Annotated in this window: 45 protein-coding genes and 2 tRNA genes (2 of these 47 only partly in view); 21 read left to right on the forward strand and 26 right to left on the reverse strand. The window is 67.0% G+C overall.

Annotated elements, in window-relative coordinates; all coding sequences use genetic code 11:
* From EYS42_RS01540 to EYS42_RS01550, 3 genes are all read right to left on the reverse strand, one after another.
* Positions 1 to 645, reverse strand: the 5' portion of a protein-coding gene (locus EYS42_RS01540; protein ID WP_245503456.1) for a segregation and condensation protein A. It extends 204 nt beyond the left edge of the window; the window shows 645 of its 849 coding nt (coding positions 1-645); its start codon is at positions 643 to 645; its stop codon lies beyond the left edge, outside the window.
* 5 nt (positions 646 to 650) lie between these two features.
* Positions 651 to 851 (reverse strand): DUF3460 family protein, encoded by a 201-nt coding sequence (locus EYS42_RS01545; RefSeq protein WP_130966505.1) that lies wholly within the window; start codon positions 849 to 851, stop codon positions 651 to 653.
* 87 nt (positions 852 to 938) lie between these two features.
* Complete coding sequence (locus EYS42_RS01550; protein WP_130966102.1) at positions 939 to 1,613, reverse strand: hypothetical protein; 675 nt, start codon at positions 1,611 to 1,613, stop codon at positions 939 to 941.
* 63 nt (positions 1,614 to 1,676) lie between these two features.
* On the opposite strand from EYS42_RS01550, the gene EYS42_RS01555 reads away from it, so the two are divergent.
* Positions 1,677 to 2,684, forward strand: a complete 1,008-nt coding sequence (locus EYS42_RS01555; protein WP_130966103.1) for a CYTH domain-containing protein — start codon at positions 1,677 to 1,679, stop codon at positions 2,682 to 2,684.
* A gap of 168 nt (positions 2,685 to 2,852) precedes the next feature.
* Entirely contained in the window at positions 2,853 to 3,479 is a 627-nt protein-coding gene (locus EYS42_RS01560) for a chalcone isomerase family protein (protein WP_130966104.1), read from the forward strand.
* 55 nt (positions 3,480 to 3,534) lie between these two features.
* Here the strand turns inward: EYS42_RS01560 and metG are convergent, their stop codons facing one another.
* Complete coding sequence (gene metG, locus EYS42_RS01565) at positions 3,535 to 5,610, reverse strand: methionine--tRNA ligase (protein ID WP_130966105.1); 2,076 nt, start codon at positions 5,608 to 5,610, stop codon at positions 3,535 to 3,537.
* A 118-nt stretch (positions 5,611 to 5,728) separates the two neighbouring features.
* Between metG and apbC the strand changes: the two genes are divergently transcribed.
* The 3 genes from apbC (at position 5,729) to EYS42_RS01580 (ending at position 10,053) form a co-directional block, all read left to right on the forward strand.
* On the forward strand, positions 5,729 to 6,859 hold the full coding sequence (gene apbC / locus EYS42_RS01570) for an iron-sulfur cluster carrier protein ApbC (protein WP_130966106.1): 1,131 nt from the start codon (positions 5,729 to 5,731) through the stop codon (positions 6,857 to 6,859).
* Positions 6,860 to 6,976: 117 nt separating this feature from the next.
* Positions 6,977 to 9,265, forward strand: coding sequence for a sensor histidine kinase (locus EYS42_RS01575; RefSeq protein WP_130966107.1), 2,289 nt, complete (start codon positions 6,977 to 6,979; stop codon positions 9,263 to 9,265).
* 101 nt (positions 9,266 to 9,366) lie between these two features.
* On the forward strand, positions 9,367 to 10,053 hold the full coding sequence (locus tag EYS42_RS01580) for a response regulator (RefSeq protein ID WP_130966108.1): 687 nt from the start codon (positions 9,367 to 9,369) through the stop codon (positions 10,051 to 10,053).
* Positions 10,054 to 10,074: 21 nt separating this feature from the next.
* On the opposite strand, the gene EYS42_RS01585 is transcribed toward EYS42_RS01580, so the two are convergent.
* Positions 10,075 to 11,601: a sensor histidine kinase gene (locus EYS42_RS01585; RefSeq protein WP_130966109.1), complete on the reverse strand. Its 1,527-nt coding sequence runs from the start codon at positions 11,599 to 11,601 to the stop codon at positions 10,075 to 10,077.
* A gap of 154 nt (positions 11,602 to 11,755) precedes the next feature.
* On the opposite strand from EYS42_RS01585, the gene EYS42_RS01590 reads away from it, so the two are divergent.
* From EYS42_RS01590 to EYS42_RS01600, 3 genes are read left to right on the forward strand one after another with little or no spacing between them, the layout of a single operon-like run.
* On the forward strand, positions 11,756 to 15,787 hold the full coding sequence (locus EYS42_RS01590; RefSeq protein ID WP_130966110.1) for a response regulator: 4,032 nt from the start codon (positions 11,756 to 11,758) through the stop codon (positions 15,785 to 15,787).
* A gap of 5 nt (positions 15,788 to 15,792) precedes the next feature.
* Positions 15,793 to 18,024: a two-component system response regulator gene (locus tag EYS42_RS01595; RefSeq protein WP_245503457.1), complete on the forward strand. Its 2,232-nt coding sequence runs from the start codon at positions 15,793 to 15,795 to the stop codon at positions 18,022 to 18,024.
* A 29-nt stretch (positions 18,025 to 18,053) separates the two neighbouring features.
* Entirely contained in the window at positions 18,054 to 19,799 is a 1,746-nt protein-coding gene (locus tag EYS42_RS01600) for a GGDEF domain-containing protein (RefSeq protein WP_130966112.1), read from the forward strand.
* Between the two features lie 18 nt (positions 19,800 to 19,817).
* Here EYS42_RS01600 and EYS42_RS01605 read toward each other — a convergent pair whose 3' ends face one another.
* Positions 19,818 to 21,608 carry an NAD(P)H-hydrate dehydratase gene (locus EYS42_RS01605; RefSeq protein ID WP_130966113.1) on the reverse strand — a complete coding sequence of 597 codons (1,791 nt, stop codon included), beginning with the start codon at positions 21,606 to 21,608 and terminating at the stop codon, positions 19,818 to 19,820.
* 433 nt (positions 21,609 to 22,041) lie between these two features.
* Between EYS42_RS01605 and EYS42_RS01610 the strand changes: the two genes are divergently transcribed.
* The 4 genes from EYS42_RS01610 (at position 22,042) to EYS42_RS01625 (ending at position 27,540) form a co-directional block, all read left to right on the forward strand.
* On the forward strand, positions 22,042 to 22,632 hold the full coding sequence (locus EYS42_RS01610) for a hemerythrin domain-containing protein (protein WP_130966114.1): 591 nt from the start codon (positions 22,042 to 22,044) through the stop codon (positions 22,630 to 22,632).
* A 440-nt stretch (positions 22,633 to 23,072) separates the two neighbouring features.
* Positions 23,073 to 25,604, forward strand: coding sequence for a nitrite reductase large subunit NirB (gene nirB / locus EYS42_RS01615; RefSeq protein ID WP_130966115.1), 2,532 nt, complete (start codon positions 23,073 to 23,075; stop codon positions 25,602 to 25,604).
* A 28-nt stretch (positions 25,605 to 25,632) separates the two neighbouring features.
* On the forward strand, positions 25,633 to 25,986 hold the full coding sequence (gene nirD, locus EYS42_RS01620) for a nitrite reductase small subunit NirD (RefSeq protein ID WP_425358851.1): 354 nt from the start codon (positions 25,633 to 25,635) through the stop codon (positions 25,984 to 25,986).
* Between the two features lie 255 nt (positions 25,987 to 26,241).
* Positions 26,242 to 27,540, forward strand: coding sequence for a nitrate- and nitrite sensing domain-containing protein (locus EYS42_RS01625; protein WP_130966116.1), 1,299 nt, complete (start codon positions 26,242 to 26,244; stop codon positions 27,538 to 27,540).
* A gap of 23 nt (positions 27,541 to 27,563) precedes the next feature.
* Here EYS42_RS01625 and EYS42_RS01630 read toward each other — a convergent pair whose 3' ends face one another.
* On the reverse strand, positions 27,564 to 28,910 hold the full coding sequence (locus EYS42_RS01630) for a leucine-rich repeat-containing protein kinase family protein (protein WP_425358852.1): 1,347 nt from the start codon (positions 28,908 to 28,910) through the stop codon (positions 27,564 to 27,566).
* A gap of 66 nt (positions 28,911 to 28,976) precedes the next feature.
* Positions 28,977 to 31,400, reverse strand: a complete 2,424-nt coding sequence (locus EYS42_RS01635; RefSeq protein ID WP_165456599.1) for a PAS domain-containing hybrid sensor histidine kinase/response regulator family protein — start codon at positions 31,398 to 31,400, stop codon at positions 28,977 to 28,979.
* 270 nt (positions 31,401 to 31,670) lie between these two features.
* Here EYS42_RS01635 and EYS42_RS01640 point away from each other — a divergent pair, with 270 nt between their 5' ends.
* Positions 31,671 to 33,941, forward strand: a complete 2,271-nt coding sequence (locus EYS42_RS01640) for an HAD-IC family P-type ATPase (protein ID WP_165456600.1) — start codon at positions 31,671 to 31,673, stop codon at positions 33,939 to 33,941.
* 16 nt (positions 33,942 to 33,957) lie between these two features.
* Here EYS42_RS01640 and EYS42_RS01645 read toward each other — a convergent pair.
* From EYS42_RS01645 to EYS42_RS01715, 15 genes are all read right to left on the reverse strand, one after another.
* Positions 33,958 to 34,033: transfer RNA gene (locus tag EYS42_RS01645), tRNA-Lys, on the reverse strand.
* A gap of 151 nt (positions 34,034 to 34,184) precedes the next feature.
* A tRNA-Lys gene (locus EYS42_RS01650) sits at positions 34,185 to 34,260 on the reverse strand.
* Positions 34,261 to 34,288: 28 nt separating this feature from the next.
* Positions 34,289 to 35,095, reverse strand: a complete 807-nt coding sequence (locus tag EYS42_RS01655; protein WP_245503490.1) for a tRNA threonylcarbamoyladenosine dehydratase — start codon at positions 35,093 to 35,095, stop codon at positions 34,289 to 34,291.
* 7 nt (positions 35,096 to 35,102) lie between these two features.
* Entirely contained in the window at positions 35,103 to 35,894 is a 792-nt protein-coding gene (gene ybgF, locus EYS42_RS01660) for a tol-pal system protein YbgF (RefSeq protein ID WP_130966121.1), read from the reverse strand.
* Positions 35,895 to 35,896: 2 nt separating this feature from the next.
* Positions 35,897 to 36,436: an OmpA family protein gene (locus tag EYS42_RS01665; RefSeq protein ID WP_130966122.1), complete on the reverse strand. Its 540-nt coding sequence runs from the start codon at positions 36,434 to 36,436 to the stop codon at positions 35,897 to 35,899.
* A 60-nt stretch (positions 36,437 to 36,496) separates the two neighbouring features.
* Positions 36,497 to 37,849: a Tol-Pal system beta propeller repeat protein TolB gene (gene tolB, locus EYS42_RS01670; protein WP_130966123.1), complete on the reverse strand. Its 1,353-nt coding sequence runs from the start codon at positions 37,847 to 37,849 to the stop codon at positions 36,497 to 36,499.
* A 90-nt stretch (positions 37,850 to 37,939) separates the two neighbouring features.
* Positions 37,940 to 39,442, reverse strand: a complete 1,503-nt coding sequence (gene rng / locus EYS42_RS01675) for a ribonuclease G (protein ID WP_130966124.1) — start codon at positions 39,440 to 39,442, stop codon at positions 37,940 to 37,942.
* Positions 39,439 to 40,110, reverse strand: coding sequence for an NAD(P)H-binding protein (locus EYS42_RS01680; RefSeq protein ID WP_165456601.1), 672 nt, complete (start codon positions 40,108 to 40,110; stop codon positions 39,439 to 39,441). The genes rng and EYS42_RS01680 overlap by 4 nt, the downstream gene beginning before the upstream one ends.
* A 49-nt stretch (positions 40,111 to 40,159) precedes the next feature.
* Entirely contained in the window at positions 40,160 to 40,765 is a 606-nt protein-coding gene (locus EYS42_RS01685) for a Maf family protein (protein ID WP_130966507.1), read from the reverse strand.
* Positions 40,766 to 40,792: 27 nt separating this feature from the next.
* Entirely contained in the window at positions 40,793 to 41,260 is a 468-nt protein-coding gene (gene rlmH, locus EYS42_RS01690) for a 23S rRNA (pseudouridine(1915)-N(3))-methyltransferase RlmH (protein WP_130966126.1), read from the reverse strand.
* A gap of 75 nt (positions 41,261 to 41,335) precedes the next feature.
* A complete protein-coding gene (rsfS, locus tag EYS42_RS01695) occupies positions 41,336 to 42,232 on the reverse strand; it encodes a ribosome silencing factor (RefSeq protein WP_130966127.1) in 897 nt (298 codons plus the stop codon).
* Positions 42,219 to 42,857 (reverse strand): nicotinate-nucleotide adenylyltransferase, encoded by a 639-nt coding sequence (gene nadD / locus EYS42_RS01700; protein WP_245503458.1) that lies wholly within the window; start codon positions 42,855 to 42,857, stop codon positions 42,219 to 42,221. The genes rsfS and nadD overlap by 14 nt, the downstream gene beginning before the upstream one ends.
* Positions 42,854 to 43,774: an oxygen-dependent coproporphyrinogen oxidase gene (gene hemF, locus EYS42_RS01705; RefSeq protein WP_130966128.1), complete on the reverse strand. Its 921-nt coding sequence runs from the start codon at positions 43,772 to 43,774 to the stop codon at positions 42,854 to 42,856. Before hemF ends, nadD begins: the two co-directional genes overlap by 4 nt.
* A gap of 21 nt (positions 43,775 to 43,795) precedes the next feature.
* Complete coding sequence (gene purD / locus EYS42_RS01710) at positions 43,796 to 45,085, reverse strand: phosphoribosylamine--glycine ligase (protein ID WP_130966129.1); 1,290 nt, start codon at positions 45,083 to 45,085, stop codon at positions 43,796 to 43,798.
* Positions 45,086 to 45,092: 7 nt separating this feature from the next.
* Complete coding sequence (locus EYS42_RS01715) at positions 45,093 to 45,815, reverse strand: YebC/PmpR family DNA-binding transcriptional regulator (RefSeq protein WP_130966130.1); 723 nt, start codon at positions 45,813 to 45,815, stop codon at positions 45,093 to 45,095.
* A 168-nt stretch (positions 45,816 to 45,983) separates the two neighbouring features.
* On the opposite strand from EYS42_RS01715, the gene EYS42_RS01720 reads away from it, so the two are divergent.
* A complete protein-coding gene (locus EYS42_RS01720; protein ID WP_130966131.1) occupies positions 45,984 to 47,561 on the forward strand; it encodes a helicase HerA-like domain-containing protein in 1,578 nt (525 codons plus the stop codon).
* A gap of 21 nt (positions 47,562 to 47,582) precedes the next feature.
* Positions 47,583 to 48,020 carry a DUF2306 domain-containing protein gene (locus EYS42_RS01725; RefSeq protein WP_342635508.1) on the forward strand — a complete coding sequence of 146 codons (438 nt, stop codon included), beginning with the start codon at positions 47,583 to 47,585 and terminating at the stop codon, positions 48,018 to 48,020.
* Between the two features lie 21 nt (positions 48,021 to 48,041).
* Here the strand turns inward: EYS42_RS01725 and lplT are convergent, their stop codons facing one another.
* Positions 48,042 to 49,322: a lysophospholipid transporter LplT gene (gene lplT, locus EYS42_RS01730; protein WP_130966132.1), complete on the reverse strand. Its 1,281-nt coding sequence runs from the start codon at positions 49,320 to 49,322 to the stop codon at positions 48,042 to 48,044.
* Between the two features lie 185 nt (positions 49,323 to 49,507).
* Here lplT and alr point away from each other — a divergent pair, with 185 nt between their 5' ends.
* The 3 genes from alr to radA are packed head-to-tail and all read left to right on the forward strand — an operon-like array spanning position 49,508 to position 52,515.
* Positions 49,508 to 50,629 (forward strand): alanine racemase, encoded by a 1,122-nt coding sequence (gene alr / locus EYS42_RS01735; RefSeq protein ID WP_130966133.1) that lies wholly within the window; start codon positions 49,508 to 49,510, stop codon positions 50,627 to 50,629.
* A 13-nt stretch (positions 50,630 to 50,642) separates the two neighbouring features.
* Positions 50,643 to 51,146, forward strand: a complete 504-nt coding sequence (locus EYS42_RS01740; RefSeq protein ID WP_130966134.1) for an acyl-CoA thioesterase — start codon at positions 50,643 to 50,645, stop codon at positions 51,144 to 51,146.
* 1 nt (position 51,147) lies between these two features.
* The gene (gene radA / locus EYS42_RS01745; protein ID WP_130966135.1) at positions 51,148 to 52,515 is read left to right on the forward strand and encodes a DNA repair protein RadA; all 1,368 of its coding nucleotides are present in this window, start codon (positions 51,148 to 51,150) and stop codon (positions 52,513 to 52,515) included.
* Between the two features lie 64 nt (positions 52,516 to 52,579).
* Here radA and murJ read toward each other — a convergent pair whose 3' ends face one another.
* On the reverse strand, positions 52,580 to 54,142 hold the full coding sequence (gene murJ / locus EYS42_RS01750) for a murein biosynthesis integral membrane protein MurJ (RefSeq protein WP_130966136.1): 1,563 nt from the start codon (positions 54,140 to 54,142) through the stop codon (positions 52,580 to 52,582).
* Between the two features lie 158 nt (positions 54,143 to 54,300).
* Here murJ and rpsT point away from each other — a divergent pair, with 158 nt between their 5' ends.
* Entirely contained in the window at positions 54,301 to 54,594 is a 294-nt protein-coding gene (gene rpsT / locus EYS42_RS01755; protein ID WP_130966137.1) for a 30S ribosomal protein S20, read from the forward strand.
* 108 nt (positions 54,595 to 54,702) lie between these two features.
* On the opposite strand, the gene EYS42_RS01760 is transcribed toward rpsT, so the two are convergent.
* A complete protein-coding gene (locus tag EYS42_RS01760; protein ID WP_130966510.1) occupies positions 54,703 to 55,011 on the reverse strand; it encodes a DUF3579 domain-containing protein in 309 nt (102 codons plus the stop codon).
* A gap of 493 nt (positions 55,012 to 55,504) precedes the next feature.
* Here EYS42_RS01760 and EYS42_RS01765 point away from each other — a divergent pair, with 493 nt between their 5' ends.
* On the forward strand, positions 55,505 to 56,701 hold the full coding sequence (locus tag EYS42_RS01765; RefSeq protein ID WP_130966138.1) for an aspartate aminotransferase family protein: 1,197 nt from the start codon (positions 55,505 to 55,507) through the stop codon (positions 56,699 to 56,701).
* Positions 56,702 to 56,751: 50 nt separating this feature from the next.
* On the forward strand, positions 56,752 to 57,671 hold the 5' portion of the coding sequence (gene argF / locus EYS42_RS01770; RefSeq protein ID WP_130966139.1) for an ornithine carbamoyltransferase. The gene runs 13 nt beyond the window's last position; only the first 920 of its 933 coding nucleotides appear in the window; the start codon lies at positions 56,752 to 56,754; its stop codon lies off the right edge, out of view.

The following is a 57,671-nucleotide window of genomic DNA, read 5'->3' on the forward strand; positions in this document are numbered from 1 at the left end:
GCGCACCGACAACTCTTCTCGGGAGATGGTGTGGTGGGTGTGCAGCTTGGCGCGCTTGAGGATGTCCATCCACGCCTCGCGAAGTTCGACCACCGCCACATCGGGGTGGCGCACGCGCTCACCGGGCTCGGCATGGATCTGCACTCGCCGGAAATCACGACCCAGCAGCGGCACCTGGTCAAGCTTGTGCGCGGCAGACTTCATCTGCTCGTACTCGATCAGGCGACGCACCAGCTCGGCACGCGGGTCTTCGGCCTCTTCGCCCGCCTCGGTCTTCTTGGGGGGCAGCAGCATCCGCGACTTGATCTCGATGAGCATGGCTGCCATCAGGAGATAGTCGGACGCCAGTTCGAGGTTCGACTTGCGGATCTGGTCGACATACGCCAGGTACTGGCGCGTGACGTCGGCCAGCGGGATGTCGAGGATGTTGAAGTTCTGCTTGCGGATCAGGTAGAGCAGCAAGTCCAGGGGGCCTTCAAAAGCCTCCAGGAACACCTCCAGCGCGTCTGGAGGGATGTAGAGATCGGTCGGGAAATTGAACAGGGGCTCGCCGTACAGGCGCGCAATGGCCACATGGTCGACGACCGCTGGCAGCCCATGGTCGTCGAGGAGGGCCTCAGGCCCTTCGTCGATCCGACCGCTCACAGGGCTCAGCCCTTGGTGTGATAGACGTAAGGCTGCTGAGCCACGCGCGCGGCGCGCTGCTCGGCCTGGGCCTGGCGGTCCACCTGCTTGTCCCACAGCAGAGCGCGGCCCTGGCGTTGACGCTCTTCGAGCTGCGGGTCGCGCTGCTTGAGGCTGTCGATGAACTGGGTGACGTCAGACTTGTAGGGTTTCCAGAACAGAGGCATGGTGATGCTTTCGATGGGGTTGGCCGGGGCAGAAGGCTCTGCCGGCCCAGCCGACATTTTATCGGCATGGCCCGGCGGTGGTGAACCTCAGACCTCTTTCATCTCGAGCAGCTTGCCGCGGCGCACGAAATCGTTGGGTTGCCCCACCACCCACTTGGACAACTCGTCGAGCACGGTGGTGCTGACCTGCGAGGCCTCGAACTCCACCGTCCAGCGGGCCAGCCCCTCCAGGTTGTTCACCTGGAACTGCAGGCGGGCTTCGTCGTGCAGAGGCTTGAGCTTGATGCCGGCGATCACGTCGGCCACGAACTCGTAACGCACCTCCAGCAGCTTGCCGGTTTCGGGCTGCAGGATGCGCTCGGGCTGGTAGCGGATGCCGGCCTGGTTCAGTCGAGCTTCCAGCTTTTCCATCTCGGGCAGGAAATCGCGCTTGAGGTGCACGGACTGGCCTTCGCCCACCGTGGCATACAGCGCCACATGGTCGGTCAGGTCCTGGTCGACCGACAGGCCCTTCTTGCGCACATCGGCGCGGAAGTTGCGCATGGGCTGCCCCTGGATGGCCAGCTTGGTGTCGATCAGGTAACGGCCCCGCGGCACAGGCAGCAGGGTGTTGAGCTGTTTGGACAGGTCGACCCAGTAGCGAAACACCGCCAGACAGGCCTTTTCGACCTCGGCGTGACGCGCCTGACGGTCGGCATGGCTCAGGTGCTGGGTCTGACGCAACTGATCGGCCTGCTGCCGAAGGTTGTCCAGGAAACTCACAGGTCCTCCGTTGTGTGAAATTCTGAAACTGCAGGGCGCAAGCATAGCCCCACAATCTCGGGCATGAAAGAGATCGAGCTGAAGTTTCAGGTGCCTGATTCGGCACTTTCCGGTGTGAATGAAGCCCTGCAGGCCCTGGGCCGCGCACCGGCCATCCCCATGCACGCGGCCTATTTCGACACGGCCGACCACGCCCTGGCCCGGCAGCGCTGTGCCTGGCGGGTGCGGCGTGAAGGCGACGACTGGGTGCAGACCTACAAAGGCCTGGGGGCCGACGCCATGACCCGCGTGGAAGAAAACTGCCCCCTGCCCGCCCCCGCCGATGGCCGTCCCGCCCCGGTGCTGGCCGCCCACAGCCCTGAGGTGCAGCAGGCTCTGCGACGCGCGCTGAACTGGCCTGAGCAGGCCGGCACGCCACCAGCGGCCCTGGTGACGGTGTACGACACCCGCTTCGAGCGCCATGTGCGCACCCTGGACCACGCCCTGGGCCGCGTGGCCGTGTGCCTGGACCTGGGCGCCATCGAGGCCGGCGCAGCACGCGAGCGCCTGCAGGAGCTGGAGTTCGAGCTGATCGACGGCCAGCCCCAGGCGCTGTTGTCACTGGCCATGGGCTGGGTGCAGGCCCACGGGCTGTGGCTGGACGTGCAATCGAAGGCCATGAAAGGCACCCGCCTGGCCGCCCAGGTGCAGTCGGCGGCATCGGATGCCAATGCAAGCAGACAGGTCCAGCGAGCCTGCCAACCGGTGCCGCTGCCTGCCGTGGTGCAGACCCCTCGTGCGCACCTGTCGGCCCTGCTGGACACCTGCGCGGGCAACTGGGCCGAACTGGCCACCCCGCGCGCAGGCTGGGCAGATGCCCTGGCGCTGTGGCGCCAGGCCCACCCCCGGGTCAGCCAGGCCCTGGCCGGCACGCCACTGGGCAACAGCCCGCAATGGCAGGCGCTGGACCAGGCCCTTCAGGCGGCCCTGGACGAGCCCGACACCGCCGAGCGTGCGGCCGAGCTGGCCACCAGCGCCGCGCCCACGGGTTGGGCGCTGGCCGTGCTGAGCCACTTGCAGACGCTGAACTGAGCCGCACGGTTGCCGCGCCAGCGCGCGGCTGCGACGCCCCCTCAGGCAAGGGGGCACGCCACAGCGCCCCTTCAAACAAGGGCTGCGTCCGCTTTTTTCACTATCTAGAATCGCGCCACTTCGGGCGGGGGAGTTGACCGCCCCATCGTTCTTCGACCGAGGACCCGCATGGCGCCCAACCACCCTTCACACACCACCGACACCTCCAGGCGACAGGCCGTGATCGCCGGTCTTGGCTTGCTGGGCAGCGTGGCCGCAGGCACCCTGCCGGCCACCGCACGGGCCCAGAACACCGCCACACGCTTTGCCAACTACGTGCGCCTGGGCAACACCGAGTTGCTGCTCAACGGCAAAGGCACCCGCACCAAGATGTTCGTGAAGGTGTACGACATGGCCCTGTACACACCGCGCAGGGTTCAGTCGGCCTCGCAGCTGCTGGCCATGCCAGGGCCCAAACGCCTGAGCATGGTCAGCTTGCGCGCCCTGAAAACCGCCGACATCGGCCTCATGTTCATCAAGGGCATGAAGGCCAATTGCGAGCCTGATGTGATCGCCCGCTACACCACCACGGTGTCGGACCTGATCCAGATCTTTTCCTACCGCTCGGTGATGGACGCGGGGGTGAACTTCTCGATGGACTTCGAGCCTGGCAAAGGCACGGCCTTCGTGTTCAATGGCCAGCAGGTGGCCGAGCGCGTGGGCGACGACGAGTTTTTCGCCAATGCCCTGAGGATCTGGTTCGGGCGCGACCCGGCCGACCCGGAGCTGTCACAGGCCCTGCTGGGCAAGGCCTGACGCCAGGGCCCGAGCCGCAAGGCTGGGCTCCAGCGCCAAGGCCTGCACCCGCACTTCAGCGGATGCGCATGCCCGGCTCGGCGCCGGGGAAGGGTTCGAGCACGTACACGCCCGGGTTGGCCTTTTCGTCGGCGTGCGAGGCGGCCAGCACCATGCCTTCGCTGATGCCGAACTTCATCTTGCGCGGCGCCAGGTTGGCCACCAGCACCGTCAGCTTGCCGATCAGCTGCTCAGGCTGGTAGGCCTCCTTGATGCCGCTGAACACATTGCGGTGGCGGCCTTCACCCGCGTCCAGGGTCAAGCGCAGCAGCTTGGTGCTGCCTTCCACGTGCTCGGCATTCACGATCCTGGCGATGCGCAAATCGACCTTGACGAAGTCGTCGATGGTGATGGTGGGGGCGATGTCCTCACCGCCGGGTTTCGGTGCCTCGACCACGGGTGCGGGCGGCGGCTCGAACAGGGCATCGAGCATCTTCACGTCCACGCGCTGCATCAGATGCTGGTAGGCGCCGATGGTGTGCTCGCCCAGCAGCTGTTCGGCGCTGGCAAAGGTCATGGGCTCGACCTTCAGGAAAGCCTCGACGTTGGCGGCCACCGCGGGCAGCACGGGCTTGAGGTAGATGCTCAGCAGGCGGAAGGCCTCGATGCACACGGTGCAGACCTCCTGCAGGCGGGCATCGGCCCCCTCTTGCTTGGCCAGCTCCCAGGGCTTGTTGGCATCGACGTATTCGTTCACGCGGTCGGCCAGCAGCATGATCTCGCGCAGCACCTTGCCCAGCTCGCGCGCCTCATACAGCTCGACCAGGCCGGCGCGGCCCGCTTGCAGGGTGGCCAGCAAGGCCTGGCCCTCGTCGCCGAGGGCGGCCGTGGTGCGGCCTTCAAAGCGCTTGGCCAGGAAGCCTGCGGCACGGCTGGCGATGTTGACGAACTTGCCCACCAGGTCAGAGTTGACCCTGGCCATGAAGTCGTCCTTGTTGAAGTCGATGTCTTCGACGTTGGCGTTCAGCTTGGCCGCAATGTAGTAACGCAGCCATTCCGGGTTCATGCCCAGGCTCAGGTACTTCAGGGGGTCGAGGCCGGTGCCGCGGCTCTTGGACATCTTCTCGCCATTGTTCACGGTCATGAAGCCGTGCACGTTGACCTGGTTCGGCAGCTTGCGGCCGCTGAACTGCAGCATCGCGGGCCAGAACAGGGTGTGGAAGTAGGTGATGTCCTTGCCGATGAAGTGCACCTGCTCCACGGCCGGATCGGCCATGAACTCTTCGAAGCTGCGGGCTTCGCCGTACTTGGCTTTCGGGCCACCAGCCGAGAAGTAGCTCTTGAGCGAGGCCAGGTAACCAATGGGCGCGTCCAGCCACACGTAGAAGTACTTGCCGGGCGCGCCGGGGATCTCGATGCCGAAGTACGGCGCATCGCGGCTGATGTCCCAGTCACCCAATCCACCTTCGCCGTTTTCATCCTTGGTGAACCACTCCTTGATCTTCTTGCTGACGGCCGGCTGCAGCTTGCCGTCTTGCGTCCACTGCTCCAGGAAGCTCAGGCAGCGCGGGTCGGACAGCTTGAAGAAATAGTGATCGGAAGTCTTGAGCACCGGGGTGGCGCCCGACAGGGCCGAGTACGGGTTCTTCAGTTCGGTGGGCGCATACACGGCGCCGCACACCTCGCAGGAATCGCCGTACTGGTCTTTCGCGCCACACTTGGGGCATTCGCCCTTGATGAAGCGGTCGGCCAGGAACATGCCCTTTTCGGGGTCGAAGAACTGCTCGATGGGCCGAACGTCGATCAGGCCCTGGTCTTTCAGGGCCAGGTAGATGCTTTGCGCCAGCGCGTGGTTCTCGGGGCTGTCGGTGCTCGACCAGTGGTCGAAACTGATGTGAAAGCCATCCAGATAAGGTTTGCGGCCCGCGGCGATGTCGGCCACGAACTGCTGCGGCGTCTTGCCCACCTTCTGGGCCGCGATCATGATGGGTGCGCCGTGCGCGTCGTCAGCCCCCACGAAATGCACCTGATGCCCCTGCATGCGCTGGAAACGCACCCAGATGTCGGCCTGGATGTATTCCATGATGTGGCCAATGTGGAAGTGGCCATTGGCATAGGGCAGTGCCGTGGTGACGAAAAGCTGACGGGGCATGGTGTGAAGCTCGGATGGGCAGACCCGAGATTTTAAGTGCGGCACACTTACGCCTGCGCGTCCTTTGGACCTTCCCTGCGCCCCTTGAAGCCCACGGCCTGCCGCCAGCACCCTCCCCATGAGCCTTTCCAGCCCCCCGAACGCCCTCGAAACCGCCGCCCTGGGTGCCTTGCGCGCCCTGATCGACCCCCTGACCGGCCAGGACTGGGTAACAGGCCGGCAGCTGCAACAGCTGAAGGTGGGCTCCGATGGCGTGGCCCAGTTGCAGATCACCCTGGGCTACCCGGCAAAAAGCCTGTGGCCGCAGCTGGTCGAGCAAGTGAAAACCAGCCTGGCCGCCGTGCCCGGCATCCAGGGCGTGAAGGTGCAGTTCAGCACCCGCATCACGGCCCGCGCCGTGCCTGTGGGGCAAACCACGCTGCCTGGCGCCAAGAACCTGATCGCCGTGGCTTCGGGCAAGGGCGGCGTGGGCAAGAGCACCACCGCCATCAACCTGGCCCTGGCCCTGTCGGCCGAAGGCGCCCGCGTGGGCCTGCTGGACGCCGACATCTACGGCCCCAGCCAACCCCTGATGACCGGCCTGAGCGGCAAGCCCGACAGCCCCGATGGCAAGACCATCACCCCGCCCGAGGCCTTTGGCCTGCAGGTGATGTCCATGGGTCTGCTGGTGTCGGAAGACAAGGCCACCATCTGGCGCGGCCCCATGGCCAGCCAGGCCTTCGACCAGCTGCTGCGCCTGTCGAACTGGGGTGAGCCTGACCAGCCGCTCGATTACCTGGTGGTCGACCTGCCCCCGGGCACCGGCGACATCCACCTGAGCATCACCCAGCGCGCGCCCCTCACGGCCGCCGTGATCGTGACCACGCCGCAAGACATCGCCCTGCTCGATGCCCGCAAGGGCCTGAAAATGTTCGAGCGGGTGAACACCCCGGTGCTGGGCATCATCGAGAACATGGCCGTGTTCCACTGCCCGAACTGTGGCCACGAGGCCCACATCTTCGGCCAGCATGGCGGCCAGAAGCTGGCCAGCGAGGGCGATGTGCCCCTGCTGGGCTCGCTGCCACTGGACCTGAAGATCCGCGAGCAGGCCGATTCGGGCCAGCCCACCGTGGTGTCCGACCCCGACAGCGCCGCCGCCGGCCTGTACCGCGCCGTGGCCCACCAGGTGGCGGCCCGCCTGAGCCTGCTGCCCAAGGATTACTCGTCGAAAATGCCTGGCGTGAGCGTGGTGACTCCGCCGAGCGCCTGAGGCCGCGGCTGGATCGTCCTCAACGTCGCGCCGCCGACACGTCTGACCGCGAACAGCCCCTCTCTCTGCGCCCGCCCGCACCAGGCAGGCGCAGAATCAACGGAACACTCACCCAAGATGTCCGTGACGAACACCGACCCCTGGTTCGACCTGGTGCCCCTGGCCATGGCCGAGTTCGAAGAACAAGGCCTCTGGCTGCGCCACAACGCGGCGTTCACGCGCATGACCGGTCTCAACCCCGAGCCGGGCACGCACGTGGCCACCCTGCCCGCGGCCCTGCAACAGCTGGTGGGCTGGGACAGCCCGGTGGCGCTGCTGGGCCTGCGCCCGGGTGACGCGCCGCTGCCCACGCGCACCGGCTGGTCCAAGGCGGGGCACCCCGCACGCAGCCTGCGTGCAGACGTGCACGCCCAGCCGGGTGCCGAAGGCAGCCAGCGCCGCTTCCTGTGTGTGCTGCAGGCCGCCGTGGCCACGCCGCCAGCACCATCCAGCGCGGGCGCACCACCGCGTCCTGCAGAGGGTGCCGAAGGTCAGCCCCTGGCGCACGCCTCGGACAGCGAAGCCCTGCTGCGCGAGCTCACCATGATCCTGGAAAGCTCCCCGGCCGGCATTGCCTACCTGCGGGGCAACACCCTGGTGCGCTGCAACCGGCGCTTCGAACGCATGCTGGGCATGGCCGGCACCACGCTCACCAACATGAGCCTGGACACCCTGCTCAACCACGACGCACGCATCCGCCGTTTCGCCGCCGATTTCGTGCCCCGTCTGCAGGCCGAAGGCCAGTTCGAACGCGAACTCGAAATCCTGGTGCCCGGCCTGCCCACGCTCTGGTACACGCTCACGGTCAAGCGCATCGGTGACGTCAACGGCCCGCTGGAAGCCATTGCCGTGCTGTCCGACACCAGCCGCATCCGCAAACAGACCATCCGCCTCGAGGCCATGGAGCGCGACCTGGCCCAGCAGGCCGACCGCACGCGTGCCATCCTCGACTCGGTGTTCGTGGGCATCGTCACCATCGACCCCAACGGCATCAGCTGGATGAACCGCTCGGCGCGGCGCATGTTCGCCGGCGACCTGTCCGACTTCGTGGGCAAACCGCTGGCCACCGTGGCCACGCACGACATCGACCACCCCTTCCGCATCACCGACTACCTCGACACCCTGCAAGACGGCCAGTCGCACACCTTCGAATGCCAGGTGATGGCCCGTGACGGCCGCGTCTTCTGGGTGGTGGGCAATGCCGTGGTGATCGATGTCGAATCGACCCACCGGCAGGTCACCTACGCACTGCTGGACATCGACCGTCGCCGCCAGGCCGAAGCCCGTTCGGCCGAGGCCGAAGCCCGGCTGAAGCGCATCATCGAGATGGCGCCCATGGCCATCACGGTGCACGAAGCCGGCAGCCTCAAGCTGCTGCAGGCCAACCAGAGCGCCGCCAGCTTCATGCAGCGCGATGCGGGCCAGGCCGTGGGGCAATCGCTCAACGAGATCTACCCCGAAGCCCGAGCCCGCCTGCTGGGCCTGGAAATGAACTCGGCACTCGATGCCCAGCACGCGGTCCAGAAAGAGCACCGCATCGAAGGCAGCACCCGTGGCACCGCCCAGATCTGGGACGTGAACTACCTGCCGCTGCAGGGCGACGGCGACACGCCCGACCAGGTGCTGATGGTGGCCTCGGACATCACCGAGCAGCGGGCCGCTGAAAACGCGCGCCTGGAAGCGGCCATCACCCAGCGCGAAATGCTGGTCAAAGAGGTGCACCACCGCATCAAGAACAACCTGCAGGGCGTGGCCGGCCTGCTGCAGCAGATCGCCGCACGCAAGCCAGAAGTGGCGCCCGCCATTGCCGAAGTGGTGGGGCAGGTGCAGGCCATTGCCCAGGTGTACGGCCTGCAGGTGGGCACCGGCGGCCCGCTTCGACTGGACAGCGTGGTCTCGGCCATTGCCGGCTCGGTGCAGAAAACCTTCGGTCGACAGATCGACCACGGCCAACCCGAAGCCACGCGGGTGCCCTGGCTGCTGCCCGAGGCCGAATCCATCCCGATTGCACTGTGTCTGAACGAATTGCTGACCAACGCGCACAAGCACAGCCCGCAGGCGCCTGCCGGTCAAGCCCTGCCTCTGCACTGTGAGCTGCAGTGCGACGAACAGGGTGCCCAGATCTGCATCCGCAACCCGGGGCAACTGCCCGAAGGCTTCAGCGTGGACCAGATCCGGGGCGGAGTGTCGGGCCTGGGGTTGGTGCGCGCGTTGATGCCCCGGCGCAGTTCGCGCATCCAGATGCGGCAGGATGGCAACTGGGTGGTGACGGTGCTGCAACTGACCCCACCGGGTATCGTGCAGGGGGAGCCCCCCGCAACCCTGGGTGAGCCCACTGGTCAACAGTACGCGCTTTGGCCACAATAAGGAACTCAGGCGCCGCTCCCCAGAGAAAATGAGCCGCGTTAAACTATAACGTTTCAACCAGGTGGTGCGTCTCGCGAGCACCGCACGACGTCCCCATCGACATGACCGCAGGCAACAAAGGCAAAGTGCTCGTCGTTGACGATGACCGACTCGTGCTCGCCACCGTGACCCATGGCCTGGCCCAGGCCGGCTTCGAAGTGATCGACGCCGACAACGGCGACGACGCCATCCTGCTGGCCCGCCAGCACAAGCCCGACCTGGCCCTGCTCGACATCCGCATGGAGGGCAAGAGTGGCTTCGACGTGGCCGCTTACCTGCGCGAGTATTGCCAGATCCCTTTCATGTTCCTGTCGGCGTTCTCTGACGAGGCCACCATCGCCCAGGTCAAGGCCCTGGGGGCTGTGACCTACCTGGTCAAGCCGCTCGACGTGAAACAGATCGTGCCGGCCGTGGAAGCGGCCTTCGCCAGCCGGGGCCTGAACGGCCAGCACCAGCCGGCCAGCAACGAGCCTGCCACCCCTGACCTGCTCACCGCCGCCGCGCCCGCGGCACCCGAGGGGCTGGATGAAGCCCTGGCGCCTGCGGCGAACGCCGAGGTGCCAGACCCCACCACACAGACCGTGGCCCTGGCCATCGGCATCGTGATGCACCGTCACTCGATGGGTGCTCAGCAGGCCCTGGCTCGGCTGGAGCAGCAGGCCCGCAGCGAAGGTCGCACCCTGCAGGCGCTGACCGAGCGCCTGGTGCATGCCCAGGAAGTGCTGGCCACACTGGGCAGCCTGGGCTGAACCCTGCGGAGCCGAGCGGCCTCAGCGCCTCGGCGTGCCGCCCTTGAATGGCGCCAGCGAAAAGTAGAAGCAAGCCCCCTGACCCGGTTCAGCTTCGGCCCACACACGCCCGCCATGCCGGCGGATGATGTTGTTGACGCTGGCCAGCCCCACGCCCGAGCCCGGGAATTCGCGGGTGCTGTGAAGCCGCTGGAACAGCCCGAACAGCTTGTCGGCGTGCTTCATGTCGAAGCCAGCGCCGTTGTCTTTCACGAAGTACACCTCTGGGTCGGTGTGGGGCACCGCCCCGACGGTGATGTGCGGCTGCGCCACCTTCTGGCTGTACTTGATGGCATTGCCGATCAGGTTCTCGAACACGCGCCTCACCAGCACGGCATCGGCCTGGGTGCACATGCCACCGGTGACCTCCAAAAGCACCTCGGGCGGCAGGCTGCCATCGGCTCTTGGGGGGCGGCAGGTGATCAGTTCGCCGGCCACATCCAGGGCCAAGGCGCTGAGGTCGACCTCGGCACGCTGCAGCGGCGCCTGCGACAGGTGCGCCTGGTCCAGCACAGCGTCGATCATGCCGTTCATGCGGTGAGCCGCCGCCAGGATGCGCTCGATGTGGTCGCGGGCCAGCTTGTCGAGCGAGGCGGCGTGATCTTCTTTGAGGATGCGGGCAAAACCGTCGATGACGCGCAGTGGCGCCCGCAGGTCATGCGACAGGGCATAGCGCAAGGCCTCCTGCGCGGCTTCGGCCAGTTCGTCGCGCTCGGCCACGCGCACTCCTGCCAGGGGAGACGCTTCGGCCACAGCACGAGGCTCCTCGATCGGTCGCCACACGCCATGGTGCCCCAGGTGCTCGCCCAGGGTGCTCACGCGGGGCATGCCCAGCAGATGCCCTTCCCCATCTGGCATGCCCAAGCCATCGGCCCAGTGCAGCGCGCCCACGTCGACCCGACCACCGGCTTGCAGCTGCCCACTCAGGCGGGGCTGCTCGGTGGCATCCACCAGGGTGTGCAGCAGGGGGCCTTGGGCCAGCACCTCGGCCGCCTGCGCCCAGGTGGCCGCATCGGCCCGCAGCACAGGGCGCCATTGCACCAGCCGGTGCTCGGCATCGGTCTGCCAGTACCAGCCATCCAGCCATTCGGTCCAGCAGGCGGTGTCGACTTCGGCGCCAAGGGGCGGCGCATCGACTGGGTGCTTTTGCGCCGGCCGTGCCAGGTCCGTCGCCAAGGACTGTGAACCGACCGGGGCATCTGGGCGGTCATGGAGGTGAAGATGCGCGCGATCCGACGGCCGTTCGTGCCGACATGCGCGGGCTGCACGAGCGGCCAGGCCTCCCGCCACGGCTGCGCCCAGCAAGATCCCGAACGCCAGGGTCAGGCCCAGGTTTTGCCAGTTGAGGGCGATGTCTGCCGACAGCATGCCCGCGCCGCCCGCATGGGCCACCGGGGCGAGCACCAGGCCGGCCGCGGCCGGCAGCACGACACACACCGCGGCACACCACTCGGTCAACGAGCGGGACTTTGACGGTCGCAATGGCCGAGGCGCGGAACCAGAGTGCATCAAAATGATTGTATGAACAGCTTTCAGCGGTTTCTTCAAGCAGCTGTTTGGTTTTTCAAACAGATAGAGTCATTCATCTGTTCAAGGTCAGAAGTATGCCTTTACAGGTGACAGACTGACGCGTCAATCTCTGGCGGGATTCCCAAGCTGCACGATGTCACACCCGAGCACCGGTTCACGACTCTCCTGGCCCACGCTGGTGGTGGCCCTGCTGCTGGCCGTTGCCTTGTTGCTGGCCTGGCAACAGGGCTGGAACCACGTGCTGCTGGGCACCCTGGCCCTGATCGCCGCATCCACTGGCTTCCTGGTGCGCCACACCCTCAGCCCCGAACTGCCCCCGGCCGACACCACGCCGGAAAACCCGGACACTCACCCCGAGCGCGAGGCCGATGACGGTCCCGAACGCACCATGCCCGACATCCGCATGGTGCCCCAGCGCTGGCTGCAACTCAGCCAGGAAGTGGCCAGCACAGCCCAGCGGGCCCATACGCTGACCGAAGCCATGAGCCAGGTAGGCACCCGCATGCATCAGGTGCTTGGTGCACGTGCCTGGCACTGTCTGAAAGTAGAGGACTGGAACGGCCAATCGGGCCTGCTGCGCCCGTGGATGGAGTTCGATGGCCAGGACGATGATCACATCGATCTGGGGGTCATGGCCCCGGTAGACGGCGGCGATCAGCCGCTGGGCCAGTGCCTGGTCGATCGCCATCCCGTACTGACCATCTTGCCGCAGCCCGAGCCTCCTTCGGCACGACACCCCTGGCGTGGCGCCCCGGCACGGCAGGTTCTGGCCGTGCCTGTGTTCGTGGGGGGGCGCCCCCTGGCCGTGCTGGAGTACCTGGACCCGCAGCCCATGGCCCACGAGGCGCACACCCTGTTGCAACTGGCCGTGATCCAGTTGAGCTTTGTGGCCCAGCGCGACGAATCGCTCAACCGAGCGGCCGACAGCGCCGCCCTCCTGGAGCGCCTGGGCCTGGTCGCCTCTCGCATTTCCAGTGGCGTGGCCTTGCTCGATCGCCACGGCGTGATCGAATGGGTCAACCCCCACCTGACAGCCCTGACAGGCTGGCGCCCCGAACGTGTGCTGGGCCATCGCCTGTCGGATGCACTGGCCCGCAGCCAGGTCGAAGCAGGAATCGTGAACCAGGTGCGACAACACATCGCACAGGGCGGCCCATTCCGCAGCAGTTTCGAATGCACGCGCACGCCAGCCGACGCTCCTTCTCAGTCGTACTGGTGTGAAATCGACGCGATTCTCACAGTCGACGACACCGGCGCCACAGGGCACTATGTGTGCCTGTTCAACGACATCAGCGAACAAAAGACGCTGGAGATCCAGCAAAGCCAGGAAAAGGAGTTCCTGGAAGCACTGATGGGCAATTTGCCGGTCAGCCTGATCGTGATGGACGCGCGCGACCTGTCTGTGGTGGCCATCAACAAGTACACCGAACTGGAGCTGGGCCTGAACCAGGCCCAAGCCCTGCGCAAGCCGATCGCCGATGCTGTGGGGCCAGCCGTGATGTCGGCCATCGCGCCACGCATGCGCCAGGCACTGGACGACGGCGAGACCGTGGAGCACGACTTCGCCTGGCCGTCGAGCGACGGGGTGCGCATCGTCAATGCGCGCCACTTCGCGCTGCGAGGCACCAACGGTGCGCCACGCTTGCTGATCACGCTGGCGCGTGACATCACGGTCGCACGCCGCGCAACCGCCGACCTGGAAGAATCGGAACGTCGCTTTCGCGAGCTGGTCGAATCGATGGACGACGGGGTCTATGTGGCCTCCGGCATGCACGCCCAGTTTCTGTACCACAGCCCCCACACTGCCGACATCCTGGGCGTGTCGCCGGACAGCCGCACCGAAACGGCAGGCGGCAACAGCCCCTTGCTCGACACCCTGGTGCTGCCCGACGATCGCCCCGCCCTGGCCCTGGCCGAGCAACAATGCGAGCGCGAAGAGCCCACCGACCTGGTGTTTCGCATCCAGCATCCCATCAAGGGCCTGCGCTGGGTGCGCCGCCGTACCCGCAGCCGTCGCCTGGACGACGGCAGCCTGCGGGTGTACGGCCTGATGTCGGACGTCACCGACGACCGCGAACGCTCGGAAGAATTGCAGCGCGCCCGCGTGGCCGCCGAGAACGCCAGCCAGGCCAAGAGCCAGTTCATGGCCAGCATGAGCCATGAGATCCGCACACCCATGAACGCCATCCTGGGCATGACCGAGCTGATGCTGGCCTCCGACCTCGATGCCATCCAGCGCAAACAGGCCCAGATGGTGTTCCGCTCGGGAGAACAGCTGCTGGAGATCATCAACGACATCCTTGATTTCTCCAAAATCGAGGCCGGCCGGCAGGAGCTGGCACCGGTCGACTTCGCACTCAACACCCTGATCGACGACACAGTGGAACTGCTGGCACCTCGCGCCCATGAAAAAGGGCTGGAGGTGACCGCCCACGTGCAGCCCGGCCTGCCGCCCATGATCCACGCCGATTCACTGCGCATCGGGCAGGTTCTGACCAACCTGGTGGGCAATGCCATCAAGTTCACAGAAGCCGGCGAGGTGGTGGTGACCGTGGGCCTGAGCGAGCCGATCTCGCCCACCGAGCAGCTCGATGTGGGTGACGCCCTGATGCTGACTTTCAGCGTGCGCGACACAGGCATCGGCATCCATCCCGACGTGTTGCCGCGCCTGTTCCACGCGTTCACGCAGGCCAATGCCGGTCTGTCGCGCCGGTATGGCGGCACTGGCCTGGGTCTGGCCATCTGCAAGCAACTCGTCGAATTGATGGGTGGCCACATCGAGGCTCGCAGCTCGCCGGGCATGGGCTCCGAGTTCGTGTTCCAGGTGCCCGTGCAGGTGGCTGCTGGCGAGTCGATCTGGGGCCTGCTCGACGACGCCGAGCTGCCCGCCATGCACGTGCTGGTGGTCGACGACAACGCCACCAACCTCACGGTCATCGAAAACCTGCTGACGGCCTGGGGCATGCAGGTCACCCTGGCCCGCGACGGACAGGAGGCACTGGATCTGCTCATGCAGCCCGAGCACGACCTGGACATCGACCTGGCCCTGGTCGACATGAAAATGCCGCGCATGAACGGGCTGGAGTTCGCCCAGGCCATGCGCAGCAGCCAGCGCTACGCCCGACTCAAGATGGTCATGCTGTCATCGATCAGCACGCTCGATGACGTGCAGCTGGCACTGAGGGCAGGCTACGAGCGATTCCTGTCCAAGCCGGTTCGCAAGCTGGAACTGCGCCAGGCACTGCTGGGGGTGTCATCGAGCATCGCGCCCCCCACTGTGCAGGCCCTCAAACTGGGGCTGAACGTGCTGGTGGTGGAAGACAACTCGGTGAACCAGGAAGTGTGCAGCCAGATGCTGCGGCGTCTGGGCTGCCGCACCACCGTGGCCGGTTCGGCCATCGAAGGCCTGCGCAAGCTCACCCAGGATCGCTTCGATGTGGTCCTGATGGACATCCAGATGCCCGGCATGGATGGCACCGAGGCCTTGCAGGTGTTCCGTCGAAACCGCCACCAGCGGTTCAACTTCCTCACGCGCCCTGACACCCCGGTGGTGGCAGTGACTGCCCATGCACTGGACGGCGACGACCTGCGCTTTGCCAGTGTGGGTTTTGACGCCTACCTCTCCAAGCCTTTCCGGATACACCAGCTTGCCAAAGTGCTGCAGACTGTGGCGCACCTTCAGCCACCGGACGCCTTGCCCCCTGACCCCTCCGCACAACCTCAGGGACTGACCCCTGTGTCGGGGAAGACACAAACCTTGCAACCGACACCCCACATGACCACCAGCAGCGCCCAACCGACCTCGTGGCGTGAGGTATTCGACGAAATTGCGGTACAACGTCTGCTGGAGCTGGACCCTGCAGGCCGCAATGCCCTGATCGACCGGATCATCAAGATGTTCGCAACATCGGTGGACAAGTACCTTGTGCAACTGGCGTCTGCCCGGCAGGCGCAGGATCGGCGTGCCATCAAGGACGTGGCTCACACGCTGAAGTCTTCGTCTGCGAACGTGGGGGCACTCAAGTTGTCACAGATCTGTGTCGAAATCGAAAATGCCATTCGAGATGACAACGGACTGCCCCTTGAACCCATGATCGACCGCCTGGAAGTCGAAGCCCGCTACGTGGTGGCTGCCCTGCCCCTTTTGCTGGAGGCGTCCCGATGACGCGCATGGCGCCATTCGAGGACGATGAACTGGCGCAACCGCCGCGGGTGCTGCTCGTCGACGACGACGAAGTGAACCTGCTGCTGACCTCCATCGCCCTGCGCGAGCGGGGGTTCTCCATCCGTGAATGTGCGTCGGGCGAACTGGCTCTGCGCGAAATGGGCGGTAGCGACTGGATGCCCGACGTGGTGGTGCTCGACGCCGTCATGCCGGGTCTGGACGGTTTCGAAACCTGCGAAGAGATCCGTACCCTGCCCGGTTTCGAATCGGTGCCTGTGCTGATGCTCACCGGTCTGGACGACGAAGCCTCGATCACAAGGGCCTACGAGGTGGGGGCCACCGACTTTTTTGTCAAGTGCAACCAATGGAGCCTGCTGGCAGGCCGATTGCGCTACCTGCTGCGCGCCTCGCGCACTCGCCACGAACTCGAGCGCTCCAAGTCAAAGCTCGCACGCGCCCAGGACCTGGCCCGCATGGGCAGCTTCGATTGGCGTCGTGACGGCAGCTACCGGGTGGCATTTTCGACTGAAGGCCTGCGCGTGCTGGGCATGGGCCCTGGCGACAACCCCTCCTTGCGCAACATCATCCGCATGATGTCTCGCGAAGATCAGTTTGGCTTCATCCGCCTGCTGCGCAACGTACTCGATCACGGCACCGTGCTGTGCTGCGATGTGGAAGTGACCCTTTCCGATGGCCGCGCCCGCATGCTGCACATCGAAGCTGAACCCGAGTTCAACGAGCTGGCCAGCATCATCGGCTATACCGGCATCCTGCAGGACGTGACCGATCGTCGGCTGGCGGAAGACAAGATCCAGCAGCTGGCCAATTTTGATGTGCTGACCGGCCTGCCCAATCGGCGCCAGCTGTTCTGGCGCAGCGAACGCGCCATCGAGCACGCCAAGCGCCTGGGCCACTCCATGGCCCTGATCCAGGTGGGCCTGGACCGCTTCAAGGTGATCAACGAGAACCTGGGACACACAGCCGGCGATGAACTGCTGATCGAAGCGGCTCGCCGCATTCGTGGCTGCGTGCGCCACAGCGAGCAGGTGCTCGACGGCGGCATGTTCGAATCGCCTCTGCACCGCGGGCACCGCACCCTGGAAGCCGTGGGCCGTCTGGGTGCCGACGAATTCGTGGTGCTGCTGCCCGAAATCCGCAGTGCCGAAGAGGCCCACGACGTGGCCCGCAAAGTCCTGGAAAAGCTGCGCGAGCCCATGATGGCCGGTGGACAGGAATGCTTCATCACGGCCAGTGCCGGCATCGCGTGTTTCCCGTCTGACGGCGCCAGCGTGGCCGACCTGCTGCGCAATGCCGATGTGGCCATGGACATGGCCAAATCGCAAGGCCGCAATTCGACCATGCTGTATGACCAACAGCTGGCCAGCAAGGGCCGTGTGCGTCTGGACCTGGACACCGCCTTGCACAAGGCCATGGAGCGCAACGAACTGGTGCTGTACTACCAGCCCAAGATCGATGTGCGCACCAGTCAGATGGTGGGTGCCGAAGCACTGATGCGCTGGATGCGCGATGGCAAGCTGGTGCCGCCCGGGGATTTCATCCCGCTGGCCGAGACCACCGGCCTGATCACCGACATGAGCTTATGGGCCATCCGTGAAGCGGCTCGGCAGGTGCGGGCCTGGAAAGAGCAGCACAGTCTGGACATCACGGTGGCCGTGAACATGCCCAGCCGCCTGTTCGAGCGCACCGACCTGGTCGAGGTGATTCTGCAGATCTTGCAGGAAGAACAAGTGGCCCCCCACCTGATCGAGCTCGAGATCACGGAAACCGGCCTGATGAAAGACCTGCAGGGCGTGGTGCCTTCACTGCACAAGCTCAATGCAGTGGGCATCGAGATTTCCATCGACGACTTCGGCACCGGCTACTCGTCACTGGCCTACCTGACCTCTCTGCCGATCAGCGAACTCAAGATCGACCGGTCATTTGTCCGGGATCTGGGCAGCACGCCACAAAGTTCGGCCGTGACTTCGGCCATCATCGCTTTGGCGCGTGCGCTCGGTCTGCGCGTGATCGCCGAGGGGGTGGAACAGGTCGCCCAGATGGAAGTGCTCTACAACCTGGGCTGCCAGGTGTGCCAGGGCTTTCTGTTTGCCCGTCCGATGCCCGCCACCGAAATCAGTGAATGGTTGCGTGATCAGGACGTCAGGCCCCTGCCGCGCATCGAGACCGATTTCGCTGGTCTGCCCGAACTCACGCCATCAGGCCCCAAGGTGTCCTGAGGCCTCGCCTGCCTGCGCCAGGAGCCCCGATGTCTGCCCCCCAGGTTCCCCAAGCCACACCGGCCCTGCTGGCCAAGGCCGCCCTCAAGCGCCTGGCCCTGGACCGGCTGGAACCCACCCCCGACAACTACCGCAAGGCCTACGAGGCCGAGTGCAAGGCCGCCGGTGTGCCCACGCCGTCGCGAGGAGCCACGGGCGAATTGCCCGCTGCGGCGACCAGCGTGTCCGCCACAGCCGAGCGACCCGACCCTGGGCCCGAGTGGTCGGACCTGATCGGCCGCATCACGCGCGGTCTGGAGCGCCCCAACAAGCAATGGACGACGGCACGCAAAAAGGAAAGCCTGCAGCGTGTGCTGACGGGCAGCCGCCAGTCGGCTGAGCGCCTGTTGCAGCGCCTTCAACAGCTCATCCTGAGCTGGGACAAGGACGACCCGGATTCGCTGGTGAGCGAAGGCGCCGACCTTGCCAACGTGGTCGGCAGCACCGAGGCCTCGGCCACCGCAACAGCCGCTCAGGCCGCAGCGGGCACGCAAGCGCCCCCCGGATCGGCCAGCCCCGACAAGGCGCTGGCACCCGACACGGTGCCCGCCGAAGTGGCGACCTGCTGGCACAGCACCTTGCAGCAGGCGCTGCCGGAAAGTGAGGCCACAGGCCGTGAAGCAGCCATGGCACTGGACCAGGCCTTCGCCATGGCCCTGCAAGCCGACCAGCACCCACCCGACACCGTGCGCCAGCAGGCCCGCCAGGCCTGCGAGCAGGCGCGCCGCGTGATCGAGCACCGCCATCACCTGGTCACCCACCTGACACGGCTGTGCCAGACCTTGACCGACAGCCTGGTCGATCTGGCCGAAAACGACAGCTGGGTGGCCGGCCAATGCCAGGCCATGCAGGCCGAACTGGTCCATGGCCTGACCCCACGAGGCAGCCGCCGCCTGCACGAGTTGCTGCGCGACACCCGAGAGCGCCAGAAAACACTGAGGGCCGAGCGTGAAGCGGCCCGCCAGGCGCTCAAGGACATGCTGCACCAGATGCTCAGTGAAATCGGAGCGCTGGGCCATGCCACGGGCACCTTCCAGGACAAGCTGCTGGGCTATGCCGAGACCATCGGACAGGCCGACACCCTGGAAAGCCTGGCCGGCGTGGTCCGTGACCTGGTGGCCGACAGCCGCACGGTGCACGGCGTGATCCACAGCACGCAGGAGCGTCTGCAGGCCGAACACACCCGCGCCACGGAACTGACCGACCGCGTGCGCAGCCTCGAAGACGAGCTGCGCCGTCTGTCGGAAGAGGTCTCGACCGACCCACTCACGCAGATCGCCAACCGCCGAGGTCTGGAGAAGGCTTTCGAGACCGAACGGGCCCGCGTGAACCGTCAGGGCGCCCCGATGTCGATCGGGCTGCTGGACGTCGACAACTTCAAAAAGCTGAACGACACCCTGGGCCACCAGACGGGCGACGAAGCCCTGAAATTCCTGGCCCGGCGTGTGAGCGAGAGCCTGCGGCCCATGGACGTGGTGGCGCGCTACGGTGGCGAAGAGTTCGTCGTGCTGTTGCCCAACACCCAGGCCGAAGAGGCCCAGGGCGTGCTGACCCGACTGCAGCGGCAATTGAGCGCCGAGTTCTTCACCCAGGGCGAGCAGAAAGTGTTCATCACCTTCTCGGCCGGGGTGACACCTTACCGCGATCAGGAACCCATCGAGACGGCGCTGGAGCGCGCCGACCTGGCGCTGTACGAAGCCAAACGGTCGGGCAAGAACCGCACCTGTCTGGGCTGAGGCCAGCGCCCACGCGGCTCACTGCGGGGGCACACCCCACAGCCGGCGCAGCACCCCCGGCACCTGCTCGGGCAGGTCGTCTGCCAGCAGGCCGGGGCCGAAGCGGTGCCCGCACTGCCCGTGCACCCAGGCCGCACCGCAGGCCGCGTGCCAGGCGTCCACCCCCTGGGCCATCAACCCTGCGATGAAACCGGCCAGCACGTCCCCCGAGCCTCCGGTGGACAACCACGGCGGCGCGTCGTCGTGCAGCATCACGCGGCCATCGGGCGCCGCCAGCACTGTGTCGGCCCCCTTGTGAAGCACCACAGCCCCCGCCATGGCCGCCGACAGACGGGTGCGCTCGAACTTGCCCGGATCACCGGCTGTGGCCTGCGCCTGTCCCGCCTCTGCACGCACAAGGTCGCCAAACAGGCGGTTGAACTCGCCCTCGTGCGGGGTGAGCACCACACTGGGAGGAGCCCCCTCCCGATGACGATCGTTCAAGGCCTGGCACAGCAGCTGGGGATGGCCCTCAAAGGCCATCAAGGCGTCCGCGTCCAGCACCAGCGGCACCTCGGTGGCCAGGGCATCGAGCACCAGGGTGCGCAGGGTGTCGGCCTGGGGTTCTGGCAGCCCCAGCATGGCGCCGGGGCCCAGCACGATCGCATTCCAGCGTCGACTGGCCAGCAGCGCGCGCCAGTCGGCGCACAAAGCGTCAGCCGATTCGTCGGCCAGCGGATGGGCCATGGCCGACATCAGGTGGCCCGCCAGATGCGGCCAGGCTGTGCGGGTCATGGCCAGGGTCACGAGACCTGCACCGATGCGGGCCGCGGCCCGGGCCGCCAGCCTGGAGGCCCCCGGCATCCGGGGCCCGGACCACACCAGCACATGCCCACGGTGGTACTTGTGCCCGCCCCTGCGAGGAGCCTGCCATGCATGGCCCCACACCACCGGGGTGTTGCGCCGCCACAGCCCCACCGGCTGGGCCTGAGCGGCCACCGCCTGAAGCGCCGCCAACGGCAGACCGATGTCATGCACCACCAGGTCGCCCATCAGGGCCCGGCCGTGCATGAGCATGTGGGCGGGCTTGGGGGCCATGAAGGTCACGGTGAGGTCGGCTGGGCACGGCACGGTCTGGTCGGCCAGCCCGTGTGCGGTGTCACCATGCAGGCCGGAGGGCACGTCCACGGCCACCACCTGCACGCACCCCGGGGTGCTGGTCGCGTCGCCGGTTCGCCATGTGGCCAGTTGCGCCAGGGCAGCATGCACCTTCTCATCCAGCGGACGGCTCAAGCCCGCGCCGAACAAGGCATCGACCACCAGCACCGCAGGGCTGTGCGGGCCACTGCGCCCCTGGGCATGGGCTCGCTGCACCGCGATGGCCTGCAGGGCCTGGTCCAGTGTGTGCACGTCAGCGCTCGCCGCCCTGCTCAGACGCGCCTGCCGCCACCGTTGGGCGTGATGCGCCGCATCACCCTGCAGCGATTCGATGGGGCTGTCGCAGGCCACGGACACCTGCGGCCAGCCCGCCGCCTCGAGCAAACGCGCGATCACCCACCCGTCGCCACCGTTGTTGCCAGGGCCACACCACACCCACACCGGGCATGGCAGCCAGCGGGCGGTCAGGGCCTGCACCACCCCTGCCCCGGCGCGCTCCATGAGCACCACGCCTGGCTGACCGTGCGCCATGGCCCAGGCATCGGCCTGAGCCATCTGAGCACAGCGCAAGACCACCGTCGCCCAGTCCAGGCCGTTGTCAGGCACATGGCTGAGTCGGGAGGTCGCATAAGAGCCTGCAGGCACCGGGTGAGCAGAGGGATCAGAAGGCATCGTGGCAAGCCGTCAGCGGAGATGTCGTGAAATGGATCACGCCAGGGGCCTTTGTGCATCACGGCAAGCTCCCACGGCGGGCGGGTCTGTGGCACATTGTGCATGTGGGCTTCAGTCATGTGTTGACCGCCCGCAGGACGCGCCGGGTATCGGCCGTCAACGCAGACACCGCCGGATCATCCGGCAGCAGGAAGGCCCTGCCGGGGTCTGCCCGCCAGTGAGGCGGCCCCTCCAGGGGACATCGGGTTGACAGGCCCTCTCGTCAGCCCAGGCGCAGCGGTTGCTTCGCTGAACAAGCCCGACAGGTTCGCCCTGCCGGGCTTTTTGTTGTGCACTGCATCAAGCGGCATTGATGCAACGCAAGCAGCGCCTGGAGCCGCTTCCCACAATGGATGCATCGCCGCCCGGTCGGCAGCCTTTTGGGGAGCACGCCATGTCGTCAGCCAGCACCACCGCATCCACCGCCGAATCTGCACACACCACCCCGGTCGGTCGCCCCGTGCAGCCTTTCGACGTGCTGGACGCCTGCCACCGCCAGATGGTGGTGGCCTTGCAGCAACTCGACGAGCTCACGGCACGGCTGGAAGACCATGGGGTCGACGGCAAGACCCGCACCCTGGCCAAGGACCTGTTCCTGTTCTTCACGAACACCGCCCGTGAGCACCACCTCGACGAAGAAAAGCATGTGTTCCCGGCCTTGCTGACCAGCGACGACGACGAGCTGGTGCGCCTGACGCTGCGGCTGCAGCAGGACCATGGCTGGATCGAAGAAGACTGGCTTCAGCTGGCCCCTCAGATCGAAGCCATCGCCGCAGGCTACAACTGGTTCAACATCGACTACCTGCGCGCGGCCATTCCGGTGTTCAAGGCCCTGTACCAGGACCACATGGCCCTGGAGGAGTCGATGATCTACCCCGAGGCCCGCAGCCGCATCGGTGAATGGGACCTCCGGGGCATGGGCCGCGAAATGGCCGCACGCCGTCGCCAGGCGGGCCAGGCGCCCCACATGGAACAAGCCGCCTGAGGCGGCCCGAGGCGCAGCACTGCGCTGCTGCACCTCCTTCAGCGCCCCTGGCCTGCATGGGCTTCGGGCGCTTTTTTGCGCGCACACCATCTTGGTGCGCGGCGCACTGCACCACAGCGGTGCAGCAACCCACACATCTGCCCGCACATCGGCCTGCGCAACACCCTGCTGCGGGCATTCGCGCCATCGCCCAGGCGGCATCCCCCTGGACAAGGCCCTGGCACAGCGTTTGCATGAGTGTGTACGTCCGCAGGCAACGAGGTCTCGGGCAGACCCGGTTCGGCACCACTGACGAAGGTGGTTTCCAGCCCTCAGGCCACGCCCTGACGACGGCTGATGCACCCCGAACCGCACAGGATTGATTGCGCCCCCAAGCGCAGCCCCTCGTTGCCACGCGGCCGCCCGACCAGGCTGCAGCAACCCGTTCCCCAGGAGCAGCCATGAAGATTGTCGTCGTCGGCCACGGTATGGTGGGCCACAAGTTCCTCGAAAGCCTTGCTGAATCCGGCGTGCAGAGCGCCGAAGTCACCGTGCTGTGCGAAGAACCACGCCCCGCCTACGACCGCGTGCACCTGTCCGAATACTTCTCGGGCAAGACCGCCGAAGACCTGTCCCTGGTCGAAACCGGCTTTTTCGAGCGCACCGGCTTCAGCCTGCGCCTGACCGCACGCGCCGCCACCATCGAGCGCCGCCACAAAACGGTCACCACCGCCGCGGGCGAAACCCTGCCCTACGACAAGCTGGTGCTGGCCACCGGCTCGAACGCCTTCGTGCCGCCGGTGCCCGGCCGCGACCGCCCCGACTGCTTCGTGTACCGCACCATCGAAGACCTGGATGCCATGAAGGCGGCCGGCGCCCGCAGCAAGTCGGGGGTGGTGGTGGGCGGCGGCCTGCTGGGCCTGGAGTGCGCCAAGGCCCTGCGCGACATGGGGCTGGAGACCCACGTGGTCGAGTTCGCGCCGCGCCTGATGGCCGTGCAGGTCGACGACGGCGGGGGTCGCATCCTGCGCGAGAAGATCGAAGCCCTGGGCGTGAAGGTGCACACCAGCCGCAACACGACAGAAATTGTCGATGGCGCCACGGCCCGCCACCGCATGGTGTTTGCCGACGGCACCCACCTCGAAACCGACATGATCGTGTTCTCGGCCGGCATCCGCCCCCGCGACGAACTGGCCCGTGCCAGCCTGCTGCCGGTGGGTGCCCGCGGCGGGGTGGCCATCGACAGCCATTGCCGCACGGCCGACACCGACATCTACGCCGTGGGCGAATGCGCCGCCTGGAACGACCAGACCTTCGGCCTGGTGGCCCCCGGCTACGACATGGCCCGCGTGGCGGCCAAGCACATCGCTGGTGACGCCGATGCAGCATTCACCGGCGCCGACATGAGCACCAAACTCAAGCTCATGGGCGTGGACGTGGCCTCGATCGGTGACGCCCACGGCAAAACCGCAGGTTGCCGCAGCTTCCAGTACATCGACGAGGTCAAGCAGGTCTACAAGAAGATCGTGGTCAGCGCCGATGGCAGGCAGCTGCTGGGCGCCGTGCTGGTGGGCAATGCCGACGAATACGGCACCTTGCTGCAGATGGCCCTGAACGGCATCGCCCTGCCCGACGAGCCCGAATTCCTGATCCTGCCCAGCAGCGACGGCAAGGCCAAGCCTGGCCTGGGCCCCGACGCCCTGCCCGACTCGGCCCAGATCTGCTCGTGCAACAACGTCACCAAGGGCCAGATCTGCGCGGCCGTGGCCGAAGGCACCTGCACCATCGGCGACATGAAGGCCTGCACCAAGGCCGGCGCCACCTGCGGCGGCTGCGTGCCCCTGGTCACCCAGGTCATGAAGAGCGAGATGGCCAAGCGCGGCATGGCCGTCAACAACCACCTGTGCGAGCACTTCCCCTACTCGCGCCAGGAGCTGTTCCACCTGGTGCGCGTGGGCCAGATCAAGAGCTTCGACGACCTGATCGCCAAGCACGGCAAGGGCCTGGGCTGCGACATCTGCAAGCCGACCGCCGCCAGCATCTTCGCCTCGGTGTGGAACGACTTCGTGCTCAAGCCCCAGCTGGCCAGCCTGCAGGACAGCAACGACTACTTCCTGGGCAACATCCAGAAAGACGGCACCTACAGCGTGGTGCCCCGCATGCCCGGTGGTGAAGTCACGCCCGATGGCCTGATCGCCGTGGGCCAGGTCGCCAAGAAGTACGGCCTGTACACCAAGATCACGGGCGGTGCCCGCGTGGACATGTTCGGTGCGCGCGTCGAGCAACTGCCCGCCATCTGGGAAGAGCTGATCGCCGCCGGCTTTGAGTCAGGCCATGCCTATGGCAAGAGCCTGCGCACGGTCAAGAGCTGCGTGGGCAGCACCTGGTGTCGCTATGGCGTGGACGACTCCATCGGCCTGGGCGTCGAACTGGAGAACCGTTACAAGGGCCTGCGCGCGCCGCACAAAATCAAGTTCGGCGTGTCAGGTTGCACCCGCGAATGCGCCGAAGCCCAGGGCAAGGATGTGGGCGTGATCGCCACCGAAAAGGGCTGGAACCTGTACGTGTGCGGCAATGGCGGCATGAAGCCCCGCCATGCCGAGCTGTTCGCCTCTGACCTGAGCAAGGCCCAGCTGATCCAGCTGATCGACCGCTTCCTGATGTTCTACGTGCGCACCGGCGACCGCCTGCAGCGCACCAGCACCTGGCGCGAAAACCTCGAGGGCGGCCTGGACTACCTCAAGAGCGTGCTGATCGACGACAAGCTGGGCATTGCCGCCGAGCTGGAAGCCCAGATGCAGCACGTGGTGGACACCTACCAGTGCGAATGGAAGAGCGCCGTGACCACGCCCGAGGTGCGCCAGCGCTTCCGCAGCTTCGTCAACAGCGACGCGGTGGATGCCACCGTGAAGTTCGTGCGGGACCGCGGCCAGATCCGCCCCGCCCGCCCCGAAGAGCGCGAACAGGCCGCCACCAACGCCCTCGACGCCTGAGCCCAGCCCCACCAGAAAGGACCGCGCCATGTGTGCCGCCATCCTCAAGACGCCCGCCATGACCGACATCGCCATTTGCCCTGCAGACCAGATCGTGCCCGACACCGGCGTGTGTGCACTGGTCGATGGCCAGCCCGTGGCGGTGTTCCGTGTGGGCACCGATCAATTCTTCGCCATCGACAACATCGACCCCAAGAACGGCGCCAACGTGCTTTCGCGCGGCCTGGTCGGCAACCTGGGTGATCGCATCGTCGTGGCCTCCCCTTTGTACAAGCACCACTTCGACCTCCGCACCGGTGAGTGTCTGGAGAACGCCGACTGGTCGGTGCGCGCCCACAAGGTGCGCATTGAACAAGGGCAGGTGCTCGTCACCCTCGGCTGAGAGATCCGTCCGGACCCGGCCCACTGAGAGCCGCACTGCACCACCCGATTGCCGCGCCCACGCAGGCGCCCGACGGGGCAGATCGCGGCCACCCCCGCTGAAACCTGGCGCCCTCGATGGCGCCCCCCGCGGCACTCTGCCTCCCCGACACCGGCCCGGGGCAGAGTGCCGATTTTTTGGTCGTCCCTGGTCGCGCAGGGGCACCCCCGACACAGGTTCGGGACACGCCATCGGAGTCGTCGCACAATCATGTCCATGCCCTTGACCGTCTCCCAAGTGGTGCTGGCCGCCCGCCAGCGCGAAATCGAATCCATCCAGCACCTGGCCAGCCGCACCGAGCTGGTCGATGTGCTGGGGCAGCTCATCCACGCGCTGCAGCGTGAACGGGGTGCTACCAGCGTCTACCTGGCCTCGGGAGGCCAGCGCTTCGCCGACGTGCGGCAAGCGGCCATCGGCCAGGCGCAAGCCCTGGAAGCCCAGGTGCGCGAGGCCTTCGAGCGCCAGGCCCAGCCCGAGCAGGGCGCCTCCAGCCGCATGCTCTCGCTGATGGCCTGGGTGCTGCTCGACCTCGACGCCCTGCGCGGCCTGCGCGCGGCGGTCGACCAGCGCGCCTGGTCGGCCCATGACTCGGTGGCCGCCTTCAGCCGCCTGCTGGCCGGCATGGTCGAACTGGTGTTCCTGGTGGCCGACGCCACGCTGAACCCGCGCGTGTCGCGTCTGCTGGTGGCCTGCGTGCACCTGCTGCAGGGCATGGAAGCCGCCGGGCAGGAACGCGCCATCGGGGCCCTGCTGCTGGCCTCGGGGCAGCTGGACGAAGGCGACCGCCAGCGCATGGTGCACCTGATCGACGCGCAAGAGCGCAGCCTGAAGGTGTTCGACGAGTTCGCCCCGCCCGACATCAAGGCGCGCTGGGCCCAGCACCAGCTCAGCAGTGGCTCGGCCCAGCTGGAGCGCCTGCGCCGCACCCTGTGTACGGCGCGCGCCGACACCCCGCTCGACGCGGGCCAGAGCGACGCCTGGTTCAGCGTGTGCAGCGAGCGCATCGACGAACTGTGGCAGCTGCAATGCGCCCTGACCGCGCAAATGCGCGCCGACTGCAGCCAGCAGATCGAGCGCGCCCGGCAAGACCTCAGCGACACCGAAGGCCTGCTGCGCCAGTTGCGCGACAACCCGCCAGCCCACACCCACGCGGTCGATCGCTTCTTCGACACGCAGCAGACCCCGCAGGCGGCCCCGGTGATCACGCCCCCTCCGACCGGTGAAGCAGGCGCAGGCGAGCAGGCCCGCACCTCGCTGGTCGATCTGCTGGAAGCGCAAACCGCACGCCTTGGCAAGATGGAGGCCGAGCTGGCGGCCGCACGCCGCGCCCTGAACGACCGCAAGGTGATCGACCGTGCCAAGGGCTTGCTGATGAACCGCCTGGGCATGACCGAAGACGTGGCCTTCCGCACTTTGCAGAAAACCGCCATGGACCAGAACCGCCGCCTGGTGGACGTGGCCGAGGCCATGCTGGCCCTGCCCGATTTCGCCTTCGCGGCGCGCACCAAGGGCTGAACGTACGCCCCCCTGCGCGGGGTTCAAGGGCGCAGCGCCTGCAGGTGCTGCAGCACCGCTGCCCAGCCAGGCCGCTGGCCCACAGGGCCCACGCAGGCCCGGTGCAGCGACCACCAGCCCTCCGGCACGGCGGCGCCAGCAGGGGGCACCACATGCGACAGCAGCTCGTGCAGGAAATGGCCCCAGGCCCGCACCTCCAGCGCGGCCATGCGGCCCGCCTGCGCGGTGTCGGCTTCATCGAAGGGCGTGGCCGCGCCGAAATCGCCCAGTCGCAAAGGCGCACCAGCGCGCCACATCAGGTTGTGGGCGTAAAAGTCACCATGCATCCAGCCTTGCGCGTGCAGGTGCGCCAAGGCCGAAGCCGTGTCGTGCGCCATCTGCCAGGCCTCGCGCAAGGGCCAGGCGCGGTCTGCGGGGTACACGTCACGTGAGCAGCTGGCCAGGCTGGGCGGGCCGGCCAGGGCCTGATGGTCAGCGGGCACCAGGGGCATGAACAGGCCGTCACGGCCCTGCGGATGCCCCTGCAGCAAGCCCTTCACGCCGATCAGGTTGGGGTGCGGTGACACGCTCAGGCAGGCGGTCAGTTCGCTGTCGGGCCAGCCGTCGCTGGTCAACTCGCCCTTGAACACCTTCAGCGCCAGGGCTTCGCCCTGCGGGTGCTGGGGTGTCGGCGGCCAGGCCACCTGGTGGATGTGGCCCGAGGCGCCTTCGCCCAGCAAGGCGCCCCACTGCAAGGCACTGAAGGGCACGCGAGGCAAGTCAGCGGCCCGCGCCGCCTGTGCCCGCCGCGACTGCTCCAGCGCCTGCGTGGCCGGGTTGCCGGCCAGGGCCAGCCAGCACAGGGCCGGCAGGTCGAACAGCCAGTCGGGAAAGGCCTCGAAGGCGTTGGCCGACAGGCGCATCAGCGCCAGGTTCGGGGCCCCTGCCAGGGTGTCGGGCAGGTGGCTCAGGCGGTTGCCGGCCAGGGCCAGCTTTTCCAGGGCAGGCCGCTGGCCCAGGGTGTCGGGCAAGGCTTCGATGCGGTTACCCGTCAGGATCAGCCAGCGCAGGCGTGCGGGCAGGCTGCTGGCCGGCACCTCGGTGATCTGGTTGCTCTTGAAGCCCACCATGGTCAGTTGCGGGCAGGCCCCTACCACCTCGGGCACGCGCGTGAAGCGGTTGTCCGAGCAGAACAGCACCTTCAGGTGCCGCAACTCGGGCAGCCAGTCGGGCAGGCTGTGCAGCGCATTGCCACTGAGGTTGAGCACCTCCAGCGTGTCGGCCAGGGCCAGCACCTCGCGGGGCAACTCGGTCAGGCCCTCGGCCAGGTTCAGCCGGTTCAGGCCGGTCAGGCGGCCTGCGCGCAAATCGGAAAGGGTGTGCAAGGTCACAGGAACGGCCGCCCGTGACTGCACGGGCCTGAGGCCGGTGCGAGGGTATCACGGGGGGCAAGGGGTTCAGGCCGCGGCCGTGAGTGCTCCCTGCAACTCGGCCATGAGGTGGTCGAGGTGGCGCCCCACCTCGTCGATCAACTCGACCACGCGCTCAGGCGCGGCCTTGCGCCCTGCGGCATGCTCCAGCGCTTCGGTGGCCGTGTGCAGGTCGGTGGCGCCCAGGCTGCCGGCCACCGACTTCAGGGCGTGCGCCAGCTGGCCCACGCCCTCCACGTCGCCATGGGCCCAACGGTGGCGCATCTGCTGGGCATCGCCGGCATGGCGCTCGGTGAACACTGGCAACAGGCGCAGGTACAGCTCGGCGTTGTCGCCGGCAAAGCCCATGCCCTGGGCCACGTTCAGCCCGGGGATGCCCGCCAGACGAGCCAGTCGCGATGGGCCTGCAGCGGAGGCCGCCCCGGGGGCCCGCCCATGGCCACCGGGCCCTGGGGCCTGCGGCTGGGTGGGCATGGGGCCCAGGGCCTGCAGCAGCTTGGCGTAGAGCGTGCGAGGGTCGACCGGCTTGCTGATGTGGTCGTTCATGCCCACGGCCAGGCAGGCCATGCGGTCTTCTAGGAAGGCATTGGCCGTCATGGCCACGATGGGCGTGTGCGCATGCCGTCTCATCTTGCGAATCTCGCCGGCCGCCTGCAAGCCGTCGAGTTCGGGCATTTGCATGTCCATCAGGATCAGGTCGTAGTCGGCCGCCTGGGCACGCTCGACCGCCTCACGGCCATTGACCGCCGTGTCCACATGCAGGCCCACGCCGTGCAGCAGCTCCAGGGCCACTTCGCGGTTGATCAGGTTGTCTTCGGCCATCAGGACGCGGGCTCCAGTGTGCAGACGGCGCAGTTCGTGCTCGGCATCACCCGTGGGGGTACCGCGCGCCATGGGCGGGACGGCCACCGGCAGCACGCCGTGACCACGCTGCAGCCGGGCCGTGAACCAGAAGGTGCTGCCCTGGCCCACCCGGCTGTCCACGCCCACGTCGCCCCCCATCAGGCTGGCCAGGCGCTTGGTGATGGCCAGCCCGAGGCCGGTACCACCGAATTGCCGGGTGGTGGAGGCGTCGGCCTGTTCGAAGGTCTGGAACATGCGCGACTGCTGCTCAGGCGTCAGGCCGATGCCGGTGTCTTCCACCTCGAAGCGGACCACCATGACCTCTCCCTCGTCAGCCAGCACGCGGGCACGCAGCTTCACGCTGCCCTGGGCCGTGAACTTCACGGCGTTGCTGGCAAAGTTCAGCAGGGCCTGGCGCAAGCGGGTGGCATCGCCCCGCAGCCAAGAGGCCTCGGGGCTGGCTTGCACCTCCACACGCAGGCCCTTGGCACGGGCACCTTCGGCGATCAGGGACATCACGTGGTCGAGCACAGCCGACAGGTGGAAATCATCCAGATCAAGCTCCAGCTTGCCTGCCTCGATCTTGGACAGGTCCAGCACGTCGTTCAGGATGGACAGCAGGTGCTTGGCCGCCTTTTCGATGTTGTCCAGGCGCTCGTTCTGCTGCGGCGTCACCTCGCTGCGCTGCAACAGGTGGGTCAGGCCCAGGATGGCGTTCATGGGCGTGCGGATCTCGTGGCTCATGTTGGCCAGGAAGGCACTCTTGGCCATGTTGGCCGCTTCGGCGCGCTCCTGGGCTTCGGCCAGTTGCACCGTGCGCTGGTCCACCAGGGCCTGAAGGTTCTCGCGGTGGGCCTGAAGTTCGGCTTCCACCTTCTTGCGCTCGGTCACGTCTTGCGCGAAGCCGTACCAGATCACGCTGCCATCGGCTTGCGCCACGGGCTTGGAGAAGTTCTCCACCCACTGCCAGCCCTTGTTGGGGTTGTGGAAGCGGAAGTCGTACCGCGCCGGCGTGAGCGTGCTCATGGCCTCGGCGATCTGGGCGTAGGTGCGCTGCTGGTCGTCCGGATGGATGCGCTCCATCACGGCGGTGCAGTCTTCACGCACCTCTTCCGGTGTGAAGCCGAACAGGTCATGGATGCCGGGGGATGCAAACGGCATGCGCTGCCGTCCGTCGCCATACACCTGGTACCACAACAGCACCCCCGGCCAGTTGTCGCCCACCTGGGCCATGCGTTCGTCGATCATGGCCGGAGTGACCAGGTGCTTGCGCTGGTGCAGCCAATGGGGCATGCGGAACAGGCTGGCCGTGGTGAACACCTCCGCCACGGCTGTTGGCACCGATTGCAGGGTCACCCGCTCGGCTTCGGGACGCACCACCAGCCACAAGGGTGCCTTGCCGGTGCCCAGCGACAGCAGCCAGGCAGGCGCCTGAGGCCGATCCGACCCGTCGGACACGATCACGGCGTCAAAAGTGGCGCACGACAGGGCCATGCGGGCACCTGCCTCATCGCGCACCGACATGCACGCGGCTGTCACCCCGGCAGCCGGCAGGACCTGGTCCACGGCCAGGGTGCCATCCACATCGACCAGAAGAAATCGCAGCATTGCGTCCACAGCATTCATCCCACGTTGTCCGCGACGACGCATGCCACACCCCATGCAACGGGCTCGCCAAACGCCATCGAAGGCATCTTGGGGCGAAGTCACGCCCGAACGCACCGGGCGCCATGGTCGAGCCAGCGTCTGGCGTGCATTTGTCCCGTGAAGCAGTCAGCAGTCTGAACGACTCTGCGCACCCCCTTGAACAGGGATATGACAATGATTTGTCACCGGTGCTTGCGTGACAGCCTGCGCAGGGCTGCCCACACTGGGTTCATGAGCACGCCAGACGCCCCAGCCGACCTGAGCCCGCAGGAGGCCCTTCAGCGTCTGCGCGCCCACGGCCCCAACCAGCTCGACGATGCCGAACGCCGCGGCCTGCTGAGCACCCTGCGGCACATCGGCTCAGAGCCCATGTTCATGCTGATGCTGGCGGCCGCAGGCATCTACCTGGTGCTGGGCGATCTGGGCGAAGGGGCTTTGCTGGCCTTCTTCGCGCTGGTGACCCTGGGCCTGGTGGTGTTCCAGGAACGGCGCAGCGAGCGTGCGCTCGACGCGCTGCGCACCTTGTCGGCCCCCAGCGTGCGTGTGCGGCGGCAGGGCATCGAGCAGCGCATCGCCTCGCGCGACCTGGTGCCCGGCGACGTGCTGCTGGTCAGCGAGGGCGAGCGGGTGGCTGCCGATGGCCGGCTGCTGCAGGCCACTCACCTGGCCGTGGACGAATCACTGCTGACCGGCGAGTCGGTGCCCGTGAGCAAGGGCGTGGCCACCACCGACAACACCGTGCACGCCGGCACCCTGGTGGTGGCAGGCCATGCGCTGGTGGCGCCCGAAGAATTCCCCATGGCCCTGACCGTGTTCCTGGCCCTGGGCGCCTGGCGGCTGGCCAAGGTGAAGGTGCTGGCGCGGCGTCCGGCCGTGATCGAAGCCCTGGGCGCCACCACCTTGCTGTGCGTCGACAAGACCGGCACCCTCACGGAAAACCGCATGCGGCTGCGGCAACTGGTGGGCCCCGAGCAAGCCCTCGACCTGACCGAAGGCGCCCGGAACTCGCCGCCACCGCTACCGGAGTCACTGGCCACGCTGCTGGAGCATGCCGTGCTGGCCTCGCGCCGCGGCAGTGCCGACCCGATGGACCAGGCCCTGATCCACCAGGGCGATGCCACGCTAGCCAGCAGTGCACGCCTGCACCCCGACTGGACCCTGTTGCGCGAGCACCCCGTGACCCCTGCCCTGCTGGCCATGACGCAGGTGTGGCACACGCCGTCGGGCGCACGCCATGTGGCCAGCAAAGGCGCGCCCGAGGCCATCTTCGGCCTGTGCCGCCTGGCCCCCGCCGAGCAGGCCCGGCACCTGGCCTGCGTGAGCGCCCTGGCCGCCCGGGGCTTGCGGGTGCTGGCCGTGGCGCAAGCCGAGTGCCCCCCAACGCAGCCCGATGACGCCCCCCTGACTGCCCTGCCTTTCCGGTGGCTGGGCCTGCTCGCTTTTGAAGACCCCCTGCGCGAAGGCGTGCCCGCGTCGGTGGCACTGGCCCACCAGGCGGGCATCGGCGTGGCCATGATCACCGGCGACCACGCCGACACGGCCCGGGCCATCGCCCAACAGGCCGGCATCTCGGTGGACGGCGGGGTGCTCACGGGGCAGCATCTGGCCACCATGCCTGCCGCAGAGCTGGTGCAAGCGGTGGCCAAGGTGCGGGTGTTTGCGCGGGTCACGCCGGAACAGAAGCTGCGCCTGATCCAGGCCTTCCAGGCGCGTGGCGAGGTGGTGGCCATGACCGGCGACGGGATCAACGATGCCCCGGCGCTGAAGGCCGCCCACATCGGCATCGCGATGGGCGTGCGCGGCACCGACGTGGCACGCGAGGCCGCGGGCCTGGTGCTGCTGGACGAAAACTTCTCGCGCATCGTGGGCGGTGTGCGCATGGGGCGGCGCATCGTCGACAACCTGCGCCACGTGATGGTCTACATCACCGCCATCCACGTGCCCATCGCGGGCCTGGCGCTGTTGCCCATGCTGCTGGGCCTGCCCCCCATGCTGCTGCCCGCGCACATCGTGCTCACGCAGCTGGTGATCGACCCGGTCTGCACCCTGGCGTTTGAAGGCGCTCCCGAACACCCGGCCCTGATGCAACACCCGCCGCGAGACCCGGCCCTGGGGCTGATGGGCGCGCTCAATGCCCACGCCGGGCTGGGCTGGGCTGGCGGGTGTGGTTCCAGCCCAGCGCAAGGGCACTGTGGGGCGTGGCGGCTGTGGCCTGCACCGCCTTGCTGCTGGCCTTGTGGTGGCCCGGCGCGCGCGCCCTGCTTCGCTTCGGCCTGCCGCCACTGTGGGGGCTGGCATGGGGCTCGGCCGCCGTGCTGGGCTGCGTGTGGCTCGGTCAGCATGTGTCGCGACAGATGGCGCAGACGCCGCCAGAACGGCCATTTGACTGGACGCGCGTTGGCCACTGATTGGCCCGACACGAGGTACCGCTTTGGTGCCAATGTCCGCGAATGGGCCGTACTGGACAAGAAAAAAGGCCTGCACTTTCGTGCAAGCCTTTGATTTCTTTTCGAATTTTTGGTGGGCCCTGAGTGACTCGAACACTCGACCTACGGATTAAGAGTCCGCTGCTCTACCAACTGAGCTAAGAGCCCGCACTTTTGACAACGATCGATGCCGATGTCTTGTTGCGTTTCACTGAATTTGATTAATCAGCGAAGATTTGAACTATAGCACGCTTTTTGATGCTGTCAATCAAATTCTTGATTTTTTTGACAGGCACTGAAGTGCGCACTTCAGTCTCGATGGTGGGTCGTGCAGGATTCGAACCTGCGACCAACGGATTAAAAGTCCGCTGCTCTACCGACTGAGCTAACGACCCATCGAGCCTTAAATTATATACCGAGTTTTCAAGCTTTCGCCAGCACCTGGTTCAACAACACGGCTGCGGCGCTCATGCCGAAGCTCGCCGTGACGGTCACGCTGGAGCCGTAGCCGTGGCAGTTCAGACTGCCGTCGGTGCTGCAGGCCGCGTCTTGTGGTGGACGCACTGACTCGCGTGAAAACACGCAGGTCAGGCCCATGGTACCCTTGCGTGCACCCCCATGGCGCTGACGCAAACGCTGGCGCAGGCTGGCCAAGAGAGGGTCATGGGTCACGTCGGCCAGGTCGGCCACCTCGATGGCATGCGGCCGCAACTTGCCACCGGCCGCGCCCACGGTCACCACGGGCACGCCGTGTTCACGGCCCCAGGCCGCCAGCGCTGCCTTGGCGCGCACCTGATCGCAGCAGTCGATCACGCCGTCCAGCGGCCCCTGCGCCAGCAGGTGCGCCACATTGTCTTCGTCGACGAAATCATCGACCGGCACCACCTCGCAGCCTGGGTGGATGTGCGCCACGCGCTCGCGCAGCGCCTCGATCTTGGCCTGGCCCACGGTGTGGGTCAGCGCCTGGATCTGGCGGTTGATGTTGGACTCGGCCACATGGTCCATGTCGATCAGCACCAGGCAGGCCACGCCACTGCGGGCCAGGGCCTCGGCCGCCCAGGAGCCCACACCGCCCACCCCCACCACCGCCAGGCGCAGCGTGCGCAGGCGGTCGTAGGCGGCAGCGCCGTACAGGCGGCGCAGACCGCCGAAACGACGCTCCAGATCGGCATCGTACGGCGCGGCATCGGGTGCAACACCCGGTGCAAGCTCCGGGCTGGTGTGCGGCAGGCTCACGTCAGCGGGCCTTGCCCGATGCGGTCGGCGCCGGGCTGGCGGCCAGACGCTCACGGGCCACTTGCGCGGCTTCGGCGTCCGGATAGGCCTTGACCAGGTCTTCCAGCGACTTGCGGGCGGCCTTGCTGTCTTTCAGCTCGCTCTGGCAGTTGGCGATCGACAGCAGGGCCTCGGGTGCGCGCATGTGCTGAGGGGCCAGGTTCAACAAGGCCTTGAACTGCACGATGGCGTCCTTGTGCTCGCGCAGACCGTAAAAGGCATTGCCCAGCCAGTACAGGGTCGACTCGCGATAACCGGTCTTGGGGTACTTGGCCAGGAAGGCTTGCAGGTCTTTGGCGCCGCCGGCGAAGTCGGCCTGCCTCAGTCGGGCCAGCGCATCTTCAAAGGCCTTCTTCTCGTCCGGGTCGGCCGTGAAGGTCTTGCCGTCGAGCGTGACGGGCTGCGGCTCGAACTTGCTGATGCGCTCGTCCACGCCCTGCTGCAGATCCTTCTGTCGACGCTGGACGTCGGACAGGTCGCGGGCCAGCAACTCGTTTTGCCCCCGCTGGGTGGCGAGGTCACCGCGCAGGAGCTCGATCTGGGCGTTCATGTCCAGCAGGCTGCGGCGCAAGGTGTCGATCTGAGCGCTCAGTGCGTTCAGGCGCGCCGTGAGCGCCTCCTGATCCTGGGTGCGTTGTTGGCGCAGCTCCAGGATGGCCCGACGGGCGTCGTCATCCTCGAACAGGCCAGCCTGGCTGGTGGTGGCCGCCAGGGCCAGCACCGCCATCATCAAGGGGCGCAACACGGCGTTCATGCTCAGCGGGTCTTGAATTCAGCGCGACGGTTCTTGGCGTAGGCCTCTTCGGTGGCGCCTTCCACAGCAGGGCGCTCCTTGCCGAAGCTCACGGCTTCCACCTGCTCGGCGGGCACGCCCAGCAGGCCCAGGGCCTTGGCGGTGGCCTGCGCACGCTTCTGGCCCAGAGCCAGGTTGTATTCGCGGCTGCCGCGGGCATCGGTGTGGCCTTCGATGGTCAGGCGGCGCGATTTGTTGCCCAGCAGCTTGGCGTAGCCGTCCAGGGTGCCGTTGTACTCGGGCTTGACCACGTAGCTGTCGTAGTCGAAGTAGATGACCTTGGCCAGGCTGGCGGCCGGGTCCACGGTCTCGGCGGGGGTGGTCACCACGGGGGCCACGGCCGACGAAGCGCCGGCGTTGGCGTCCACGCTGCGGGTGGACGACGAATCGACGATGGGCGCGGCCTTGCTGTCGTCGAGCTTGACGCGCGAGGCACAACCGCCCAGGGTCAGCAGGGCAGCGGCGGTGATCAGGGTCAGGGCAGTGGATGTGCGAATGGTCATGGTGGGAAGCTCCAGCGCGAAAACGCCGTCGGTTTCAGATGAAATCACAGGAAAAGGAGATCACGGTCGGCTGACCACGCCTGGGCCCCACACGGGTTCCCGGACGTCAGCGGCCGAGGTGGTCAGGGTGGCCTTGATGCGGCCATCGAGCGAGGTGGTCATCAGCACGTCACGGCCTTGCGAGCGCGTGGCGTAAATGATGAGCCGGCTGTTGGGGGCAAAGCTGGGGCGTTCGTCGTCGCGGGTGTCGGTCAGCACACGCACCTCGCCGCTGGCCAGGTTCATCAGGTGCACACGGAAGGCGCCGCTGACCTGGCCGATGTAGGCCAGCCATTTCCCGTCGGGGCTGATGGCGGGCGACACGTTGTAGCCGCCCGAAAACGTCACGCGCTGGGCGCTGCCACCGCTGGTGGGCACGCGGTAGATCTGCGGGCTGCCGCCCCGGTCGCTCACGAAGTAGACCGACTGGCCATCGGGCGCGAAGGTGGCTTCGGTGTCGATGCTGTTGCTCTGCGTGAGGCGGCGCACGATGCCGCCTTCGGTGCTGATCAGGTACAGCTGCGACAGGCCGTCCTGGCTGAGGGTCACGGCCAGCTGCCGGCCATCGGGGGACCAGGCCGGGGCGCTGTTGGAGCCCTTGAAATTGGCCAGGATGCGGCGCTGGCCGGTCAGCACGTCCTGGCCGATCACCGTGGCCTTGCCATGCTCGAAAGACACATAGGCCAGCTGGCGACCGTCGGGCGACCAGCTCGGCGAGATGATGGGCTGGCGGCTGGACAGCGCAGGCTGGGCGTTTTCGCCGTCGGCATCGGCCACCAGCAGGGTGTACTGCTTGCCCGCCTTGTTGACGTAGGCGATGCGGGTGGCAAACACCCCCTTCTCGCCCGTGAGCTGCTCGTAGATGTCGTCGGCAATGCGGTGCGCGGCCAGGCGCAGGTCACCAGCGGGCACCACCAGGCTGCGGCCGCCCTGGTCCTTGGCCTTGAGCGTGTCCCACAGGCGGTAACGCACATCGAAGCGGCCATCGGCCAGGGGCGACACCGAGCCGGCCACCAGGGCATCGACACCCTTGCTGCGCCATTCGGGCAGTGCGGGGCGCGAGGCCTCGTCGAGGCGGTCGGCCGAGGCGTCGAGCATCTTGAACAGGCCGCTGCGCTCCAGGTCGGCCCGCACGATGGCCGCAATCGGCTGCGGCGAGCGGTTTTCGTCGCGGAACTTGCCCATGGCCACGGGGATCTGGGTGGCCCCCACGCCGCTGATTTCGACCTTGAACTGGGCGTGTGCTGGCAGCTGCCAGGCCAGCGCCGGGCCCAGCAGCGCGCTGGCGACCAGGGCCTTCAGGCTGCGCCTGCGGGCGAAGGCCAGAGGCTGGCTGAGGGGTTCAGGCAAGACACGCGAGGACAGCAGACGCATGGATCGTTCAGGGTCGGTTCAGCAGAAACCCGCAATGGTACCGGAGCCTGCGGCTTCACGCAGGTTCACACAGGGCGCCGACTGCAGGGCTCAGAGCAGCACGATGTCGTACTGCTCGGGCGACAAGGAAGGCTCCGACTGCAGCGAGATGGGCTTGCCGATGAAGTCGCTGAGGCCCGCCAGGTGCTGGCTTTCCTCGTCGAGCAGCATCTCGACCACCGTGGAATGCGCCACCACGCGGAACTCCTTGGGGTTGAATTGTCGGGCTTCGCGCAGGATCTCGCGCAGGATGTCGTAACAGGTGGTACGGGCGGTGCGCACCTGGCCACGGCCGTCGCACGTGGGACATGGCGTGCACAGCATGTGCGCCAGCGATTCGCGCGTGCGCTTGCGCGTCATCTCGACCAGGCCCAGTTGCGAGAACCCGCTGAGGGTGCCCTTGGTGCGGTCGCGGGCCATCTGTTTGCGCAACTCGGCCAGCACGCTGTCGCGGTGCTCTTCGCGCCCCATGTCGATGAAGTCGACGATGATGATGCCGCCCAGGTTGCGCAGACGCAGTTGCCGCGCAATGGCGTGCGCAGCTTCCAGATTGGTCTTGAAGATGGTTTCGTCGAAATTGCGGGCACCCACATAGCCGCCCGTGTTGACGTCGATGGTGGTCAGGGCCTCGGTCTGGTCGATGATGAGGTAGCCGCCCGATTTCAGATCGACCCGGCGTGCCAGTGCTCGCTGGATCTCGGTGTCGATGTTGTAGAGGTCGAAGATGGGGCGCTCGCCGCGGTACAGCGCCAGGCGCCCCACGGCCGAGGGGCTGTACTCCTGCCCGAAGGCCTGCAGCAGCTCGAACTGCTCGCGCGAGTCGATGCGGATGGTCTGCGTGGTTTCGGTGACCAGGTCGCGCAGCACGCGCTGCACCAGGCTCAGCTCCTGGTACACCAGCTGCCCGGGCGGGGATTTCAGGCCCCGCTCGCGCACGGCCAGCCAGGTCTTGCGCAGGTAGGCGATGTCGGCCTGCAGCTCGGTGTCGGTGGCTTCTTCGGCGTTGGTGCGCAGGATGTAGCCGCCGGCCGGGCGCCCGTCGACCTGGGCGGCCGCCTGGGTCAGCTGCACCATGCGTTCGCGCAGCTGCTCGCGGGTTTCGGGCGAGCCGATCTTCTGCGAAATGCCGATGTGGTCGTCTTGCGGCAGGTACACCAGCATGCGGCCGGCCACGCTGATCTGCGAGGTCAGGCGTGCACCTTTGGTGCCGATCGGGTCTTTCAGCACCTGCACCATCAGGGTCTGGCCTTCGTGCAGGCGCTTTTCGATGGGCACGGGCGGCTCGTTGCGCGGCGGCTTGCCCGCCCCGCCCTGCCCGGCTTCGGTGTGCAGGTCGGCCACGTGCAGGAAGGCCGCGCGCTCCAGACCGATGTCGATGAAGGCCGACTGCATGCCTGGCAGCACGCGCACCACCTTGCCCACGTAAATGTTGCCCACCAGGCCCCGCTCAAGGGCTCGCTCGACGTGCAACTCCTGCACGGCGCCACCTTCGATGATGGCCACGCGGGTTTCCTGCGGTGCCCAGTTGATCAGGATGTCATGCGAATGGCTCATGGTGCGGGGTTCTTCCTCAATTGGATGTTGTCGAGCACATGCAGACCGCGCTGCGGATGCTGGCTGGCGTCGACCAAGCCAGCGGCCACCTGGGCCACGTGCACCGGGCGGTAGCGGGCCGGCATCAGCCCCCCGGCGAGGCGGCTGCCCCATTGCCCCAGGTGCTCGCCCAGGCGAAACTCGGCACGCTCGCCCAGCAGCAGCGAGGGCTGGGCCACGGTGAGCGATTCAAAGCCGATGGCCGCCAGGCCTTGCTCCATCTCGCCCTTGACGCGGTTGTAGAACACGCGGCTGGCGGCGTCGGCGCCCAGCGCGCTGACCACCAGGAACTGGCGCACCCCCTGGGCCTTGGCGTGGCGCGCCAGGGCCAGCACATGGTCGTGGTCGACCTGACGAAAGGCCTCTTGCGAGCCGGCCTGGCGGATGGTGGTGCCCAAGGCGCAAAACACAGTGTCGACCTGGAACCACTCGGGGTGCTCGGCCAGGTCCTGCCAGCTGGTGTGCAGGGCTTGTGCACCTGCTGGCAGCGGGAAGGGGCGGCGCAGCAACACCTTCAGCGCAGACACTCCGGGGTGAGTGGCCAGGCGGACCAGCAACTGCTGTCCCACCGCGCCAGTGCCGCCCGCCAGCAGCACGCGGCCGGGCCAGGCACCGGAGTCAGGGGGCAAAAGATGGGCTTGAGCTGGATGGGCTGAGGGCATGGGGCACCAGAAGGCGTCAGAACTGCCAGCCCAGGGGGCGCAGCAGTTCGGCGGTTTCGAACAAGGGCAGGCCCATGATGCCGCTGTAACTGCCGTCCATGCGCTGCATCCAGGCGGCGGCCTGGCTCTGCACCGCATACGCACCGGCCTTGCCATGGGGCTCGCCGCTGGCCACGTAGCGGTCGATCTCGTCGGCCTGCAGCACACGCCAGGTCACCACCGATTCAGACACCTTCAGCTGGCCATTCACCACCACGGCCGTGAGCACGCGGTGTGACTGGCCCGACAGCAGGCCGAGCATGCGGCGGGCGTCGTCGGCATCTTGCGGCTTGCCCAGAATCTGCGGGCCCAGGCACACGGTGGTGTCGGCACACAGCACGGGCGCCTGCGGCCAACCCTCGGTGGCCATGCGGCGTTGCAGGCGGGCCTGCGCGGCCTCGTGCTTGGCCAGGGTCACGCGGCGCACGTAGTCGTCGGGTGATTCGCCAGGGCGCTCGGCCTCCAGGGCCTCTGCATCTTCATGCGCATCGGGCAACAGCAGGCGGTGGGCCACGCCGATCTGGTCGAGCAACTGGCGACGGCGGGGGCTTTGGGAAGCCAGGTAGATGAATGGCGCGGTCACGGGCGGAACAGGCACGAAATGGGGTGATCAGGCCCGATGGTACGGGTGATTGTTGCGCAGCGACCAGGCCCGGTAGAGCTGCTCAAGCAGCAGCACGCGGGCCAGCGCATGCGGCAAGGTCATGTCCGAGAGGCGGATGGCTTCGTCGGCGGTCTGCTTGAGGGCCGGGTCGATGCCGTCGGCGCCCCCGATGACGAAGACCACATCACGGCCGTCGTGCAGCCAGGCTTCGGCGCGCTCGGCCAGCTGCACACTGGTCAGGCGGGCGCCGCGTTCGTCGAGGATGACCCGGCGCACGCCTTTGTCCATGGCCGCTTCCATCTTGGCCGCCTCAGCCCTCATGATGGCCTCGACGGGTTTGCCTTCGCGGGGTTCGGCCTTCAGGGCCTTGACTTCGACCTTCCAGTCGGGCGGGAAGCGCTTGAGGTAATCCTCGCAGGCCTCCTGGGCCCAGTCGGGCAGGCGGTGTCCGATGGTGACGACGGTGAGCTTCATGGGCCAGAAAATGAACCGCCTGCCGCGGCCACGGCGTCAGGCCGCTGCCAGGGCAGGCGTGGGGGTGGGCAAGGGTCAGCGGGCGGTCTTCTTGGCCGCCACCTTGCGAGCCACAACCTTCTTGGCCGCGGGAGCAGCCTTCTTGGCGGCTACCTTCTTCACGGCCGGCTTGGCGGCGGTGGTTTTGGGGGCTGCTTTGGGTGCTGCTTTGGGTGCTGCTTTGGGGGCAACCTTCGGGGCAGCCACCTTCTTGGCCGCGACCTTCTTCACGGCCACGGGCTTGGCAGCCACCTTGGGTGCGGCTTTCTTGGCGGCAACCTTGCGCACCACCGGCTCGTTGACCACCACCTTGGTGACCACGGCCTTCTTGGCGGCAGGCTTCTTGGCAACAGGTTTGGCGGCCGTCTTGGCTGCAGGCTTGGCGGCCGTCTTCTTGGCAGCATTCTTGGCCGCAGGCTTGGCGGTCGGACGGGCCAGCGCCTCGGCCTTGGCCGTGGTCTTGCGAGCCGCCACCTTGCGGGCTGCGGGCTTGGCGGCCGGTTCTTCAGCCGCCTTGGCCTTGCCCTTCTTGGCCGGCTTGGGCTCTTCGTCCATGGGCTCCGACGCCTTGACCAGGCCCTTCTTGACGGCCTTGGTCGCGATCGCCACGGGCTTCTCGCCCCAGATCTCTTCGAGCTGGTAGTACTGGCGGATCACGGGCTGCATCACGTGCACGACGGCGGCGCCGCAGTCCACGATGATCCATTCGCCGTTGGATTCACCCTCGGTGCGGATCACCTGGAAGCCGGCGGCTTTCACCGACTCGCGCACGCTGGAGGCCAAGGCCTTGGTCTGGCGGTTGGACGTGCCGGAGGCGATCACGACGCGCTCGAACAGCGGCGACAGGTGCTCGGTGTTGTAGACGACGATGTCCTGAGCCTTGACGTCTTCCAGGCCATCGACGATGGCGCGTTGCAGTTTACGGATGTCCATGCAGGTGTGTGTGCCCTGGGGCGTAGAGGTGGTGGTTGTCAATATAGCCTGCGACGGTCTCGGAGACCATCGCTGGAGCGAGGGTTTGTGCACGTTCACCGCGGGCCAGTCGCGCCCGAATGTCGGTGGAAGACAGGTTCATGGGCGGCATGGGCAGGACCTCCACGCGATGCGGATGGGCCGCCAAGGTGGCCGAAGGCTGCGGCCGTTGATCGCCACGGCAGGCCACGGCCAGCGTGACCCGGGCCAGCAGGTCTTGCCAGCCATGCCAGGTGTGCAGGTTGGCGTACTGGTCCTGCCCGATGATCAGGCGCCACTGGGCCTGTGGATGCTGCACTTGCAGGGCCTGCACGGTGTCGAGCGTGTACGAAGGGCCACTGCGACGCAATTCGATGTCATCGACCACGAAGCGCGGCTCGTGCTGCGTGGCCGCCCGCACCATGGCCAGCCGGTGTTCGGCCGGGGCCAGCTGGCGAGTCTTCTGCCAGGGCTGTCCCACAGGCACCCAATGCACGGCTTCGAGCGCCAAGTGCTGCAAGGCCGTGGTGGCCAGGGCCACATGGGCCTGGTGCACGGGGTCGAAACTGCCCCCCATCAGGCCCAGCTTGCGAGCGCCCAGGCTCACACCCAGTCCCGCGCGGGCAGGAAGTCGGTGTACAGGCGCGCCTCGGGCGTGCCCGGCTCGGGGTGCCAGTCGTAGCGCCACTTCACGATGGGCGGCATCGACATCAAAATGCTTTCGGTGCGACCGCCCGATTGCAGGCCGAACAGCGTGCCGCGGTCCCACACCAGGTTGAACTCGACGTAACGGCCGCGGCGATAGGCCTGGAAATCACGTTCGCGCTCGCCATAGGGCGTGGCCTTGCGGCGCTGCAAAATGGGCATGTAGGCCTGGGTGAAGGCATCGCCCACCGAACGGATCATGGCAAAACCGCCCTCGAAGCCGGCTTCAGAGAAGTCGTCGAAGAAGATGCCGCCCACGCCCCGCGCCTCGTTGCGGTGCTTGAGGAAGAAGTACTCGTCGCACCACTGTTTGAAGCGTGGGTGTTTGTCCGCACCGAACGGGGCCAGCGCGTCCTTGCACACCTGGTGGAAATGCACGGCGTCTTCTTCGAAACCGTAGCTGGGGGTGAGGTCCATGCCGCCGCCAAACCAGGCCACCACCTCGCCATCGGCCTTGTGGGCCGCCAGCATGCGCACGTTCATGTGCACGGTGGGCGCATAGGGGTTGCGCGGGTGAAACACCAGCGACACGCCCATGGCCTCGAAGGGGCACCCCGCCAGCTCGGGCCGGTGCTGCGTGGCCGAAGGCGGCAGCTGCGGGCCCTTCACGTGCGAGAAGTTGCAGCCCCCGCGTTCCAGCACGCGCCCTTCTTCGACCAGGCGCGAGCAACCGTCGCCCTGCAGGCGCTCGTGCGGCGCGCGCACCCAGGCGTCACGCACAAAGGGCGTGCCGTCTTCGGCTTCGAAGGCGGCCACGATGCGGTCCTGCAGGCCCAGCAGGTAGGCGCGCACGGTGTCGGTCGGCAAGGGGGTGCTCATGCGGGTCTCCGGGGCCTGCGCTCAGCGCGGTGACTTGATGGCGCGCCAGCCGATGTCGGTGCGGAACTGCATGCCGTCGAAATGGATGCCGCGCATGTACTCGTACGCGCGCTGCTGGGCCAGCTTGGCCGAATCACCCAGCGCCGTCACACACAACACGCGGCCACCGCTGGTGACGGTGTCGCCCTGTTCGTTGGGCACGGTGCCGGCATGGAACACCATGGCGTCATCGGCATCGGCGGGCAGGCCGGTGATGACATCGCCCTTCTTCGGGTCGAGCGGGTAGCCGCCTGCGGCCATGACCACGCCCAACGCGAAGCGGCGGTCCCATTGCAGCTCGATCTGGTCGAGCGTGCCGTCGGTGGCGGCCAGCATGACGTCGACCAGGTCGCTCTTGAGGCGCATCATGATCGGCTGGGTTTCCGGGTCACCCATGCGGCAGTTGAATTCCAGTGTCTTGGGGTTGCCTGCGGCATCGATCATCAGGCCGGCGTACAGGAAGCCGGTGAAGGGGATGCCGTCTTTGGCCATGCCGTCCAGCGTGGGCTGGATGATGTCCTGCATGGCCTTGGCGTACACATTGGGCGTGACCACCGGGGCGGGCGAATACGCGCCCATGCCGCCGGTGTTGGGGCCTTCGTCGGCGTCCTTCAGGCGCTTGTGGTCCTGGCTGGTGGCCAGCACGGTCACGTTCTTGCCGTCGGACATGACGATGAAGCTGGCTTCTTCGCCCTCCAGGAACTCTTCGATCACCACGCGGGCGCCGCCGGCGTTGTGCTGCACGCCCAGCTTGTTGTCCAGCAGCATGAAGTCGATGGCTTCGTGCGCTTCTTCCAGGGTCATGGCCACGACCACACCCTTGCCTGCGGCCAGGCCATCGGCCTTGATCACGATGGGCGCGCCCTTTTCGTTCACGTAGGCATGGGCCTGGGCGGCGTCGGTGAAGGTGCCGTAGAAGGCCGTGGGGATGCCATGGCGCTTCATGAAGTCTTTGGCAAAGGCCTTGGAGCTTTCCAGCTGGGCGGCCTTTTGCGTGGGGCCAAAGATGCGCAAGCCACGGGCGCGGAACTCGTCGACCACACCAGCGGCCAGAGGGGCTTCGGGGCCCACCACGGTCACGGCAACTTTTTCGGCCTGGGCGAAATCGGCCAGGGCCTTCACGTCGGTGATGGCGATGTTGGTCAGGCGCGGGTCACGCGCGGTGCCGCCGTTGCCCGGTGCCACGAAGACCTTCTGGGCCTTGGGAGACTGGGCCAGCTTCCAGGCCAGGGCGTGCTCACGGCCACCCGAGCCAATGACGAGAATCTTCATGGTGTGATCAGTTCAGTTCAGCGTTGTGGAAGACGTCCTGCACGTCGTCCAGATCTTCCAGCACGTCCAGCAGCTTTTGCATGCGTGCGGCGTCGTCACCGGCGAGCGACACCGGGGTGTCGGCGCGCATGGTCACTTCGGCCATTTCAGGATTCATGCCAGCGCCTTCCAGCGCGGCCTTCACGGCTTCGTAATCGGCCGGTGCACTCAGCACCTCGACCGAGCCGTCGTCGTGGGTGATCACGTCTTCGGCGCCGGCTTCCAGGGCCACTTCCATGAGCTTGTCTTCGCTCACGCCCGGGGCGAACAGGAACTGGCCCACGTGCTTGAACTGGAAGGCCACCGAGCCCTCGGTGCCCAGGTTGCCGCCGTGCTTGCTGAAGGCGTGGCGCACTTCGGCCACGGTGCGCACGCGGTTGTCGGTCATGCAGTCGACGATGATGGCCGCACCACCGATGCCGTAGCCTTCATAGCGGATTTCTTCGTACGTGACCCCGTCGAGGTTGCCGGTGGCCTTGTCGACGTTGCGCTTGATGTTGTCGGCCGGCATGTTGGCGGCCTTGGCCTTTTCGATGGCCAGGCGCAGGCGCGGGTTCATGGCGATGTCGCCGCCACCCTGGCGGGCGGCCACGATGATTTCACGCGTGATGCGGGTCCAGATCTTGCCTCGCTTTTCGTCCTGACGACCCTTGCGATGCTGGATGTTGGCCCATTTGGAATGTCCTGCCATGGCAGTGTGCTCCGGGAGATGTGTCTGAAACTGGAACGGCCCACAGCGCACTGCCACTTGTGGGAATGGCAGCGCGCAACGCGTGGGGGGACCCGGCCTGAAGCTGGGTGATACTGCGATTTTACCCGCCCCCTGAAGGCGGGGCCTGACCGACCTGGAGATCAACGCATGGCTGACCCCATCCTCGTGGCCCGACACGGCGACACCGAGTGCCACCTGCTGCCCGCCCTGACCAACCGACATGGCCTGATCACCGGGGCCACCGGCACGGGCAAGACCATCACCTTGCAGAGCCTGGCCGAAAGCCTGTCCAAGATCGGCGTGCCCGTGTTCATGGCCGACATCAAGGGCGACCTGACCGGCATCAGCCAGGTGGGCAGCCTGTCGCCCAAGGTGGCCGGCATTTTGAAAGAGCGCGGCATCGAGGCGCCCGAGCCCCTGGCCTGCCCCACCACGCTGTGGGACGTGTTCGGTGAACAAGGCCACCCGGTGCGCGCCACCGTGTCGGACATGGGCCCCCTGCTGCTGTCGCGCATGCTGGGCCTGAACGACACCCAGGAAGGCGTGCTGCAACTGGTGTTCAAGATCGCCGACGACAACGGCCTGCTGCTGCTCGACCTCAAAGACCTGCGGGCCATGCTGCAGCACGTGGGCGACAACGCCAAGACCTTCACCACCGAGTACGGCAACATCAGCGCCGCCAGCGTGGGCGCCATCCAGCGCGGCCTGCTGCAGATCGAAGAGCAAGGCGGCGACAAGTTCTTTGGCGAGCCCATGCTCGACATCAACGACTTCATGCAGACCGAAGGCGGCAAGGGGGTGATCAACATCCTGGCGGCCGACAAGCTGATGAACTCGCCGCGCCTGTACGCCACCTTCCTGCTGTGGATGCTGTCCGAGCTGTTCGAGACCCTGCCCGAGGTGGGCGACCTCGACAAGCCCAAGCTGGTGTTCTTCTTCGACGAGGCCCACTTGCTGTTCAAGGATGCGCCCTCGGCCCTGATCGAGCGCATCGAGCTGGTCGTGCGCCTGGTGCGCTCCAAGGGCGTGGGCGTGTTCTTCGTGACCCAGAACCCGCTGGACGTGCCCGAGACCGTGCTGGGCCAGCTGGGCAACCGCGTGCAGCACGCGCTGCGCGCCTTCACCCCGCGCGACCAGAAGGCCGTGAAAAGCGCCGCCGAGACCATGCGCGCCAACCCGGGCCTGGACATCGCCACCGCCATCACCGAACTGGCCGTGGGCGAAGCCCTGATCAGCCTGCTGGACGACAAGGCCCGCCCCGGCGTCACGCAACGCGTGTTCGTGCTGCCGCCGGGCAGCCAGATCGGCCCGATCACGCCCGAGCAACGCAGCAAGCTGCTGCAGAACTCGCTGGTGGCCGGCGTGTACGAAAAGGTGGTCGACCGCGAATCGGCTTACGAAAAGCTCAAAGGTCGCGCAGCCGCAGCGCCCAGCGACCCGGCCGAACGCACGGGCAGCCTGCGCGAAGAAGCGGCCCATGCCGTGCGCCGCGGTGCGGGCGACGCCGCGGCGGGTGCGGCCACCGAGACGGCCACACAGGCCACCGGTGGCGGCTGGCTGGGCGATGTGGCGGGCGGCCTGCTCAAGGGCAGTGGCCGCAAGGACTCCATCCTGGAAACCGTGGCCAAGTCGGCTGCACGCACCATCGGCTCGACCGTGGGCCGCGAGATCATCCGCGGCGTGCTGGGCTCGATCCTGGGCGGCGCGGGCAGCCGTCGGCGTTGAGCCTGACCGCAAGGAGCCGCTGTGGCCTACTCACCCTTGAGCATCCCGCTGGAGCCCCTGACCCTGTCTCCCCTGGTGGCCGTGCACCTGACGGCAGCCCTGGGCGCGCTGGCGATCGGGCCGGTGGCCTTGTGGGTGCCCAAAGGCGGGCATGCACACCGCGCTGCAGGTTACGCGTGGGTCACCTTGATGGTGATCACAGCCATCAGCAGCTTCTTCATCCGGGACACACGCCTACCCAACTGGCAAGGGTTCACGCCCATCCACGGGCTGATCCTGGTCGTGTTCATCAGCCTGTTTGTCGGGCTGCGACAGATGCTGAAAGGCAACATCCAGGCCCACAGCAAGACCATGCGGGGCGCCTACATCGGCAGCTGCCTGATCGCCGGGGCCTTCACCCTGCTGCCCGGGCGGTATCTGGGCCAGCTGGTGTGGCACCAGTGGTTGGGCTGGCTCTGAGGCCAGACGCCCGGCAGTCGGTCAGTGATGCCCGTCGGTGCGGGCGATCTCCAGCAGGCGATCGACTTCGGCCTTGTGGTGCACGGTGTTGTGCTTGTGCCAGCGACCGATGGCCCACATGACGCCAGCCACGATCAGGCCGAACACCGTGATGGCGCCAAAGGCCGACAGGCCCAGCTTCACACCCAGGGCGTACAGGCCACCCAGCAGCAGGATGCAGGCCTGCTCGTTGAAGTTCTGCACCGCAATCGAACGACCCGCCCCCATCAGGTTGTGCCCGCGATGTTGCAACAGGGCGTTCATGGGCACGATCAGGAAGCCGGCCGTGGCGCCCATCATGATCAGGAACGGCACCGCGATGTACAGGTCCCGGATCACGTTCAGGCACAGCATCAGGGCGCCCATCGCGATGCCCAGCGGGATCAGGCTGGTGGCTTTGTCCAGCTTCATCATCACCGATGCGAACACCGCGCTGGCCGCCGTGCCCAGCACGACCACGCCAGCCAGCGACGAGGCCTGGGTGGTGCTGTAGCCCAGTGCCGCAGCCGCCCAGGGGAACACGATCACGCGCATGTTGCCCGACACCCCCCACACCAGGGTGGTGGTGGCCAGCGAGATCTGCCCCAGCTTGTCCTGCCACAGGCGGCTGTTGCACTGCCAGAAATCGGCCATCAGGGTGCCCAGGTTGCCCGTCATCGGCTGCAGGGGCGCATCGGTGCGGGGAATGCGCAGGTTGAACAGGGCGGCAATGCCGTACAGCAGCACCATGGACGCGATGGCCGCCTCGGGGGCCGTGTCGACCCCGGTGTCCAGCAGCGGCAGGTCCAGGCTCAGCAGCGCAGAAGAGGCCGCAGGCCCCACCAGCTGGCCGCCGAGCAGCACGCCCAGAATGATCGAGCCCACGGTGAGCCCTTCGATCCAGCCATTGGCCTTGACGAGCTGCGAGGCGGGCAGCAGTTCGGTCAGGATGCCGTACTTGGCCGGCGAATAGGCTGCAGCGCCCAGACCCACGATGGCGTAGGCCAGCAGCGGGTGGCCACCGAACAGCATCATCAGACAGCCCACCACCTTGATGCTGTTGGAATAGAACATGACCTTGCCCTTGGGCGCCGAATCGGCGAAGGCGCCCACGAAGGGAGCCAGGGCCACGTAAAAAAAGGCGAACATGGGGGCCAGGGCTGGCACCTGCCAGGCGGGCGCCTGGGTGGACTTCAGCAATTCGATCGCGGCGACCAGCAACGCGTTGTCAGCCAGCGAGCTGAAGAACTGCGCCGACATGATGGTGTAGAAGCCTTTTTTCATCTCAGACGCAGCAGATCGACAACAGGTGCAACAGGGGCCATGGAGAGCATGACCCCTCCGGGAGCGAGCCGCCCGATGTCAGCATCGGGACAAAGGACAGTGCCGGGCGCAGGTTATAGCATGACACCCCCCCAAAGAAGGCCTCCAGCCACGGGGGCGGGAGAACCCGCTGGCAGAATGTCACCATGCCGCGCCCCCTTGAAGCCCTGATCCACCTTGATGCCCTGCAACACAACCTGGCGCGCGCGCGGCAAGCGGCCCCCGACGCACGGGTGTGGGCCGTGGTCAAGGCCAATGGCTACGGTCATGGCGTGGAGCGCGTGTACGAGGGCCTGCGGGGTGCCGACGGCTTTGCCCTGCTCGACATCGCAGAGGCCGAAAAGCTGCGCCGCCTCGACTGGCGCGGCCCCATCCTGCTGATCGAAGGCGCCTTCGACGCCCGTGACCTGGAATGGTGCTCTCGGCTGGGCCTGTGGCACACCGTGCACTGCGAGCAGCAGATCGACTGGCTGGCCCTCCACAAGACCGAATGGCCCCACCATGTGTTCCTGAAGATGAACTCGGGCATGAACCGCCTGGGCTTCACGCCCGACGCCTTCCGCAACGCCTGGGTGCGGCTGTCGTCGCTGCCGCAGGTCGATGAAATCTCGCTGATGACCCACTTCTCTGACGCCGACGGCCCGCTGGGCATTTCGCGCCAGTTCGAGGTGTTCCAGCGCGCCAGCCACGACCTGCCGGGCGAGCGCAGCCTGTGCAACAGTGCCGCCACCTTGCGACACGCCACCGACCCTGCCGTGCGCGGCGACTGGGTGCGCCCCGGCGTGATGCTGTACGGCGCCTCACCCGATTTCCCCGAGCACAGCGCCCGCCACTGGGGCCTGCAACCGGCCATGACCTTGCGCAGCCGCCTGATCGGCGTGCAGCACCTGAAGGCGGGCGACACGGTGGGCTATGGCAGCCGCTTCACGGCCGATCGCGACATGCGCATCGGCGTGGTGGCTTGTGGCTACGCCGACGGATACCCTCGCCACGCCCCCGACGGCACACCCGTGCTGGTCGACGGCCAGCGCACGCGCCTGATCGGCCGCGTGTCGATGGACATGATCACGGTGGACCTCAGCGCCCTGCCCCAGGCCCAGCCAGCCAGCGAAGTCACCTTGTGGGGCCAGGGCCCCGACCTGCAGGGCCAGCCCACCGAGCTGCCCATCGACGAAGTGGCCCACCATTGCGGCACCATCGGCTACGAGCTGATGTGTGCCCTGTCCCCGCGCGTGCACGTGGACGTGCGCGCGCCCCATCACGACTGACACCCACCGCCCCATGGATTTCGACGCCCAACGACACCAGCTGCGCATGAGCGTGCTCATGACGCCTGACATGGCCAACTTTTCGGGCAATGTGCATGGCGGCACCATCCTCAAGCTGCTCGACCAGGTGGCCTATGCCTGCGCCAGCCGCTATGCCGGCACCTACTGCGTGACCCTGTCGGTCGACCAGGTCACGTTCCGCCAGCCCATCCACGTGGGCGAGCTGGTCACCTTCCTGTCCTCGGTGAACTACACCGGCTCCTCGTCGATGGAGATTGGCGTGAAGGTGATCGCCGAGAACATCCAGACCCAGGTGGTTCGCCACGCCAACAGCTGCTTCTTCACCATGGTGGCCATGGGCGACGACAAGCGCCCCACCCCCGTGCCGCCCCTGACCCCGCAGACGCCCGACGAAAAGCGCCGCTTCGAGGCGGCCAAGCTGCGTCGCCAGTTGCGCCAGGAACTCGAGCGCAAGTTCAAGGCCATTCAGGCCGAAGCCTCGGCCGGCACACCCTGAGATGGCCCGCGAAAAAACCGTCTTCACCTGCAACGCCTGTGGCGGCACCAGCCCCAAGTGGCTGGGCAAGTGCCCGCATTGCAACGCCTGGAACACGCTGGAAGAAGGCCGCGCCGAAACCGCGCCCAAGCACCGCATGCAGGCCCTGGCGCGTGGCCTGGCCGCGGCGCAACCCGTCACCACGCTCAGCGACATCGAAGCGGCCGACGTGGCCCGCACGCCCACGGGCCTGGACGAACTCGACCGCGTGCTGGGCGGCGGCATCGTGGCCGGTGGCGTGGTGCTGATCGGCGGCGACCCAGGCATCGGCAAATCGACCCTGCTGCTGCAGGCCCTGGATGCGCTGTCGCGCCAGATGCCCGTGCTGTACGTGACCGGCGAAGAAAGCGGCGCCCAGGTGGCCATGCGCGCCCAGCGCATGGGGCTGGCGGGCACCGGTGTGCGCGTGCAGGCTGAGATCCAGCTGGAGAACATCCTGGCCACCCTGGAGACCGAAAAACCCTCCTTCTGCGTGATCGACTCCATCCAGACGATCTACAGCGAGCAGCTCACCTCGGCCCCAGGCTCGGTGGCCCAGGTGCGCGAATGCGCGGCCCACCTCACGCGGGTGGCCAAATCGACCGGCTGCACCATGGTGCTGGTGGGCCATGTCACCAAAGAAGGCACCCTGGCCGGCCCGCGCGTGCTGGAGCACATCGTCGACACGGTGCTGTACTTCGAGGGCGACACGCACAGCAGTTTCCGCATGATCCGCGCCATCAAGAACCGCTTTGGCGCGGTCAATGAAATCGGCGTGTTCGCCATGACGGAAAAAGGCCTGAAGGGCGTCAGCAACCCCAGCGCCATCTTCCTGTCGACCCACGCGGAGCCAGTGCCTGGTTCGTGCGTGATGGTCACGCTGGAAGGCACCCGCCCCATGCTGGTCGAGATCCAGGCCCTGGTCGACGAGGGCGGCCCCTCTCCCCGCCGCCTGAGCGTGGGCCTGGAGCGTGACCGCCTGGCCATGCTGCTGGCTGTGCTGCACCGCCATGCGGGCGTGGCCTGCGCCGACCAGGACGTGTTCGTGAACGCGGTGGGGGGCGTGCGCATCAGCGAACCAGCGGCTGACCTGGCCGTGCTGCTGGCCATCCAGAGCAGCCTGCGCAGCCGCGCCCTGCCCAAAGGTTTTTTTGCCTTCGGCGAAGTGGGCCTGGCGGGCGAAGTGCGCCCGGCCCCGCGTGGTCAGGACCGCCTGAAAGAAGCCGCCAAGCTGGGCTTCACGGTGGCGGTGGTGCCCGCAGCGAATGCGCCCAAAAAGCCGATCGAGGGGCTGACGATTCACGCAGTGGAACGCATCGAACAGGCCGTGGAACTGCTTCGGCATCTGTGAACGCGCGCGAGTGCGCAAGTGTCGGCCTGAGCGAGGTGGCCGCCAGCGCCCCCTCGCTGTCCTTTCAGCGGCGCAGCATGTGCCGGATCTTCAGGCCACTGGCCGTGAGCACACCGAAGTACACCAACGCCGCGGCCACGAGGCAACCCGCCAGCAAGCCCACCCGCAGCCATGGCTGCGCGCGCAGGCCCAGCCAGTCGAAGTGGGCATTGGCCCACCACATGCCAGCGCCCAGCAGGGCCGAAGCCACGATGACGCGCAAGGCAAACAGGGCCCAGCCTGGCTCGGGCGTGTAGCGCCCGGTCGAGATCAGCCCCCGCAGCAACCAGGCCGCATTGACCAGCGAGGCCAGGCCAATGGACAAGGCCAGGCCCGCCTGCTGGAACAAGGGCACGAACACGACGTTGAGCACCTGCGTCAGCACCAGCACCGCGATGCCGATGCGCACCGGGGTGCGAATGTCCTGCGCGGCATAAAAGCCCGGCGCCAGGATCTTGATGGCGATCAGGCCCATCAGGCCCACGCCATAGCCCATCAGGGCCCGCACGGTCTGGGCCACATCGGCATCCTTGAAGGCCCCGTAGTGGTACAGCACCGACACCAGCGGCTCGGCAAACAGCAGCAGGGCCAGTGCGCTGGGCAAGGCCAGCAGCACCACCAGGCGCAAGCCCCAGTCGAGCAGGCTGGAGAACTGCTTCACATCGCCACTGGCCTGCGCCTTCGACAGCTGCGGCAACAGCACCACACCCAGGGCCACTCCCAGCAAGGCCGTGGGGAACTCCATCAGGCGGTCGGCAAAGGTGAGCCACGACACGGCGCCGGGGCCCAGGTGGGAGGCAATCTGCGTGTTCACCAGCAGCGACAGCTGCGCCACCGACACCCCCAGCAAGGCCGGCGCCATCTGGCGCAGGATGCGGTGCACGCCCTCATGGGCCCAGGCGGTGCGCAAGGCACCCAGGCTCAGGCCAATGCGGGGCAACACCCCACGACGCCTGAGCGCGGGCACCTGGATGGCCAGCTGCAGCACGCCACCGGCCATCACGCCCACTGCCACCGCCAGCACCGGGTCCAGCCCGAAGCGTGCGAAAACCGGGGCCAGTCCCACGGTGGCCGAGATCACGGCCACATTCAGCAGCACGGGCGTGGCCGCCGGCACGGCAAAGTGCCCCCAGGTGTTGAGGATGCCTGCACTGAGGGCCACCATCGACATGCACCCGATGTAGGGGAACATCCAGCGCGTCATGGTCACCGCCGCATCGAGCCCGCCGCTTTCTTTCAGACCCGAGGCCATCAGCCACACCAGCACGGGCGCACCCACCACCCCCAGCACCGACACCACCAGCAAGGCCCAGAACAGCACGGTGCCCACGGCATCGATCAGGCTGCGGGTGGCTTCGTCGCCCTTCCTGGCGCGCGTTTCTCCCAGAATGGGCACGAAAGCCTGCGAAAACGCGCCCTCGGCGAACAGGCGGCGCAACAGGTTGGGGATGCGAAAGGCCACCTGGAAGGCATCGGTGGTGGCACTGGCCCCGAATTGGGAAGCAAACAGTTGCTCACGGACCAGACCGGTGATGCGAGAAGCCAGCGTCAACAGAGAGACGATGGAGGCAGACTTGAACAGGCTCATGGCGCATTATAGAAAGCACACCCGAGGCTTTTGACTGAGGGCCTGGCTGGCGTTATACTCTGCGGTTTTCCAACCAACTCGGCCTTGTCGGGTGAGAATTGGAGGCCGTTCGGCAGGTGCCGGGCAGTGCCCCAGTCATTCCCAAGGCCCCACGCAAAATGGCATCTGCATCCAAAGCCAAGAAGACCGTCCGCATCGCCTCGGGTCGCAAGCGCGCCCGTCAGGACGTCAAGATCAACGCCGCCAACGCTGCCCTGCGTTCGAAGTTCCGCACCGCCGTCAAGAGCGTGCTGAAGGCTGTCAAGGCTGGCGACAAGGCCCAAGCCGCTGAAGCTTTCAAGTCGGCACAATCGGTGATCGACTCGATCGCCGACAAGGGCATCTTCCACAAGAACAAGGCCGCTCGCCACAAGAGCCGCCTGTCGGCCAAGATCAAGGCCCTGGCCGCCTGAGATCGGTGCCTGGCGCCCCACGCGGGTGCCGCCCCATGAAAAAACCCGCCGCTGGCGGGTTTTTTGTGCCTGGGTCAGGCCAGGAACGCCCCGAAAGGCAGCAAGCGCTCAGAGATCGGGCAGCAGGCAGGCGTCGACCACCTGCAGGTCGTTGTCGCGCGCAAAGTTCATGACGAAATCCCAGGCCATGGGTTCGAGCTTGCGCAGGGCCTCGTTGACCACCACACACTTGACCTCGCCGAGGGTGGTGGGCACGCAGTAGGGGGAGTAGCCAATGTGGTCGGCGATGCCGCCACGGCCGCCGCCCGGACGGAAGCAGGACATGGCACCTGCGAGGCGTTCGGCCCAGTCACTGGGGCGGAAGGTCTGCCCCTTGGACGTGACCCCCTGGATGAAGACTTCCCGGGGTTTGGCCATGGCAATGGCCGCGGCAGAACCTGCCGGTGCAGTGGTGGACACGCTGTTCGTTCCCACGGTCTGTGCAATGGATCCATTGCCAGGTTGACGATGCTCAGGGGCCGATTGTGTCGGACCCCCGCGGAGGATGCTCGGCGAAACCGGCGAAGGGTGTTCCGCCAATGCCGCCGCGTCTGAGGAGACAGGGTCTGTGACTGTTTCCATCAGGAATCCCTCCATTGTCCAACGTCAAGACGCTGGACGCAAATTCGGTGCCAGAACCCTTGCACCCAGGTCGGACACGGTGGTGAAAACCCTTGTGGCTTGCCACCGTCCTTTCTCGGTCATCTTCAGCGTATCGGCCGGGGACGCTCCGTCTTGAGGCTGTCACGGCCACGGGTGACAGTGCCCCCGTGCATTCCTTACAATGCATGCAAGGCGCAGCCTCATGCACTGCATGCACTGCGCCTTTTTCATTGTTTCAACCGCTGTTGACACCCCAGGAAAGGTTTCCATGACCGCCGCCGCGCCCATGCCCCACGTGATGCCCACCTACGGCCGCCTGCCCGTTGCCCTGTCGCACGGCGAAGGCGCCCGCGTCTGGGACACCGAGGGCCGACGTTACCTGGACGCGCTGTCGGGCATTGCGGTGAACACCCTGGGGCATGCCCACCCCAAGCTGGTGCCTGCCCTGCAGGACCAGGTGGCCAAGATGATCCACTGCTGCAACTACTACCAGGTGCCGCTGCAGGAACAACTGGCCGCCATGCTGGTCGAGCGCTCGGGCCTGACCAATGTGTTCTTCTGCAATTCGGGCCTGGAAGCCAACGAGGCCGCCCTGAAGATCGCGCGCAAGTACGGCCATGACAAGGGCATCGACCGCGCCGAGGTGGTGGTGTTCGAAAAGGCCTTCCATGGCCGCTCGATCGCCACGCTGTCGGCCACCGGCAACCCCAAGGTGCACGCCGGCTTTGCCCCGCTGGTCGAGGGCTTCGTGCGCGTGCCCTTGAACGACATTGCGGCCATGGAAGAAGTGGCCCGCACCCGCCCGAACGTGACCGCCGTGTTCCTGGAGGTGATCCAGGGTGAAGGCGGCATCAACCCGGCCCGCGCCGAGTACCTGCAGGCTGTGCGCGCCCTGTGCGACAAGCAAGGCTGGCTGCTGATGCTCGATGAAGTGCAATGCGGCATCGGCCGCACCGGCAAGTGGTTCGCCCACCAGTGGGCCGGCATCCAGCCCGACGTGATGCCCCTGGCCAAGGGCCTGGGCTCGGGCGTGCCCATCGGCGCCGTGGTGTGCGGCCCCAAGGCCGCGAACGTGCTGCAACCCGGCAACCACGGCACCACCTTCGGCGGCAACCCGCTGGCCATGCGTGCCGGTGTGGAAACGCTGCGCATCATGGAGGAAGACGGCCTGATGGCCAATGCCGCCAAGGTGGGCGCACACCTGATGGCCGCACTGCGCCGCGAGCTGGGCGAGCTGCCCGGCGTGAAGGACATCCGCGGTCAGGGCCTGATGATCGGCATCGAGCTGGACCGCCCCTGCGGCGTGATCCTGAGCCGGGCACTGGAAGCCGGCCTGCTGCTGTCGGTCACGGCCGACACCGTGGTGCGCCTGCTGCCGCCCCTGATCTTCACCGAGGCCGAGGCCGACGAGTGCGTGGCCCTGCTGGCCCCGATCATTCGCCAATTCCTGGCCGAACAAGCCTGACCCTGAACGCAGGCCGCCCACCGGTGGCCTGCCCTACCCCGAGCCCCACCATGAAGCCCGGCAACAGCCTCATCAAGCATTACCTGCAGTTCAAGGACCTGCGGGCCCCTGAGTACGCCTACCTGTTCGAACGCGCGGCCATCATCAAGCAACGCTTCAAGAACTACGAGAAGTACCAGCCGCTGGCCGACCGCACACTGGCCATGATCTTCGAGAAGGCCTCCACCCGCACGCGCGTGAGCTTTGAAGCCGGCATGTACCAGATGGGCGGCTCGGTGGTGCACCTGACCACCGACGGCAGCCAGCTGGGCCGCAGCGAGCCCATCGAGGACAGCGCCAAGGTGATCTCGCGCATGGTCGACCTGGTCATGATCCGCACCTACGAACAGGCCAAGATCGCCAAGTTCGCGGCCAATTCGCGCGTGCCCGTCATCAACGGGCTGACCAACGAATACCACCCCTGCCAGATCCTGGCCGACATCTTCACCTACATCGAGCACCGCGGTTCGATCGAAGGCAAGGTGGTGGCCTGGGTGGGCGATGGCAACAACATGGCCAACACCTGGCTGCAGGCGGCCGAGCTGCTGGGCTTCACCGTGCACGTGAGCACGCCCAGCGGCTACGAGATCGACCCGCAGGTGGCCGGCATCTCGAGCAAGGATTGCTACAAGGTCTTCAAAGACCCGATGGACGCCTGCCGTGGCGCCAACCTGGTGACCACCGACGTGTGGACCTCGATGGGCTATGAAGCCGAGAACGAGGCCCGCAAGAAGGCGTTTGCCGACTGGTGTGTCGATGCCGACATGATGGCCGTGGCCAAGCCCGATGCCCTGTTCATGCACTGCCTGCCTGCGCACCGCGGTGAAGAGGTCGAGGCCGAGGTGATCGACGGGCCTCAGTCGGTGGTGTGGGACGAGGCCGAGAACCGCATGCACGTGCAGAAGGCCCTGATGGAATACCTGCTGATCGG

The organism is Aquabacterium lacunae (genome assembly GCF_004310865.1).
Taxonomy (GTDB): Bacteria; Pseudomonadota; Gammaproteobacteria; order Burkholderiales; family Burkholderiaceae_C; genus Aquabacterium; species Aquabacterium lacunae.

Coding starts and splice junctions, on each gene's coding strand:
- rlmH (WP_130966126.1), bottom strand. CDS start 41,260: ATGAAGCTCACCGTCGTCACCATCGGACACCGCCTGCCCGACTGGGCC.
- EYS42_RS01665 (WP_130966122.1), bottom strand. CDS start 36,436: ATGACCATTCGCACATCCACTGCCCTGACCCTGATCACCGCCGCTGCC.
- nirB (WP_130966115.1), top strand. CDS start 23,073: ATGAAGATTGTCGTCGTCGGCCACGGTATGGTGGGCCACAAGTTCCTC.
- EYS42_RS01640 (WP_165456600.1), top strand. CDS start 31,671: ATGAGCACGCCAGACGCCCCAGCCGACCTGAGCCCGCAGGAGGCCCTT.
- EYS42_RS01585 (WP_130966109.1), bottom strand. CDS start 11,601: ATGCACTCTGGTTCCGCGCCTCGGCCATTGCGACCGTCAAAGTCCCGC.
- murJ (WP_130966136.1), bottom strand. CDS start 54,142: ATGAGCCTGTTCAAGTCTGCCTCCATCGTCTCTCTGTTGACGCTGGCT.
- EYS42_RS01580 (WP_130966108.1), top strand. CDS start 9,367: ATGACCGCAGGCAACAAAGGCAAAGTGCTCGTCGTTGACGATGACCGA.
- tolB (WP_130966123.1), bottom strand. CDS start 37,849: ATGCGTCTGCTGTCCTCGCGTGTCTTGCCTGAACCCCTCAGCCAGCCT.
- EYS42_RS01635 (WP_165456599.1), bottom strand. CDS start 31,400: ATGCTGCGATTTCTTCTGGTCGATGTGGATGGCACCCTGGCCGTGGAC.
- EYS42_RS01625 (WP_130966116.1), top strand. CDS start 26,242: ATGCCCTTGACCGTCTCCCAAGTGGTGCTGGCCGCCCGCCAGCGCGAA.
- EYS42_RS01605 (WP_130966113.1), bottom strand. CDS start 21,608: ATGCCTTCTGATCCCTCTGCTCACCCGGTGCCTGCAGGCTCTTATGCG.
- radA (WP_130966135.1), top strand. CDS start 51,148: ATGGCCCGCGAAAAAACCGTCTTCACCTGCAACGCCTGTGGCGGCACC.
- EYS42_RS01740 (WP_130966134.1), top strand. CDS start 50,643: ATGGATTTCGACGCCCAACGACACCAGCTGCGCATGAGCGTGCTCATG.
- EYS42_RS01555 (WP_130966103.1), top strand. CDS start 1,677: ATGAAAGAGATCGAGCTGAAGTTTCAGGTGCCTGATTCGGCACTTTCC.
- EYS42_RS01765 (WP_130966138.1), top strand. CDS start 55,505: ATGACCGCCGCCGCGCCCATGCCCCACGTGATGCCCACCTACGGCCGC.
- EYS42_RS01600 (WP_130966112.1), top strand. CDS start 18,054: ATGTCTGCCCCCCAGGTTCCCCAAGCCACACCGGCCCTGCTGGCCAAG.
- metG (WP_130966105.1), bottom strand. CDS start 5,610: ATGCCCCGTCAGCTTTTCGTCACCACGGCACTGCCCTATGCCAATGGC.
- ybgF (WP_130966121.1), bottom strand. CDS start 35,894: ATGAACGCCGTGTTGCGCCCCTTGATGATGGCGGTGCTGGCCCTGGCG.
- EYS42_RS01610 (WP_130966114.1), top strand. CDS start 22,042: ATGTCGTCAGCCAGCACCACCGCATCCACCGCCGAATCTGCACACACC.
- EYS42_RS01575 (WP_130966107.1), top strand. CDS start 6,977: ATGTCCGTGACGAACACCGACCCCTGGTTCGACCTGGTGCCCCTGGCC.
- EYS42_RS01595 (WP_245503457.1), top strand. CDS start 15,793: ATGGCGCCATTCGAGGACGATGAACTGGCGCAACCGCCGCGGGTGCTG.
- lplT (WP_130966132.1), bottom strand. CDS start 49,322: ATGAAAAAAGGCTTCTACACCATCATGTCGGCGCAGTTCTTCAGCTCG.
- EYS42_RS01760 (WP_130966510.1), bottom strand. CDS start 55,011: ATGGCCAAACCCCGGGAAGTCTTCATCCAGGGGGTCACGTCCAAGGGG.
- rng (WP_130966124.1), bottom strand. CDS start 39,442: ATGAGCCATTCGCATGACATCCTGATCAACTGGGCACCGCAGGAAACC.
- rsfS (WP_130966127.1), bottom strand. CDS start 42,232: ATGGACATCCGTAAACTGCAACGCGCCATCGTCGATGGCCTGGAAGAC.
- EYS42_RS01560 (WP_130966104.1), top strand. CDS start 2,853: ATGGCGCCCAACCACCCTTCACACACCACCGACACCTCCAGGCGACAG.
- EYS42_RS01545 (WP_130966505.1), bottom strand. CDS start 851: ATGCCTCTGTTCTGGAAACCCTACAAGTCTGACGTCACCCAGTTCATC.
- EYS42_RS01720 (WP_130966131.1), top strand. CDS start 45,984: ATGGCTGACCCCATCCTCGTGGCCCGACACGGCGACACCGAGTGCCAC.
- nirD (WP_425358851.1), top strand. CDS start 25,633: ATGTGTGCCGCCATCCTCAAGACGCCCGCCATGACCGACATCGCCATT.
- EYS42_RS01590 (WP_130966110.1), top strand. CDS start 11,756: ATGTCACACCCGAGCACCGGTTCACGACTCTCCTGGCCCACGCTGGTG.
- purD (WP_130966129.1), bottom strand. CDS start 45,085: ATGAAGATTCTCGTCATTGGCTCGGGTGGCCGTGAGCACGCCCTGGCC.
- alr (WP_130966133.1), top strand. CDS start 49,508: ATGCCGCGCCCCCTTGAAGCCCTGATCCACCTTGATGCCCTGCAACAC.
- hemF (WP_130966128.1), bottom strand. CDS start 43,774: ATGAGCACCCCCTTGCCGACCGACACCGTGCGCGCCTACCTGCTGGGC.
- apbC (WP_130966106.1), top strand. CDS start 5,729: ATGAGCCTTTCCAGCCCCCCGAACGCCCTCGAAACCGCCGCCCTGGGT.
- rpsT (WP_130966137.1), top strand. CDS start 54,301: ATGGCATCTGCATCCAAAGCCAAGAAGACCGTCCGCATCGCCTCGGGT.
- EYS42_RS01715 (WP_130966130.1), bottom strand. CDS start 45,815: ATGGCAGGACATTCCAAATGGGCCAACATCCAGCATCGCAAGGGTCGT.